Genomic DNA, 57,671 nt, shown 5'->3' with positions numbered 1-57,671 from the left:
TGGAATATGAGGCTTTAAGTATAGACTTTAGCAAAGGCTTAAAGAATCCAAAAAATAGAAGTTTTAAAACCCAGCCAGTAAAAGACATTATAGAATCTATAGCAAGAGAAAATAACTTAAAAGCAAAGATTGACTTCGATAAAAGTAATACTTATGTTTTTATAGAGCAGAATAACGCTTCTGATACTAGCCTTTTAAATGATATCGCAAAAGATTTTAATGCCAACTTTGTTATAAAAAATGATACGTTGATATTTTTAGATAAAGATAAAGATAAAGCAAAAGAAGATTTAATATACTCCCTTGATGCCTCGTCTCTTTCAAGCCTAAGCATAGAGCACAACAACAAAACAGACTATAAAAGCCTTATAGCCCACTATCTAGATCTAGAAACTAATACTACAAAAAGCCTAAAGGTAGGAAAAGGAGAGCCAAGTATCTCTAAAAACTATAGTCTTGCTAACCAAGCCTTTAGTTTAAGTGAGATAAGGCTAAAGGCTGAAAGTGACCTTTTAAAACTTAACGAAGGACTAACTAAAGGAAGCTTTACAAAAGTAGGCGGCGTTATATTTGCAGGGGCTTTTTTAGATCTAAAGTTAAGAGGGGAAATTAAGCGCTACTTACTAACCCAAGTAAGCCATACTTTAAGCCCTGAAAGCTGGAGCATGAGTGCTAACTTTGAATAGATATAGCCACATGCTTAGTAAAAAAGAAGTAAAAGAGATAAGCAGTGAAGTTTTAAATGGTCTCTATCTAATTTACAAGCTGCTGCAAGCTAAAAAGTTTGATATAAAAAAGCATAAAACTTTATATACATTTTTAGCCCTTGTGATAGCTTTTAGTGATGAAGAGTATCTTATAAATAGACTTCAAGGGGCTTACTTTGGAGTAAAGTCTAGCAATAAAAATGGGTTATGTGTAAAAAACTACAAGCAACTTTGTATATTTTATATAAGTGATGAGGTTAGCTTATATGGACTAGCTCCCAAAGACTACAAGCTTGCAAGGGTGTATAAAAGGCTTTATGTTTTAGTGGAAAACCAAAGCTTTAACTACTCAAAGCTAAAAGAAAAAGAGGCAAAGTATAAAAAAGCAAAGATGGAAGAGAAAGCATAAAAGTATTGAATACTGTATCAATTTTTGTTATTATCTATAAAAGCTAAATATTTTTAATGCTTAAAGCTACGTAGGGAGTTCTCATGATAATCGGTGCTGTAGTGATTTTTGTGCTTGTTACGCTATTTGGCGGTCTCTTTAAACTCCTAGCTTTCCTTGTAAACGGTGGTGGGGAAAAGATAGCAAAGGGTTTTAGTGATTTTGATAAAAGCATTAGTGAACGCATAAAAATACAAAACGAAAAACTTAAAATGCCAATAGATAAAAACGCTCCCTTGCAGTGGAAAGACTTTAATGACGTAGGTACAAGGACTGGGAGGCTTGCTTATAAGTTATCTAGGATATGGCTTGCGTTTTGTATTAGTATCCCAGTGATAATAGCTACAGTTGCCATACTTTCAAAATAGCCTAATCACTATAAGTAGCTACTGCCCTTACTACTTCTTTAGGGTCTGCATTAGTTACTATAGTTATAGTATTTGCATTAGTCACATTAGAGTTAGTAGTATTAGAAGCACTAGAGCTCTTAACTGCTAGGCTTTGAAGCTCCTCTGCCTTTGGCGGGGCTTTGATTTGAGAAAGCTTAACAGTGGTGCTAAGTCCTAGCTTATCGCCAATGCTCGCTATAAAGTTAGAAGTATCATTAAAAAAGCCACTTATTTTATTAATAATCCCACTTATAAAACTAAAAAGCTTAGAAAAGACATCTCCTACTGCCTTCCCTATACGTTCACCAGTACTACTAAAATCTTTTAAAGCCCCTGTAGCACTTTGCATATTACCAAAGAGGGCATTAAAGATAAAAGATATAGGTGTAAAAACTACTTTTACCATATCTCCTATACCTTTTAAAAGTGGCATCATAGGTTTAAAGGCTTCACTAAAGCCTTTAAAAAAGCCACTAAAAAAAGTACTTATAGGCTTCCACCAGTAAATTATAGCTCCAGCTACTACTGCTATACCAGTGGCTATTAATCCTATAGGATTTTTTAATAAGGCAAAAGTCATTATATTTATACCACCAGTAACTGCTTTTATTGCAAGCTTAAAGTAGTTCAAAGGGTTTATTGCCCAAAGTGCTCCTTTCCCAAAGCTTCTTATGCCTTTGCTTAAAAGTGGCAAGACAGTGTTATAAGCTAGGGCATTTGTAGCAGCCTTGTAGGTTTCTTTACTTAAGAGGTTAATTCCATTACTAGCTATAAAACTAGCAGGGAGAATCTTAACTAGTATAAAGCGTAAAGGATGAAGTGCAGAGGTTAAAGCAAAACTTGCTAGTTTTGCGCTTATAGCATAGATTTTAAAACCTGCAAAAGCTATACCTAGTCCTACTACTGCATATCTTGCAATAGGAGATATTTCTAAAAACGCAGCAAAAGAGTTGGTTATAAGTGCAACTGTTTTTGCAAACATATTTACTACTGGCAAAAACACTGTGCCTATTGCATTTCCAAGTCTAGCAAAGGAGTTACGCATAAGCTGCAACGAGTTATTAGTGGTAGCTGAGACTGCTTCAAACTCTTTTTGCATAGAGCCAGTATAATTAGACTTATTTCCTAACTCTTTTACTATCTTGTCTAGGCTTTCTACATTTGAAGTAATTAGGGCAATCTTAGGTGCTGCTTCTTCTCCAAAGAGGTTTTTTAGTACTCCTATTTGTTGACTTTGATCTAAGGTAGAAATAGATTTTAAAACGCTTTTTATAGTTTCAAAAGGATTACTGGCCATAGCTTCACTTACGTCACTTACGCTAAGCCCTAAAGTCTTAAGTGCAGAGCTTACACTACCAGTAACATTACCACTACTCAAAGCCCCTAAAGTTGTAAACATCTTATTAATAGCCGTGCCTGCTTGATCACTAGGTACTTTCATATTAGCAAAAGCGGTACTTAGTGCAGTAGCTTGCAAGGAAGTAGCACCTAGTGCCTTAGATGTTCCTGCTATCCTTCCTAATATATCTACTATCTCTTTAGGGGCGGCTGCGGTTTTGTTGCTTATATAGTTTATAGCATCTCCTAGCTCTGTAACTTTATCTAATCCTATGTCAAAGTTGTTCATAAGTTTGGCTATATTATCCCCTGCTTCTTTTGTGCCTAGATCAAAAGCTGTAGACATCTTAGCTACTGTCGTAGTAAAAGGGATAAGTAAGTTTTTTTTCAGTCCTAACTGCCCACCACTAGCTACTATGTCAGTTAAATCTTTAGCCGCTAAGGGTATAGACTTAGTTAGATTCCATATCTGATTTTGAAAGTTTTTAAGCTCGCTGTCAGAATCAAAATCTACTACTTTTTTTATATTAGAAAAACTACTTTCAAACTCTCTAGCTATCCCTAAAGGCTTACCGAAAGTCGTCAATAAAGCGGCTCCTACCCCTAGTATTTGATACTTCATGTCTACTATAGATTTAAAAGCTTCCTGAGTATCAAGCTTTAACTTAGTAGTAGTTGCTAGCTTTATCTTATCTTGTAATATATTTAAGTCTTTTTGAAACTTTGGTAAGGGGATAGCCCCTTTAGCTATATCATCTTTTAGTTTTGCAGTAAAAGCATTAAACCCTTTAGTGCTTTCTTCTATGCCCTTACTTAAGCTTTTACTTAGTTTTTCTCCTAAAGTAGCAGTTTGCCTATCAAACTGATGCAGGCTTTTAGTAAGTGTGCTTATATCTGCGGTTATATTTAAAGTTACTGCCATTTAATATGTCCTTACAGTTTTGTTAAAGATATATTACTAATAAATGCAATAACTCAGCACTTAAGCCTAAGGGGTAAGGCCAAGATCGCTTAAAGTAGTTTTAGTCTTTTGGATCATCTTGCTCTTTTGGATCATCCTTTACAAGAGATCCAGCGATCATAATTAACAAATAGAACACACCAAAGATTATAAATATAATACTAATTATGGCTACTATAAAATTAACAAAAGCTTCCATATATTCTCCTTTGGTATTAGATTATAAATCATAACAAAAACTTAACACTTATAAAAGTAAAACTAACTAAATATTTAATTTTGTTTTTAACGCACAATATCACGCACAATCACACTAGATAATTTTATAGCTATATTTAGCCATTTTTGGCATAATGTAAAAAGTTATAAAGGATAAAAGAAGGAGTATGTTATGTTAGCCCTAAGTAAATACAAAAAATGTAATATGACAAAACTAATATACATCTTATACCCTAAAAAAAACGCAAAAACTAAGTTTAACAAAGACTATGAAGAGCTAAAAAAAGATATTTTAGAACTATTAGAGGATAAAGAAGTAAAAGGTGTTTTTGATAGATTAAAAGATAAGTAAGCTAGTGATAAGATATCTAAGTCTAAAAGAAGTACTAGATTTGCATGATGTAGTATTAGATAAACAAGTTGGGCTAAAAGGATATAACCCTAAACAGTTAGCCTACTTAGAATCTGCACTAATCCATATACAAAACGACACCTACTACCCAAGCCTTATAGATAAACTAACCCATCTGATGTTTTCTTGTATAAAGTTTCACCCCTTTAACGATGGCAATAAACGCACATCTTTACTTTTAGGTATGAGTTTTTTAAGGATAAATGGAGTTGATAAACCCCACCTTAAACCCTTCGCTTTAAAAATGGAAAATGTAGTTATTGATGTTGCAAGTGGCAAGATTAACAAAGTGGCTTTAAATGAGACAATAGAAAGTATTTTAAAAACATAACTTCTTTAATAAATCTTTTACATTATTAGATAAACCTTACAAGCCACTCTTCGCTTATAAACTCTATTTTAGCCCCTTTCTTCTTTAGTTCTAGTGCATCTTCTATCTTAGTGCCAAAATTACCATATTTATAAGCATCACTAGCCACCCCACCTATAACTATATAACGAGTATTTCCTGAAATATTTCTTTGGCAAGTGCCACCTTTACGTTTTATAATCTCTTCGACAGCACTTCGCTTAGACATCAAAAAAACACCAGTTAAAACAAACCCACTACTCTCAAACTCTAGTACTGGCTCGCTAAAAGGAAGAAGTGAAGGGGTTGTGGCAAAAGTTTCATCTTCACCCTGCAAACTGCCGACTAAAGAGCCAAAAAGGTTTATAAGCTCAACTTTTTCTTCTTCATCTACAACACCATCAGCTAGTACTTTTTTTACTACTGGTACAACCTCACTAAAAGGAAATATATGCGCAAAATGCTCTTGCCTATCTAGCCAGCCATGAAGTGCTTTTACTTGCTCTGTGTTTATAGGACCAATGGATAACATCCTTGCCATACCTAAAAGCTCGCTTATGGCTTTTATTTTATATCCATTTTTGTATTTAAAATACACTTGTTCGTCCATGTTTGCTCCTTTTTGTTTTAATAAATCTTTTTTAAAACTATGCCTACTACTACCCCCACTATCTCATAAGCCTTGCCCTCTAAGTCTATAGGCTGGTAGTTTTTGTTTTCGCTAAGTAGCCTAAGGCTTGGCAGTTTTTGCAGGCGCTTTATATAGAGGTCTTTTTCTATCCTGCACACACACGCCTCGCCATCTCTTACTTCACGCTTTTGTATAAGCACCAAATCCCCACCATTAAGCAGTGGCGTCATAGAGTCACCTACTACTCTTATGATAGACAAGTTAAGTGTTGATACTAAGTTATAAAAAGATTTCAGCTCGGCTTTATTAAAGTCTACAAAAAAACTTATAGCACTCTCGTTTTCATAGCCTTCTCCTGCTGACGCGTAGACTTCATAAAAAGGAATGCTAACTTTGGAATCTGATGATGAGGTGGGATCTGCTATGTGGGGCTTAGGGGTAGGAGGGGGTGGGGGGTTTTGTGTTAAGGACACAAAAGGAAAGGTATTAAAACTTTTTGAAAGATAACTTAAAGGAGAAAAAGAATCTAGATCTTTTTTTAAATTATTAAGTGGGCTTAAGGCTTCAAAAGAGTTTGATAATTTTTTATCCATCTCCCTTACTTCTTTGGTAAAAGTGCTTTCTTCTCCTAGTATATCCGCTAGCTCTCTAGCCTTTGAGATGGGGAGTTGTTTGGCAAGGTGGAGGAGTTTGTTTTCTTGATAATGTTTAACAGGAGATAAGCTGTTTTCTATGCGTGAAATCTGCCTAGTTGTAAGCTCAAGTCTATCAGCTACAGTATTTTGGGACAACCCCATATATTCCCTTATAGTTTTAAATTCTTTACCAGTCACTCACAGTCCTTTGTTTGTCTAATTCTATCTATTATTAACTTTTATCGTCAATGGACATTAAAAAGATTAAATATAGAAAAATATTTGACATTTTAATTTTTTTTTCTATATAATGTCATAAGTAATTTTAAAGACAATAAGAGGACATTATGAACACTTCAAAATATAGACCCATACAAACACACAGAGATAAAGTGCTAAGAGACTATGGCTCTATTAGTAATCTAAGTAAAAGTTTGCAAGTGCCAAGAGTTAGCTTAATAAACATGATGGCAAAGCCAGTTATAACTTGCTTTAAAAGCGATAAAAATCGCCTAGCCTTTAACTTCCTCCTAGAAAACGGTTACATCACCTACGCTGATGAGATAGAAAGCAAAGATGTAGAAAGCAAAGAGCTAGCAGCTACAAACCCAAACAAACCAAAAACGCAAGGAAAGTAAAAATGCAAGCAGAAAAACAAGCACAAAAACAAAGTGATAAAAGCTTAAGCAAGCTAGAAGACCACCACAGAAATCTATACACAGACAAAAACTCTAACTCCTACATGATAAGAGGACATAAGGCTGACTTTAACTCGCGATACTTTTTTGAAGATAGTGGAGCGATCAAAACTAGAGCAAAGCTTGGCGTGTGCAGTGATGAAGTCATAGTTGACTATACACTAGATGATAAGCCATTTATAGACTACTAATAAGGAGCAAAAAATGACACAAGAACTTACAGAAGCAACTATAGAAAAAATGGAAAAAGTCAAAGAGGCTTTTAAGATAAGCCAGAAAGAACTACTTGAAACTAGAAACTTAAGGCTATATAACACCGACTTAGATCTAGCCCTAACCTACTTTAAAAGTAAAAGCAGAGAAGAGATAGATACTAGGCTTTCTAGTGAAACAGACCTAAGATTCCGCGCTGTGCTTAGAGCTGCACTAGGCTTAAGCACTTGGGCATAAGTGGGCAAAGCTATGATAGAAGTTGTAAATACACCTTTTGGAGATGTAGAAGTAGAGATAAAAGCTAGCGAGGTAGAAGAAGTAAGGGCTTTTAGCACGCTAAAAGATCCCCTAGATGAAGTGCCTGTTATAGAAGTAGAAGAAGCCATAAAAGAAGAATCTAAAAGTCCTTTTAGAGATGAGGCTAGCCCCTTTAGTGATAAACCAAAGGCTAGCACGGCTAAAAGCCTTTTTGCTATAGAGTTAGACAAGGACTTTAGCTTCAAAGACACAGTCAAAGAAGTTTACATCATGTCCCATCGTTTTGATGACTTACTTGGACTTTTAAAAGATGAGTTAGAAGGGCTAAGGGAAGATGAAAACTATAAAAGCTTAAGTGTAAATGTAGTTAAGACAAAAGAAGAGCTGCTTTATAAAGTCACTTTAAAAAGAAAATTTTAAAAAATGAAATATAAGGGCAGAGTTTTTGAAAGGATAAGAAAGCTTTTTGATGAAAACGAAGCACTGTTTTACTATGAAATGGAGCCAAAGACAAAGCAGAAATACACCACTTATCTAAACAAAACCAAATACAGGCATGTAGAAAAAGAGATACTTGCCCCAAGCGAGTGGAGCGATAGGGGTGAGTTAATGAAATTTAAAGACATCGCTAAGGCTACTAATATGAGTGAAAGTGCTGTCAGGCAGCACTTTAACGAAGGCATGCAAAAGATTGCACCATTACTAAAAGACTACTTTAATAAATGAGGTAAAAAATGACACAGATTCAAGAGACAAAAAAAACTTTTCAAAACAGAATCGTTTTTAATAGCTTGCGCCCTAAGCCAAAAACTTCTATAAGCCCATATCGCTTTAAGCTAGAAGGCATGAGCTTAAGCATATACATGGCTAGTAGTGAGACTATAAAAACACTAATAAAACTAGGTGGCGTAAGTGTGCTTGAAGCAAGAGAGGCAAACGTACACTACTACTTTTATCAAAAGTTAGCAGCCATCTTAAACGAGGGCAAAAAGCCAAGTAGTAGCACAGAAAGAGATTCTATAACCATGCAGTTTTATCTTATTTCTTCCTTGCTTGCAGCAGTTTTAGGCGTATCGATGAGGTTAATAAAAAGCCTTATAGATGAAGAAGGAAGAAGCAAGACAAAAAAACTTGAAGAAGCCTTAAAAGAAGAGCTTAGGAAAAGGGGCATAAACGACCTACTAACCGCACAAATACTTATAGATGAAGCACATAGACTAGTAACTCGCTTTTTCCCACACGTGTGCACAGATATAGAAGTTATAGACATATAAAAGGAGAAAAAATGACAGCTTCACAAACACTAAAAAAAGAGTTAGACGCACTAGTAGGGGCACAAAGTGCTGCTATAAAAAAAGTCCTTGACAGATCAGAGACGCAAAAAAAACTAATAAAAACATTCACCATAAACCTAAACTTAGTGCCACAACCTGAAGGAAACTCAAATAGACCCATATGGTTAAAGAATATGTCTTTAGAAAGCGAAGAAGACAGCAAGCCAGTGCTTAGCCTCTACTTACTTTCTGCAAAAACCCCAGCACAACATGCAAGCCGCATATTAGAAGCTTTTAAGACTAAAAGCTACTTTAGAAACTGCGGACTACTAGACAAGAGACTAACAATAGAGCATGTGGTTATAAATATAAGAGATAACAAAACAGCAGGCACTTACTTAGTAAAAACTAAATACACAGATGAACTAGTTGAGCTTTTAGTTAAGGGGATGGAAAATATTTTTGACATGAAAACTATATCAGTAGAAACAGTTTTAAGTGTGTAAAAGGAAAGAGAATGAGCAATCTAAGTTTTGAGCAACAACTAATAATAGCCGCCACACAAGCCATCATCGCAAAACACGACGTGGTGGTAAAAGATGAGGTTGTAGCAAGTCTTTTAAACCTAGAGCTTGACACTTTGAAAAACAAAAGATGTCAGGGTGATAAAGACATACCCAAGTACGCCCAGCTTAAGGGGAAGAGGGTCTTTATGGCAAGTGATATAGCAGAATTTATGGTAAAAAGTAAAAAGTTTTAAAAATGTTAGAAGCAAGCAATAATAACTACTCTTTAGGTTTAGATACACAAGTCTTTGTAACCTCAAAGTATAAGTTGTGCAAGATGCTAAAAAAAATGGCATTAGAGCGTTTGCCAAAAGATAAGGCTTTAAGGCTTGAAGTTTTAGAAGAAAAAAATCTTTTCAACATGTTAAAAACAGTAAATGATACAACTAAACAGGCTAATCATTTTATAAATCATAAATGCAGACACCTAATCCCAGCTAAGCCATGTAAAAAGCACCCCTTTCAAGCTAGCATCTTAAAGATAGAGCAAAATAATCGCTTTCTATCTAACACCATGATAGTTTTAGAAAACACAACAAAGACTTATGCCCTAGCACGCAAAAACCATAAACGACTAAATACCTACGTGATGGTAATCTTTCCAGGTCTTCATCAACCTAGTAAAAACATAAACGCAAAAACTTTAAAGCTCTTGCGTAAACTTAGAGATAAAATAGTAACTGACAGTATAGATCTAGCCTTAGACTTTAGTTTGAAAAGCGAAGTATCAAGCCCTGAGATAAGAACTAAAACTAAAAAAGTACTAGAGCATCTAGCGAAACGTAATCGTGACTTTAACTACTATCATCAAAGCATATACCTAAACAAGCCAAGACCTATAAGTGGACTGCAGCGAGTGCTTTTATATGATAAGTATCAAAAACAGACTAACTTTCACGCTGAACCCATAAAAGAAGAGCTTAAAGACTGGAAAAGGCTAGAGCTTACTTTTAAAGTAGGAATGAAGTGGGATAAGTTTGTAGAAAGTGGAAGATTGCAAGAGTGCATAAACTTACTTGAAAACCTAGCTATAGAGCTAGAAGCTTGCACGCCCTTTGGGGTAGATACAAGTGCACTAGATAATCAACTAAAAAAGCTAAAAGATCTAAGGATCTGCACTGATATACCCGCGTGGGCTAAGGTAGCTTAGAATCTAGTTAAGATCTCCATTTTAGTGGTGCTTTTAATCTATATGTAGTTGTAAAAGTCTAAAAGAGGCTTAAGCAGGTTTGAGAAGGATGCTTTAATGGTTTTTTAATATCTTTTATATCTTTATCCCCCATACTTTTTAAGCATACCCATAACCTCATCAAACCTTTTAGCCCTCTCATAGTAGTATAAAAAGGGTTCAACCCAAGCAGGGACTGGCTTAGTATCATTATTCCAGTTATTAACTGTGTTATAAGAGATGTTAGCTAAATCTGAGAAGTCTTTTTTACTTATACCTAGCTCTATCAATCTAGTAGTTAGTGCGTCTTTATCCATCTTTTAACCTTTTTATATTTTATACACGTATTATTATAGTTTTTTTATATACATATGATAAAAAAGCCTTGACTTCATAATCATTTTAATGTATAATTATATTGTTTTTATATCAACTAGATGTAGAAAGATCTTAAATTAAAGGAGTAAAACAAGATGGCTAAAAAATTAATAATCCTACTATTAATTTTAAAAATTATCCACGAGATAGTTTTAATCTTAAAGCTTATAACCTAAGCCTTAAGGGGTGGTAAATACCACCCTACCATCTTGTTTTATAAGTAGCAAGCATAACATAAGGAGTTTAAAAATGGAAGTACTGGGGCACATCTTAAATATAGTAGAAACTATCATCGTTATAGGGTTGCTAGTCTATGTGGGCAGGCTTAATAAGCGTATAAAGGCACTAGAAGATAAACGCTCTTAACTAGTCCCAAAGGCTACTAACCCACTCTTTACCGCTAGTAGGAAGCAAGTGGGCGTATCTCATAGTCATCTTTATGTCTTTGTGGTTTAGTAGTTTTTGGATGATTTGTATAGGTGTGCCTTTAATAGCTAGATGGCTAGCAAAGGTATGGCGAAGAGAGTGGATGACTACGCGATGCTTTCTGTCATTTTTGTCTAGATCTTTGTTAAAAAGGGCATTTAATATATCTTGCAAGTGCCTTTTTAGCGTTCTAGCTGGGGTTTTAAAAAGAATGTTAGAACTTTTATCACTTTTGTCCTGCAATGTAAAAGCCTTAAGTGCCTGCTTAGCAGTAGGCGTTAAAAAGCCGTTATATTTGCTTTTATTTTTAAAGTCTACTAGTTTTATAACCTCAGCTTCTAAATCTATATCTTCAAGCTTTATGTTACGCACAGTTTCAAAACGTCCACCCATACTAAGGCTAAGGGCTACAAATAAGTAGATTTCGGCGTTAGCGTGGGCTCTGGCTACTTTTAGTAGTAGCTCTACCTCATCAGATTTTAAAAAGCGTTCTCTTGCATTATCAACCTTTAGCTTTTTGATGTCTTTTAGAGGGTTACTAAATGGTAGGGCGTACTCTTTTATACCAAAGTCTATAATGGCTTTTAGGCGGTTTAGGGTTTTGTTTATAGTTACTGGGCTTTTTTTGTCTTTTAGAGTTAATAGATAGTCATTAATCTTGCTTTCTGTTATGTCATCTATCTTCAGGCTACCAAAAAACGGATTTATGTGATTTAACGCCTCACCACTATACTCGCTTAGGCATCTAGCGTTTACGTGCAGTGACGTTACTTCAAGATAGCGAGGGATGATATCAGATATAGTGAGTTCATTGGCTTCTATATACGGGGTAAAGTGCATAAGCTCTAGGCGTTTTAGACTGGCTTTCTTTTCATTCCAACCACTAGCCTTAGTGCCAACTTTAACCTCTACCCTTTTACCACTTTTATCTACATAACGTACATAATAAGATATATCGCCATCTTTTGTGTTTTTGCTTCTTACGCCTTCGTATTTAAGGCTTGTTTTGCTTGCTACTGGCTTTGTTTTGTCTTTATCTTTGTCTTTCATCTTTTATCCCACCCTTTCCCCATTTCGTCCCCATTCTGTCCCCGCTGAAAAATTATTGTGCGTGGTCTATTATAGTTCAAAAATGGTCGTAAATGATTTTAGAGTGTATTTATGTAGCTAATCTCATAGCTTCCAAACTCCCTAAAATAGGGGCTAAAGTTATGCAAAATGATGTAAATAGGATGAAAAATTATCGTGCGTGATGTTTTAAGCTAAGATTAAGTTTTAAAGGGATTTTATACTGGCTCTGGATGTAGGATTCGAACCTACGACCAAGTGGTTAACAGCCACCTACTCTACCGCTGAGCTAATCCAGAATGAGGTTTTTATTGATTGAAAGAAGGGATTGTATAAAAAAAATTCACTCATGTCAATAGAAAAGTGCATTTTTTATCTATAAGCACATAAAGTTTATAGGATTTGGGTCAATCTAGGTTATAATCTTATGCAAATCCAGAAATTACAAGAGAGTATATATGTCAAATCAAGATCTACTAGATAGTAGTACGATAAGCTCAAGTGAGAGCAACCTAGATGCATTTAAAGCATTAGGATTAAAAGAGCAAGTTATAAAAGGTGTAAAAGAAGCAGGTTTTACTACACCTTCCCCCGTCCAAGAAAAAGCTATCCCTCCGATTTTAGAAGGAAAAGATGTTATAGCCCAAGCACAAACTGGTACTGGCAAAACTGCAGCTTTTGCCCTTCCTATATTAAATATGCTAGAAGGTAACTGTGGTATAGAAGCACTAGTCATCACTCCAACTAGAGAGCTTGCTATGCAGATAAGTGATGAAGTCTTTAAGCTAGGTAAGTTTTTAAGAACTAAGACAGTTTGTGTCTATGGTGGTCAAAGTATAAGAAGACAAGTTGAGCTTATAGAAAAAAATCCACAAGTTATGATAGCAACTCCGGGCAGGCTGCTAGATCACTTAAAACATGGTCATATAAAAAACTTTAACCCTAAAATAATCGTCCTTGATGAAAGTGACGAGATGCTAGATATGGGCTTTATAGATGATATAGAAGAGATCTTTAGCTACATACCAAATAGCATCCAAACCTTACTTTTTAGTGCGACTATGCCTTCAAGGATAAAACAGCTTGCAGACAAGATTCTATGTGAGCCAGTTTTAATTAAGATAACTTCAACTAATGTTACTAATACTGACATATCACAACGCTACTATATTATTAATGATAATGAAAGAAATGATGCCCTAACTAGACTTATAGACACAGAAGCCCCTGGTAAAAGCCTAGTGTTTATAAGAACCAAAAGAGAAGCAGATGAGGTTAATGGCTATCTGCAAAATAAAGGCTATAGATCTGTAGCACTCCATGGAGATATGGATCAGCGTGCAAGACGCTCAGCTATAGAATCTTTTAAAAGAGATGAAAGTGATATCTTAGTAGCTACAGACGTGGCAGCTAGAGGACTAGATATAAGCGATATAAGCCATGTTTTTAACTATCACATGCCACTTAATATAGAATCTTATGTACATAGAATCGGACGTACTGGAAGGGCGGGTAAAAAAGGAGTAGCCATAACTCTTGCTACACCTTTAGAGTATAAAGAGCTTAAAAGAATCCAAGCTGAGATTAGTTCGACTTTAGAACTTTATGAGATTCCAGCTGTTAGTAATGATGAGTTAATCAATAAGATCTTATCCGCTAAAGTGACTGATGATGCCATCCTTTGCTATGAAAGCATAAAAGATAAGATAGATAACGCCCAACTTATACTTAGACTTATAAGTCTAACTTTTGGCTCTAGTGCTAAGATAGGTATGAGTAAAAAAGACTTTGAAGCTAGTTTTGTAAAAGATCTTAAAAAGAGAAATGATTTTAAATCAGGTGGCGGCGATAGAGGCAGAAGCGGAGGCGGTAGACGCTTTGGCGGCGGAGGCGGTGGCTCTAGAGATAGAAGAAGTGATAGAGGCGGCGAAAGAAGCGAGAGAAGTGGCGGAGAGAGAAGTGATAGAAGTAGCTCTAGAGACTTTGGTAAAGGCGGAAGCAGTGGCAGGAAAGAGTTCTCAAAAGGTGGAGACTTTAAAGGTGGAAGCAGATCAAAAAGATACTAAGAAATCATCATAAAAAGCTTGCCAATTTATGCGACTAAATAAGTATATATCCAATAACTCCAACTACTCTAGAAAAGTAGCTGACCTCCTTTTAAGTGAGGGTAAGGTTAAGATAAATGGCAAAGTAGTTACCCCAACTACACCTTTGCCAACTACTAAGTTTAAGCTAACTATTAATAATAAGCCCATATTTGATATCACAAACTACACAGTTATCATCTATCATAAGCCAAAGGGTGAGATAGTAAGTAAAAGCGACCCACAAGGACGCAAGACTATCTTTCACTCACTTAGTTCAAGATATAAGTTCTTTACGCCTGTTGGGAGATTGGACTATGCAAGTGAGGGCTTATTGCTACTTAGTGACTCTAAACGTGTAGCAAGTCAATTAATGGAATCTAGCCTTACTAGAAAGTACATCATAAAAATAGATTCTAAGATAACTAAAGAGATGATTGAAGGGCTAAATATCGCAGTAAGTGAAGGATTAGAGATAGAAGATGCACGTGCTGGTGGGCATGAAAAAAGCCTTATAACTTCTATGCACTTTAAGTTTGAAAGCTATGAGATAACTAAAAGTAGTGAAAATTTTTCAAGGCTAAAAATAAGTCTAAGTGAAGGCAAAAATAGAGAGTTAAGACGCTTTTTTGCCTACTTTAAGGCTAATGTGTTAGACTTAAAACGCGTAAGTTATGGCTTTATAAGCTTAAATGCCCTGCCAGTTGGAAAAACTCGCTTTTTAACCAAAGAAGAATACAAAGATTTGCATGAGTTTTTGGGCGATGAGCAAGGATTTGGCAAGAAAAAAGCCTTTAAGAAAAAAGTATCTAATACAAAAGATTTGGCTAAAAAAGATTTTGATGATGAAGATTTTGACTAAGCATACTTAACTAAAATACTTAGTCAAAATACTATTTGCTAGTATATATTTTGGTTATAATGTGACTTTTTCTTAAACGATCGCGTAGCTCAGTGGTAGAGCACTACCTTGACATGGTAGGGGTCGCTAGTTCAATCCTAGTCGTGATCACCACTTAATTAATGAGGAAGAATTCATTGCAAAAAGAAGTTATAGGTTATATTAATAAAAATAATGAAATTATAGATACACAAAGTTATAACCCAGAAGAAGCAAACGACTATAAAACTCTATACTTTGATAACTCACTACATTCTCTAAATATTATAAGACATACTTGTGCTCACTTAATGGCACAAGCTATAAAAAGCCTTTATCCAGATGCTGAATTTTTCGTAGGGCCAAACGTAGATGAAGGCTTTTACTACGATTTTAAAACTAAAGAAAAGATAAGCGAAGAAGACTTAAGCAAGATAGAATCTAAGATGAAAGACATAGCCAAAAAAGGTGGCTCTATAGTCAAAAAAGAGCTAACTCGTAAAGAGGCAGAGGAGCGTTTTAAGGGCGATTCTTTAAAACAAGTTGTTATGAAAAATATTAAGGGTGATGATTTAAGTATCTATGTACAAGAGAGTGCTGAAGGAGAGTTTGAAGACCTATGCCGTGGGCCTCATCTTCCTAACCTAAAACTACTTCAAGCCTTCAAGCTTATAAAGCTTTCTGGTGCTTATTTAAATGGCGATGAAAAAGAGGAGATGCTAACTCGCATTTATGGTATAGCCTTTGCCGATAAAGAAAGCTTAAAAGAGCATCTTCATATGTTAGAAGAGGCTAAAAAAAGAGACCATAGAAAGCTAGGTGTTGAACTAAAGCTTTTTACTTTTGATGATGATATAGGCGCTGGCCTTCCTATATGGCTGCCTAATGGCTCAAGACTTCGCAAACGTCTTGAAGACTTACTAACTAACGCCTTACTTAGAAATGGCTATGAGCCAGTGAGGGGGCCTGAGATTTTAAAAAGTGATGCTTGGAAGATAAGTGGGCACTACCAAAACTATGGCGAAAATATGTACTTTACAGAGATTGATGAAGTAGAGTATGGAATTAAGCCTATGAACTGTGTAGGACATATAAAAGTTTATCAATCAAGTATTAGAAGTTACAAAGAGTTACCACTAAGATTTTATGAATATGGCGTAGTGCATAGACATGAAAAAAGTGGCGTGCTGCATGGGCTTTTAAGGGTTAGAGAGTTTACTCAAGATGATGCGCATATATTTTGCATGCCAGATCAGATAGAAAGTGAAGTTACTAACATACTAGAGTTTGCTAAAAACATTATGGAAGCCTTTGGTTTTAGCTATGAGATGCAGCTTGCTACTAAACCAGAAAAAGCAATCGGCGAAGATAGTGTGTGGGAAAAAGCAACAGAGGCTTTAAGGGTAGCACTAGAAACAAATAATATACCTTATGAGATAGATGAGGGTGGTGGTGCCTTTTATGGACCAAAGATAGATATAAAGATAACAGATTCCATAAAAAGAAAGTGGCAGTGTGGTACTATACAGATAGATATGAACTTGCCAGAGCGGTTTAATCTAACTTATGTAAGTGCTGATAATAAAGAAGAGCAACCTGTTATGATACATAGAGCACTTTTAGGAAGCTTTGAAAGATTTATCGGAATCTTAACTGAGCACTTTGGCGGTGAGTTCCCTTTCTTTGTAGCACCTACTCAAGTACAAATCATCCCTATAGGGCATGAGCAACTTGACTATGCGCAAAGTTTAGAATCTCAGCTTAAAAAACTTGGAATCTATGCTTACGTAACTACCAAAGATGAAAGTTTAAACAAAAAGATAAGGACTGCAGAAAAGCAAAAAGTGCCATTACTTGTTATACTGGGTGAGAAGGAAGTGACACAAGATTTACTATCTGTTAGAGACAGAAGGGATAAAAATGAAAAAGGAGAAAGTTTGCAGTATACCATTGCGAAAAAAGACTTTTTAGAAAAACTAGTTAAATTAAATAGCGAGGTTAACTTTTGAAAGAAGAGGCATTAATAAACGAAGATATAAGATTTGAACAAGTCAGATGCATAGATGAAGATGGTACACCAAAAGGCATTATAAGCTCTTATGAGGCTTTAAAGCTTTCTAGAGAAGCAGGACTTGACCTAGTCTGTATATCTCTAACTGCCAAGCCGCCAGTATGTAAGATCATGAACTATGGAAAGTTTAGATATCAAGCAGAAAAAAAGCAAAAAGAAGCTAGAAAGAAACAAAAGCAAATCGAAGTAAAAGAGATAAAGCTTTCAACTCATATAGCACAAAATGACATCAACTATAAAGTTAAGCACGCTATAGAGTTTTTAAATGACGGCAAGCACGTTAAGTTTAAAGTTTTCCTAAGAGGCCGTGAGATGGGTGATCCAAGTGCTGGCTTTGCTGTGATAAGAAAGGTTATATCTTTAGTGGAAGATATCTCTCATATGGACAAAGAGCCTAAGGTTGAAGGGCGCTATGTAAATGTTTTAATGCTTCCTAATAAAGACTTAAAAGAGCCTAAAAAAGATGATAAAAAATCTGAAGAAAAAAAGACTGAAGCTTTTAATAGCATCCAACTTATGAAAGGAGAAGACAATGCCAAAGATGAAAACTAACAGAGGCGCTGCGAAACGTTTCAAGGTCAAAAAAAACCTTATCAAACGTGGAAGTGCTTTTAAAAGTCATATCTTGACTAAGAAGAATCATAAGCGTAAGGCTAACTTAAACAAGCCTCACTACGTTAATGATACTAACTTAGATTCTGTAAAGAATCTACTTTGTATGAGATAGACCATATAGCTATAAGCTAAGGCCACCTGCCCTTTTTGATAAAAGGAAAGTTTGTGTTTTTATAACACTTCACCTATTTTAAGGTAAAGAAAGGATAATTATGAGAGTTAAAACAGGCGTTGTCAGAAGAAGACGACATAAGAAGATTCTAAAACTAGCTAGAGGATTTTTTAGCGGAAGAAGAAAGCACTTTAGAAAGGCAAAAGAACAGCTTGAAAGAAGCATGTACTATGCCTTCCGTGATAGAAAACAAAAGAAAAGAAACTTCCGCTCTCTTTGGATCACTCGTATAAATGCAGCTTGCAAGATGAATGATATCAACTACTCACGCTTCATGCATGCTTTAAAGATAGCAAATATCGAGTTAGATAGAAAAGTACTAGCTGATATGGCTATGAATGACCCAGCACTTTTTGCAAGCATCGTTGCAAAAGCTAAGGCCGCTATAAAGTAGTTATAAGACTACAAGATAAAAAGACTGCATTTTAAAAATGCAGTCTTTTTACAAAAGCTTTTCAATACTTAAGACTTAGCTCTTAAGCTCTACTTTTTTAAACCCCTACGTTTTATTATTTTCCTTCTTGTTTATGAAATATTTAAAAAGTATAGAATCAAAAAAAAAAAAAACAAGACCCAGTGACTAGAAATATAGTCTTAGGCATTATTTTTATAAAAACTAGAGATATTTTTGGACTAGATAGGAGAACTTTATAAAAATTAATTACATTTAGTTTAAGAAATACCACACAAAAAGGTTAATTTTATAATTTTTGCTAGCAAGACTTTAAAAGCTAGCTTTTAAGTTTTCATATAAACTCTACAGATTCTAAACATTAAAAGACTACACTAAACACACACGCTTATTTAAAGCAAAGATAAAAGAAAAAAGGATAAACATGGATAGACGTAAGTTTTTGCAACTAGGCTCACTTGGAGTTTGTGCCTCACTGCTTGCAAGCTCCGCTTTTGCTAAAGGTACTAATGTGGTATCTGAAAGCTCTAATATGGCTAATACAAACTCTAAAACTTTAAAAGATATGATGGATAAAGATAGCAAGCTAGTGCTTCCTAGCACTCCCATATGGCAGTGGGACGCTTATCAAGTAGCTTATGCCATAAGGACTAAAAAGCTTTCAAGCCTTGAAGTTACAAAAAGTGTATTAGAACGAATCAAAGTGGCTAATAAAAAGTATAACGCCCTAGCTTTTGTGCTAGAAGAAAAAGCCCTTGCAAGTGCTCGCTACGCAGATAGCATGCTAGCAAAGGGAATCTATCTTTCTTTACTTCATGGCGTGCCTATCACTATAAAAAACAACACTGATGTAGCAGGTGTGGCAAACACTGATGGTATAAAAGCTTTTAAAAACAATACTTCAAAACATAATGCTGCCTTAGTAGATAACGTAGTAAAAGACGGCGCAGTGATAGTTGGTGTGTCTAACGTACCTGAGTTTACCTTTAGGTGGTTTACAGAAAACCCACTTTTTGGAAGGACGCTTAACCCTTGGAATAAAGCCCTTACTTGTGGAGGCTCAAGTGGAGGCGCGGCTTCAGCTACTACTAGTGGTATGGGCTTTATCGCACATGGTAATGATATAGCTGGCTCTATACGCTATCCTGCTTATGCTTGCGGTTGTGTGGGTTTGCGCACTACTCCGGGGCGTGTGCCAAGATTTAACCCTTCAAGCCCTGATAATAAGACTTTTGCAGCTCAGTTCTTCACAGTAGATGGCCCATTAGCTAGAAGCGTAAGAGACTGTGAGATAGGCTTTAAAAGTCTTGCTAAAGCTAGCCCATTGGACCCTAATAGCGTAAATGTAGCTATGAGTGAAAAAGACTTAAGTGTAAGCTCTAAAGTTATAGGCGTGCTTATGGACTATCCGGGCTTAAAGATGGAGCCTGCTATAAAAGATAACCTTAAAAAGAGTGCTACTTGGCTTGAAAAAGAAGGCTATATCATAGAGCCTGTATCTTTGCCATTTTTGCCAGAAGCTATGGATACTTGGCTAAGGATAGTTATGAATGAAGTTCATCTTTTTATGCTGCCAGAGGTTAAAAAGGTGGGATCTAAAGAAGTGTTAAGTGCTGTAGAATCTATGATAGCTAATACTCCAAAAACTGATATGGGACAGTATATGATAGCTATAGCTACTCGTGAGACTTTAAGAAGAAAGATGCGTGTACTTTTTGAAAAGTATCACGCCATCATCATGCCAGTATCTTTAGAAGACCCAATGGTTTGGGGTGAAGATACAAAGGGTGCTAAAGTTATGAAGCATATTTTAGATATAAACTCTCCTCTTATGGCAACAACTACTTTAGGACTTCCTATTATGAGCGTCCCTACAGGAGTGCGTAAAGAAAGTAGTGGTTATATCCCAGAAGGTGTGCAGATAGTTGCTGATGAGTTTAGAGAAGATATCTGCTTTGAAGTTGGTGCAGTTATAGAGCGTAATGCAAAGATGCCTTTTGTGTTTAGCTAGGAGTTATCAAACTAAAATACTTTTTTGTTTATAGGGTTTATGTATCTTGTGTTAGTGGTTTCTAGCACAAGATTATTATAAGAATTAATTATTTTTTTGCATGCAGTCTACAGTTTGCTGTGTTCGCCTGATTTTATGCCTGATTCTATTCTTGTTTTAAGGACTGCTTCAAGTAGTCTTGCAGCGATGCAAATATAATTACTGCATTATCACTAGGTGCCCTTCTAGTATGACACAAATACATATTTATAAAAATTAATGATAATGTTTATCGCTAACTTACCCACAAACCTTGCCTTAGTTTTCTAATATACTTTAAAATACCGAGTTAAAAAACTTAAAGCTAATCGTAAGGGTTATAGATATGATTTTAGACATAGTGAAATATCCAGATACTAGGTTAAGACAGAAGTCAAAGGATGTTGAGAAGTTTGATAGTGAGCTACATGAGTTTTTAGATTCCATGTATGAGACTATGATAGCCAGAAAAGGTGTTGGGCTTGCAGCTATACAAGTAGCAAAACCTTTAAGGATCTTTATAGTCAACCTCCCAAGACCTAATGAAAATGAAGATGAAGATGATATACAGTACAAAGAAGACTTGCTAGAGTTTATAAACCCAGTCTTTATAGATAAGCAAGGTGAGATCATGTGGAATGAGGGCTGTTTGTCAGTCCCGGGCTTTTATGAGGAGATAAAACGCTTTGAAAGTGTCGTCATAGAGTATCAAGATAGGTTTGGGACTAAGCAGAGGATGGAGGCTAAGGACTTTTTAGCTGTAGCCATGCAGCATGAAAACGACCACTTAGACGGTATACTCTTCGTAGATAAGCTTTCTATCATAAAACGTAAAAAGTTTGAAAAAGAGTTAAAAAGACTACAAACTAAGGCATAGTTTTGATATAATAGAAGCTTTTAGAGTTAATTCAACAAGATAAAGGACGCGTAATGGCAAGAAGATGTGACTTAAGTGGCAAGGGTGTTTTAAGTGGTAATAATGTAAGCCACGCTAATAATAAGACTAAAAAAAGAAGTCTTCCTAACCTTAGGACAGTTCGTATCATGACAGAAGATGGTACAAGGATAAAGATAAAAGTTGCTGCTTCAACTTTAAGAACTTATAAAAGAAAGATAGGAAGCAAGTAGTTTTTATATACAAGCTTCTTACTAAAAGCTAGACTTTTTACGTCTTTTGCTCCCCTCTACGCAAGACATAGAATCGTTATTAGATTCTATGTTTTTTAGATTCTTCATATTTTTATATTTTACTAGTAGGCTGATTTTTATGTGTTGTATTAGGTGTGGATACATGCCTTGTTTGTTAGTAGTGTATTAGACATTTATGTTATGACATTAGAAGTTAGCTTTAAGTGATAGTCTGATGGTGTTAGATTCTATGCTTCTATAAAGCAAGCTTTTTGTTATAGTAAAAGGTAATGATTTTATAAGGATTTTATAAGCTTGTGTGGGGATGGTTTAGTTGTAAAATGCAAAAAGTTTTTAACTTAAGAGGCTTAGGTCTCTTAAGTTAGTTTTATGGCACTAGTTTAGTGTGGTGAAATCTAAGCTTGCAAGCTTAGCAAGCTACTTTTTACCATGCTGCCTTTATAGTCTGCTTTTTCCTTTGGGAAGAGTTGCTCTACTAAAGATGTATAAAACTCACTTACAGCAAAGACCATTCTTGCATATCTTGTGTTGATATCTTTTAAAGCTTCAAGATTTTGTCTCATGGATATTAGTAAAGTGCTTATCTCTGGGCTTATAAGTTCGCTTAAGGGCCTATCTGGATTAGTCTGCATAAGCAAGATCATTTGCTCATCTATAAGACCTTTTTTAGTTTCGAACTCTTTTATGAGGGAGGATTTTATAATGTTGCGTTCAAATATACTTTGATTGTTTGCAACTTTGATATCTTCTATATCTTCGTAAGTGTAGCTGATAAGATTTTGTAAGTCTTTGATTGCGCCTTCAAGATAGTTTTTTAGCATAAGTGTTCCTTAAGTTTGATAACCTAAGGAAGCAAACTTTGTGCCAGTTTGTCAGCTGTGGCATCCATATCAATTTTATAATTGCCATTTTTGATAGCTTCTTTTATGTCGCTTGCTTTAGTGCTTGCTACTTCATCACTTTCTTTGCTAGCAGCAATGTGTTCTTCAGCTTTTGGATTTTCTACTTTTTTATCTTGAGGCTTTGTGATGCCCTCGCTAAATACGCCATTTGCACTATGTCCAACTCTCATTTTCTATCCTTAGATTCTATAACTTTATATGCATATCGGCAGATTTTAATTTAACTTAAGCTGTTTTGTAAGTTCATTTTGCAAATCTTTTACATTAACTGTCCCTGTGCTGTTGTTTGTAAAAGTTGGTGGGGTTGGGGCTGTTTTATAAGTATATATAAGCATAAAGGCTAGGACATATAAAAATACTATAAATATAACAGTTGGGTATATGAAGTCTTTCATAGCACTAGGCTCCTTTGTAATTTGTAATGATGTACATATTATTAAAGTATAATCTTAAATCCACAAAAATGTGCAATACTTAAAGGCTTAAATTTAATATTAATTGTATACAAATTAAATGTTTCATGATGCATTTAGATATGTGGTAAGGATGATTATATGTTTAAAAAGATGATGTTTATACTGTTTTTAGCCTGTGCTTTAGGCCTGCAAGCTAGCGTTACTCACACTAACCCTAGTCTAAAAAGCCTAGATGCTGAAGGCGAAAAAGCAGACTTTTTAAACAAAGCCTCTTTAAATGTAGCAAGTAATGGCGAGTATAAGTTTACCTCTACTGTTGGCACGCGTGCTAAATGGGATGATGGTATAAGCTTACTTAACTTTCTTGATAGCTATAAGATTCCACAGTCTCTTTACTATCAACTACCAGTTGAAGACAAAGAGCTAGTAGCTGAGATCTATGCAGGTGCTACTTACTATATGCTAAAAGATAGCACTGGAAAACTACTTCAAGCCTTTATCCCCATAAGTGAAAATGCACAAATCTACATAAACTATAGTGGCAACTCCTATAAGCTTTCTATCATCCCTATAAACTACGTAGTAAGCGATGAAGTAGTAGCCCTAAAAGTGCAACATACGCCTTATCAAGACTTGCTAGATGCTACAGGAGATAGGGCATTAGCAGGTGAGTTTATAAGTGCTTATAAAAACAATGTAAACTTTAAAAAGTACATAGCCAAAGATGACGTCTTAGCAGTTATCTATGAAAGAAAGTATAGGCTAGGTAGGCAGTTTGGCCAGCCTAATATAAAAATCGCCATGATAGAAACTAATAAAACTCCAAACTATCTAGTAAGTTTTAATGATAAGTACTACAACTTACAAGGTAAGGAGATGACTAACTTCTTGCTTATAACCCCAGTTAAGTATAGACGCATAAGCTCTAAGTTTTCTTATGGTAGAAGACATCCAATACTTGGAATCATAAGGCCACACTATGGAGTGGACTTTGCCACACCTATAGGCACGCCAATCCACGCTGCAGCCGATGGACGCGTGATCTTTGCCGGTATAAAAGGTGGCTATGGTAACGTCGTAGAGATAGCCCACGCAGATGGAATCAAAACTCTTTATGCACATATGCATAAGATTCTAACTAGGGCAGGGCGTTATGTAAAGCAAGGAACAGTCATTGGCACAGTTGGGACAACTGGGCTTAGCACTGGGCCTCACCTCCACTTTGGAGTTTATAAAAACGGCGTTCCAGTAGACCCACTAGGGCGTATAAAAACTGCAAGAGTTGAGCTTAACAGAAAGCAAAAAGCTAGTTTTAACAAGCTTGCAAAAGAACTTAAAGCAGAGTTAGATTCTGAAGTGTTAAATATAGATAACAGTAATCTTTTTATGAAAAAGATAGTGCAAAATATGTAAGTTTGTGATGACTAAAAACATTAAGGCTAGATATGATTTTATATGAAGGGAAAGACCACCCACTACCCATGCCAGAGATTCCGGTTTTGCTAGATGTAGAAGATGTAAGCAGCTCTAAGTACTTACAGATTAGAAGAGTTAGCTTTAAAGAGCAAGGTGTTGTTAAGAACTGGGATGTTATAAAGAGTCATGATAGCGTTGGGATAGTGCTATATCATAAAGAAAAAGATGGCTTTATATTTGTTAGGCAGTTTCGTTTGCCAGTATTTTTAAAAAATAATCAAGGCTTTATGTATGAACTCTGTGCAGGGCTTTTAGATAAAGGCAAGACGCCACTTCAAACAGCTATAGAAGAAGTAGAAGAAGAGTGTGGCTACTTTATAGATTCTAAAAACATGCATCCTTTTTTTAACTTCTACTCAGGGGTTGGCACTGGTGGGGCTTGCCAGTATCTTTTCTATGCTGAAGTTAGCGAAGATATAAAAAAGACTGAAGGTGGCGGCAGTAAAGAGGAGTTAGAAAACATAGATGTTATCTTTGTGCCAAGAAGCCGTATTTTTGAGTTTTTAGAAGATGAATCTTGTGCTAAGACTACATCGCTTGCTTTTGGTACTATTTGGTATCTAACTCGTATTGATAAAAAAGGCTTTTAAGCCATATATAAAAAAGGATTTCGTTTATGAAGACTATTAAGATGATTTGCATTTTGCTATTTTTGTCTCAAGGGGCTTTTGCTTTTAGCTTAGCTGACTTAACTACACCAGTTGATGCTAAAGTGCTAAGTTATGATAAAAAAGATTCCACTATCATTATAAGTTCACCTAAAGAGCTACTATCTGGTGAAAATGGCCTTATAAAAAGAAGTCTTGATAGCTACACAGCTATAGTAGATATGGCTGTTATAGAATCTAAAGTCAATAAAGACACTTTAAAAGATGTAGCAAACAGTGATGAAACTAGCTTTTTTTATAAAGCTAAAGTAAAAAAGTTTGATGAGATGAACCAAGTCTATCTTCCTAATCCACAACTTTCTCCAACGCCAAGTGATACTGTCTCTTTCCATCTTTTAAACCAAAAAGCCTTTTTGATAGCACCAAACCAAGAAAGCTTTGATGCCTTGAAGTCTAAAGTCAAAGATGTAGACTTTTTAAGTCCAGATTTATTAATGGGCTATCTAGCTCAAGATGGAAGGTATGACCCAACTCCTAAGGCTTTGAAAGAAGCTTGTGATGTTTATGGGGTTGGCTTAGTTTTTATCATGGGCAGTAAGGAGTATGGAGTGCTAGAGTGCCAAACTAACACTTTACTTTATAAAGAAGCTTTTAATGCTAATACTACTAAGCCTATGACGCCATTTTTTACGCGTGTAAGTTTTCCAAGCAGCGGGTCACTTTTTAGCCTTTTTTCTAGCAAAAAAAGCAAGGGCGATTATTTTAAATACTATGATGCACTACTAAGTAAAAATATAGGAGAGTAGGGTTATGGATGAAATACACATTAAGTACTTTCAGGAGTTGTTAGGGAAGGAAAATACTCATAGTGATGAAATGCATAAAATAGCTTATAGCTATGATGCTACAAGGGAAAAGTATAAGCCAGATTTAGTGCTTTTTCCAAGAGATGAAAAAGATGTAAGTGATATCTTAAGATACTGTAATACCCATAAGATAAATATCTTGCCACGAGGAGCAGGCAGTGGTTTTACAGGAGGAAGCCTTCCAGTAAATGGAGGTATAGTCTTAGCCCTTGATAAATATATGAATAAGATTTTAGAAATAGATACTAAAAATCTTATAGCGCGTGTACAGCCCGGTGTTATTAATAAGCACTTCCAAGAAGAGGTAGAAAAACTAGGGCTTTTTTACCCACCAGACCCAGCTAGCCAAGATCAAAGTACACTTGGTGGAAATGTCAGTGAAAACGCAGGCGGTATGAGGGCTGCAAAGTATGGCATCACTAAAGACTATGTTATGGCACTTCGTGCCGTGCTTCCTAATGGAGAGATAATTAGGGCTGGTAAAAAAACTATAAAAGATGTAGCAGGCTATAACATAGTAGGCACACTTATAGCAAGTGAGGGTACTTTAGCAGTTATAACTGAGATAACTTTAAGGCTTATTGCAAAGCCAAAGTTTGCAAGATCTGCTATGGGAGTTTTCTCAAGTATAGAATCTGCTATGAATGCAGTTTATAAAACTATGGCTAGTGGCATAACTCCAGTTGCCATGGAGTTTTTGGATAATCTAACTATAAAAGCAGTTGAAGAAAGATTCCATAAAGGCTTGCCAGTTGATGCGGGCGCTATCCTTATAACCCAAGTAGATGCAAACTTAGAGCCTGAGATAGACTATCAGTTAGAAGGTATAAAGGCTAAGTTTTTAGAAAATGGCGCAACTGACTTTAAGATAGCTAATAACGCAGAAGAAGAAGCCTCTCTTTGGTTTGCAAGACGTAATGCCTCTCAAAGTATCACAGTCTATGGCAAAAAAAAGCTAAACGAAGATATAACAGTCCCAAGGTCTCGCCTCCCAGAACTCCTAGCGGGTATAAGAAAGATAAGTGAGAAGTACAATGTGCAAACTCCTTGCTTTGGCCATACAGGTGATGGTAACGTGCACACTAATGTCATGGTTAAAAATCCTGAGATTGAAAGTGAACTAAAAGCAGGCCATGATGCAATTGTTGAAATTTTTAAGCTGGCTGTAGAATTGGAGGGAACTTTAAGTGGAGAGCATGGCATAGGACTTTCAAAAGCACCTTTTATGAGACTTGCTTTTAGTGAAGCTGAGATGGAGCTTTTTGCTTCTCTTAAAAAAGCCTTTGATCCTAATAATATTTTAAATCCCGGCAAGATGGGCCTAAAGGTATAAAAAGAATGGAAAGATATAACCCAAGTATAGAACAAAAGTGGCAAAAGATATGGGATGAAAAGGGCTACTATGAGCCAAAAAGCGACTTTAGCCTCCCTAAAAAATATATCCTAGCGATGTTTCCTTACCCTAGTGGGGCACTTCATATGGGACATGTTAGAAACTACTGTATAAGTGATGCTATGGCGCGTTTTTATAGGATGCAAGGTTTTAATGTGCTTAATCCTATAGGCTATGATGCCTTTGGTATGCCCGCAGAAAATGCCGCTATAAAGCATAAAGTGCATCCTAAAAAGTGGACTTATGAAAATATGGACACTATGAGTAAAGAGCTTGATAGCTTAGGGCTTAGTTTTTCTAAAGCTAGAAAACTTGCTACTTGTGATCCTGAGTACACAAAGTTTGAGCAAGAGTTTTTTATTAAGATGTGGGAGAAAGGACTAGTTTATAGAAAAAAAGCCTATCTTAACTGGTGTCCTAACGACCTAACAGTACTAGCAAATGAGCAAGTGATAGAAAAGAAATGCTGGCGTTGTGACACAGAAGTAGTACAAAAAGAGATGTATCAGTACTATCTTAAGATAACTGACTATGCAGAAGAGCTTTTAGCTGATCTTGATACATTGGAAGGAAAGTGGCCTAGTCAAGTAATCCTTATGCAAAAAAACTGGATAGGAAAGTCTAAAGGGCTAGAGTTTGATTTTAAGTTAAGTGAAGATTCTAAAAGTCTTTTAGGCGGTGATATAACATCTTTTAGTGTTTATACTACGCGTCCTGATACTATCTTTGGCGTAAGCTACTGTGCTTTAGCTAGCACTCATCCTATAGTTAAAAAGCTTTTAGATTCTAATACACTAGATTCTAAAACTAAGAGCCTAATAACTGATATGCAAAATCTTAATGCAAAAGATTCCCAAAAAGAAGAAAAAGTAGGTATAGCTTTGCCACTATATGCCATCCATCCTTTAACTGGAGAAAGGCTTCCTATATGGGTTGCAAACTTCGTTTTGATGGACTATGGTAGTGGAGCGGTTATGAGCGTGCCAGCCCATGATGAGCGTGACTATGAGTTTGCTTTAAAATATAAGCTTCCTATAAAAAAAGTGATTTTAGACCCTAAGACTAAAAGCTTTGCAGAAGGCGTTTTTACAGAAGATGGAATCTTAACTGATAGCAAAGAGTTTAGTGGCTTAGATAGTACTACTGCTAGGGCTAGTATCATAAGTTATTTTGAAAAAGAAGGGCTTGGCAAGGGCGTTACAAACTACCGCCTTAAAGACTGGGGTATATCAAGACAACGCTACTGGGGAGCACCTATACCGCTAGTACACTGTGAAAAGTGTGGCGTAGTAAGTGAGACTAGACTGCCAGTTACATTGCCTGATGATGTAGTCATTGATGGAGAAGGAAATCCTCTTGATAAGCACCCTACTTGGAAGTATACAACTTGCCCAAAGTGTGGAGGAAAAGCACTGCGTGAAACTGATACCATGGATACTTTTGTGGAATCTAGCTGGTATTTTTTAAGATACACAACCCCACCAGAAAAAAGAAAAGAAAGTGCTTTTGATGAGGCAAGTCTTAAGTACTGGATGGATGTAGATGAGTATATTGGTGGGATTGAACACGCCATACTTCACTTACTTTATGCAAGATTCTTTACTAAAGTTTTAAGAGATCTTGGTTATATAAAAAGCAGTGAGCCTTTTTCTCATCTATTAACACAAGGTATGGTTTTAAAAGAAGGCGCTAAAATGAGTAAGTCTAAGGGCAATGTAGTTGAGCCAAATAGCTTAATGAAGCAGTACTCTGCAGATACTGCTAGACTTTTTACCCTTTTTGCTGCACCTCCAACTTATGCCCTAGAGTGGAATGATGATGGGGTTAATGGTAGCTTTAAGTTTTTAAATAGACTTTGGGATAAAAGTATAAGAGTAAAACATAAAACCCTGCCAAGTATAAATCAAGCAAGCCTTAGCAAAGAAGCAAAGCTAGCACGCCTTAAAGTCTATGAAGCCTTACAAAAACACTATGCTATCTTTAGTGAGGAGATAACTGGCTATCCATTTAATGTAATAATTGCCGCTTGTATGGAGGCACATAATGCACTTAATGCTCAAGATAATGATGAAGTTTTTACTGAAGGCTACTATGTACTTTTAAATATCTTAGAGCCTTTTGTGCCTCACATTGCTTGGGAGTTAAGTGAAAAACTTTTTAACTTAAAAAATCTTACAAAACTAGAAGTGTGTAAAGAAGCTTTACAAAAAGATAGCGTGACTTATGCTGTAAGTGTAAATGGCAAACAGAGGGGCACTTTAGAGAAGCCGCAAGGAAGCCTAAAAGATGAAGTTTTAAAAGATGCTAAAGAAGTTGTTTCAAAATGGTTAACTAATGAGATTAAAAAAGAGATTTTCGTACAAGATAAGATAGTTAATTTTGTCGTTTAAAGCAATTAGTGCTATTATTGATGACGCTTTATTTTGTTAGCTATTTGTTGTGTGTGTAAGTATACAGAAAGGAAGATATATGTCACAAAATAAGTACGAATTGTTCTACCAAGAAGCTAAAACTTTTTTAGACGACAGAATCTATAATGATTATTTGCGTCGTTTTGCTTATGGTACAGATGCCTCCGGCTATAGATATGTACCTGAGTTAGTCATAAAAGCAATTAGTGAAGATGAGATAAAAAAGATTTTTGCCCTAAGTGAAAAATATGAGCTAGGTGTAACTTTCAAAGCCTCAGGAAGCTCATTAAGCGGGCAGACTTGTACAGATAAGATTCTAGTGCTAGTTTCCCATGCGCATAATTGGCAGGGTATAGATGTAAAAGAAGATCATATCAAGCTATCTTGTGGGGTTATAGGGAGTGATGCAAATGCTGTCTTAAAACCACTAAGAAAGAAAATCGGCCCAGACCCAGCAACCATAGCAACTGCTAGAATTGGCGGGATAGTTAATAATAACTCAAGTGGTATGTGCTGTGGCGTAAAACAAAACACCTATCATACTGTTAAGTCTGTAAGGGTTATATTGCAAGATGGAACCTTAGTAGATACTGGAGATGATGCAAGTTTTAAAAGCTTTTTGTACTCTCATAAAGATATGGTAGATGCCATCATGGATCTAAGAAATAAGGTCATGGCTAACCCTGAGCTAGTAGCTCTTATAAAAAGAAAATACAAGATTAAAAACACAACAGGTTATGCTATTAATGCATTAGTCGACTTTAGTGATATTAGAGATATATTTAATCACTTAATAGTTGGAAGTGAAGGAACACTAGGCTTTTTAAGTTCTGTTAAGTTAGAGATAGTTGATGACTATGAACATAAAGCTTGTGGACTTTTGTTCTATCCAAATATAGCTGAAGCCTCAGTAGCTGTTAAGATTCTAGCTGAGAACCAAGACATCATAAGTAGTGCTGAGATTATGGACTACTATTCATTAAAGTCAGTTCAAAATATAGAAGGTATGCCAAGTGTTATACATCAGATAAAAGAAGATACAGCTTGTATACTTATACAGCTTGAATCTCCAGATACAGAAACCCTAAACAAAAACCTTGCTTTTATAAAAGATAAACTTGCTGTTACTAAGATGTCTTTAGAAGCACAGTACAGTTTTGATGCTAATGAATACAACCAGTGGTGGAGGATAAGACAAGGAATCTTACCTCTTGCTGGTGCTACAAGACCAACTAATACTACTGTTGTTGTTGAAGATGTTTGCTTTGAGATAGATAACTTTGGAGAGGGGGTTGCCTTCATACAAAGTCTTTTCAAAAAGTATGACTTTGTAGGTATCATCTTTGGCCACGTTTTAGCGGGGAATATACACTTTGTTATCACACCAAACCTAACTGATGAAAAGCAAAAAACTGCTTATGGTGCTTTGATAGATGAGATGGCACACGAAGTAGCTAGGATGCATGGAAGCATAAAAGCAGAGCATGGTACTGGTAGGATGGTAGCACCTTTTGTTGAGTTAGAGTGGGGTAAAGATGCTTATGAGATAAACAAACTTATAAAAGCTATCTTTGATCCAAAAACTTTACTTAACCCAGATGTTATGATCTGTGATGATCCAAATATCTATATGAAAAATCTTAAAGAGATGTATAGTGTACAAGAGTATATAGATAAGTGTATGGAGTGTGGATTTTGTGAGAAAGTCTGCCCAAGTAGAGACCTAACTCTAACTCCAAGAGAAAGGATAACTGTTACTAGAGAGATAGCAAGACTAAGTTCTAAAACTGATGCTGAAAGCTTAAAGCTAGCACGCCAGCTAAAAAAAGAGTACGAGTATCTTGGTGAAGTTACTTGTGCGGCTTGCTCCCAGTGTGAAAGCTTGTGTCCACTAGAGATAGACACAGCACAAATCGCTATACACTTGCGTCAAGAAAAAGATAAAAAGAATGCAAAAATCGCTGCAGGTGTGTTGCATAACTTAGATAAGACTATCACCTTTATGCGTTTTGGCTTAAAAGCTACTAGGGCTATGACTGCAGTTTTTAGTCAAAAGTTTATGTCACAAACTAGCTTGAAAGTGAAAAATACTTTCTCTATGATTCCTTATATACCTAACTATATGCCTTTGGCTAATGACTTTGACCCTACAAAAGCACATAGCACAGTTTCAGATTCTAAAGTTATCTACTTTACGACTTGTATAAATCGTGGCTTTAAGCCTTCAAATTTACAGCATGATAAAAGAAGCATACAAGAAGTCTTTATCTCACTTTGCAACAAAGCAGGTGTTGAGATAGTCTATCCACCAGAGTTAGAAAATATGTGCTGTGGTAAGCCTTTTGTTAGCTACCCAGAGCTACATGCACAAAATACAAAAAGGCTTTTTGACATCCTAACAAAGATTAGCGATGATGGAAGGATACCTATAGTGCTAGATCACAGTGCTTGTTCAGCCCATCTTGTACATGAGCTAAAAAACACTCATCTAAAAGTTTATGACTTGCCATTTTTCATATATAAAGAGCTTAGTCCAAAGCTAGAGTTTAGACCTACTAATGAAGACATTGGGGTTTATACTATGTGTTCTTTAAAGAAAAACAAAGCACAAAACAAAATGTTAGATCTTGCTAGGCTTTGTACTACTGGTAAGATTATAGTTAAGCCTGATCTTGGCTGCTGTGGTTTTGCAGGAGATAAGGGCTTTAATACTCCTGAGCTTAATAAGTCTTCACTTACTGGCTTTAAAAAGTTCTATGAAGGAAGGATAAAGAGAGGATTTGGGTCATCTTCAACTTGCGAGATAGGGCTAAGTGCAGCTAGTGAAGTAAGCTGGCAAAGCATAGCTTACCTTGTAGATGAGGTAACTCACCTTAAGTCTTAAAGCTTTAAACAAAACAAGGCACTAAAAGCTTCCACTTTAGTGCCTTTAGGTGTGTAAGACTGTAATATGGCAGTTTTAAGTATGTAGACGCACCAAAAAAGACATCAAAGGCTATTTCTCCTTTTTGCTATAACGCTATAACACTGTCTTGTTTATATTGTCATATGATTGTATAGTGCTTTTTGGTAAAAGATGTGTGATTTATTTAGTAGTGCATTATTGCTAGGAGAAGGTTTAGTTTTCAACATGGCAATTAGATATTTTAAAAACAAGTAAGTTTTATAGAATCTATTTTATTAACTTGATTCTATAAGCGATTTAATCTTTACATTTTTTATCTTAAATCTTAAAAAATAATCCCAAAAATCCAAAAAAAAAAAAACAGAATATAATCTGTATATTTAAAAATATGAATATTTATTCACATATTACAATACCTTCCTAGATGTGAAAAATTAAATACTAAAAAGTGTGACATATAAGTTAAAGGGGTGCGTTTGGATTTTGAAAGAAAAAGTGACAGTGTTGTTATCTTAGGTAATGGCACTAGCACTAAAAATATTAACTATAGCTTACTGCCTAAAGACTATGATGTGTTTCGTGTTAATCAGTTCTTTTTAGAAGAGCGTTACTGTCTTGGTAAAAAAGTCGACATGGTCTTTTTTGCAGCCACACATCTTTCATCTATACTATTTAACATCTATAAGAAGTTAAATACAAAACGCGAATATGATATAAAATACTTCATGAAGTGTATGCCTTATGAAGATATCTATAAAACTCATTATGAAGATGAAAAAGATATAAAAGACTACTTCCTTTTTTATGATCTAATCAAACAAATGCCTTATATTTTAGAGCATGCAAAGCATAATATAAGCACTTATAATAAGAGGGTAACTAGTGGGATATGCATGATTAATGCAGCTATATTTTATGGCTATAAGCATATCTACCTTGGCGGTATAGACTTATATCAAGGGAAAGATTTATACTCTTTTAAACTTACAGAAAATCTCTTACTTCATCTTCCAGACCTAAAGACTAACGCCACTACTATGCATGCAAGCTATATAGACTTAGAAGGTTTAAAGCTATGCTGTGACTACTTTAACCAAGACTTTAAGCTTCCAGAGTGTGCAGAAAAAGAGAAGTTTTTAGAGATAAATAAGCCCTTAAAAGAAAAGCATCTAAAAGAAACTAGAGAGGGTGGAATCTATAGCATATGTGAGACTTCAAGCTTGCATGCTTACTTGCCACTACCACCAGCTAGTCTGAAAGCAAGCCACCTTATAAACTATAAAAAAACCTTAAATCGCAGAAAGCCTCTAACTAGGATAAAAGATGTCCCAAGACCTAGCTACATAGATAGCCCTTTAAAAAAAGTAATTCATAAAATTAAACATGGAATCTACATCACCCCTACTAAAAAGATATGGCATATAGCTAGTAGACTTCGCTATAGTGATAGAAGTCCTTTTAAAAAGCTAGCGAAGTTTATAGTTAAAAAGTTTGGGATAAAAAGGTAAAAGGAAGCATATGTTAACTTTAAAAACTGCACATAAAACTAGGATTATAGATAAAAGCGAGCCACCTTTAGTTATAGCAGAACTTGGCATTAATCATAATGGAAGCTTAGAGTTAGCAAAACTTATGGTTGATAGTGCAGCACGCGCTGGGATAGAAGTGCTTAAGCATCAAACCCATGTCATAGATGACGAGATGAGTAAAGAGGCCACTAAAGTAGTACCGGGTAATAGTGATAAAAGCATATATGAGATAATGAAAAGCTGTGCTTTAAGTCTGCAAGATGAGCGCACACTTAAAGAGTATGTAGAATCTAAAGGCATGATATTTATCTCAACTCCTTTTAGTCGCGCTGCTGCTAATCGCTTAGAAGACATGGGTGTGTGTGCTTATAAAATAGGAAGTGGCGAGATGAACAACTACCCACTTATAAAACATATTGCTAGTTTTTCTAAACCTATGATAGTGTCAACTGGGATGAATGATATGGATTCTATAAAAAAGTGCGTAGAAGTTATAGAATCTAAAAGCGTAGACTTAGCACTTATGCACACAACTAATCTCTACCCAACTCCCCCTCATCTTGTGCGTCTTGGGGCGATGGTAGAGATGATGCAAGCTTTTCCACACTTGCCAGTTGGACTAAGTGATCACACACTTAATAATAACGCCTGCATAGCAGCCTTTGGTCTAGGGGCAAGCCTAGTTGAAAGACACTTTACTGATATCATGACTAGAAGTGGCCCTGATATAGTTTGCTCTATGGATGAAGAAAACGCTAGGGTGCTGGTTAATGCAAGCAAGGAAGTTTTTGTTATGCGTGGTGGAAGCAAGATAGCAACTAGAGAGGAGCAAGTAACTATAGACTTTGCTTTTGCAACTTGTGTGTGCATAAAAGATATTAAAAAAGGTGAAGTTTTTAGCATGGATAACATTTGGGTTAAACGCCCACGTGTAAAAGGAGCACTAAGTGCTAGCGAGTTTGAAGGCTTGCTTGGGAAGGTAGCAAAAGTTGATATAACAAAAGACACTCATATATCTAAAGATTTAGTTTTATAAAGATAGAATCTAGTTTTATTAAAATATCGCGATACTTAAAAGGAGTGTGATGTTAGTAACACCTAGAATCTTAAGTGGTTTTAAAGACAGACTACCAAATGAAGCCTTAATAAAAATGCAACTAATAGAATCCCTTAGCTCAGTCTTTTTAAGCTATGGGCTTATGCCTATAGAAACTCCTCATCTTGAGTACTCTGAGGTTTTATTAGGTCTTAGTAGTGATGAGATAGAAAAAGAGCTTTATAGATTTAAAGATCATGGTGGGCGTGACGTGGCGCTGCGTTTTGACCAAACTGTACCGCTAGCACGTTTTATAACCCAGCATAGAAATGAACTCCAACTACCCTTTAAACGCTTTGCTATAGGTAATGTTTTTAGGGGCGAGCGTGCACAAAAGGGGCGTTATAGAGAGTTTACCCAGTGTGACTTTGATATAGTTGGAAGTGAAAGTTTTTCAAGTGATGCTGAGATAATCGAGATAATCTTTTCAACCATGCACGCACTAAATCTAGAAGAGTTTACTATCTGGATAAACCATAGAGATATCTTAAATGGAATCTTTGAGTATCTTGGTATCGCTGAGGTAAACTCAGCCCTTAGAATCATAGATAAGCTTGATAAGATAGGGCTTGAAGGTGTAAAAAGCGAGCTAGGAAGTGAGCTAGATATAGATGAAACAAAGATAGAAAGGCTTTTAGAGCTAGTTAATATAAAACAAATTAGCACACATGAGGAGTTTTTTAAACAGATAGAACACTTAAAAGGCTATAACGAAAAGCTACGTCATGGCATAGAGACTTTAGAAAAAGTTTTTAGCCTACTTTCTCATCTTGATATAGAGATATCTTTGTGCCGTATAAACTTTTCTATAGCTAGGGGTCTTGGCTACTATACTGGCATAGTTTATGAAACCACACTTGATAGGATAAAAAGTATAGGCAGTGTGTGTTCAGGTGGTCGCTATGATAATCTTACTAATCGCTTTAGTAAAGAGCGTCTTAGTGGGGTTGGTGCAAGTATAGGTATAGATAGGCTGATAGCTGCACTTTTAGAGTTAGATTCTCTTAAGATGCAAGGGACTTTTGCAAGGATACTAATATGCGTTACTAAAGAAGCCTATCTTGGCTTTGCCCATAAGCTTGCACGTGCTTTTAGACTAAGTGAGATACCAGTTGAAGTTTATCCAGCTGCTTCTAAGATCCAAAAGTCACTATCTTATGCTAATCACAAAGGTCATGAGTTTGCAGCCATAATTGGCGAGAATGAGTTTAATGCTAAGTCTTTAACTTTAAAAAATATGACTTCAGGCCACCAGATAGAAAATATAAGCTTTTTAACAGCCCTTTCTATAGTTAAAGAAAACTAAGGCTTTTGTAAATAATCTATGAAGTCTGATATGGTCTTAGAGGTTAAAAACTTAAATGCAAGTAATGGCTTTGCTTTAAAAGATATAAACTTAAGTCTTTCTAAGGGAGAAAGGCTAGGGCTAGTTGGCAAAAGTGGAAGCGGGAAAAGCCTTCTTTCAAGACTTATAGTAAGACTAGAATCTAACTTCACCATACAAAGTGGCGAGATAGACTTCCTAGGGGCTAATCTTTTAAAACTAAAAAGCATTAGAAGTTTGCTTGGAAGAGAGCTATCTTACATCCCTCAAGAGCCTTTATCAGCACTTAATCCACTCCATAAGATAAAAAAGCAGATCTTAGAGCCACTTAAGATTCATAAAACTAAAAGCAATGATTTAGATTCCTTACTTAAAAGGCTAGAGCTTGATAAAAGCTTGCTTGATAGATATCCTCACGAGCTAAGTGGTGGGCAAAGACAAAGAGTGCTTTTAGCCATAGGGCTTATAAACTTCCCAAAACTTGTAATCTGTGATGAACCAACTACTGCACTTGATGCTAACTTAAGCTTAGAAATCATAAAGCTTTTAAAAGAGATATGTGAAGAAAGAGAGATAGCCACTCTTTTTATAACGCATGATCTAAAGTTACTATCTCACTTTACCTCAAGAGTGTGCATCATGAAAGATGGGCAGATAGTTGAAAAAGTAGATTCTTTAAGTGATATAAAAAGTGAGTATGGGAAGCTTTTATATGATGCTTCTAACTTGCCAGTTAGAGAAGAAAAAAGCTTACAAGAAAGAGTTAAGGTCTTAGAGACAAAAGACTTTAGCGTAGGCACTATAAAGCACTTTTTCTTTCAAAAGCGTTTTAAAAGCATCATAAGTGATGTTTCTCTTGCCTTGCATGAAGGCACAACCTTTGGCGTAGTTGGACAAAGTGGAAGTGGAAAAAGCACCCTTGCGTTAGGGCTTAATGTACTTATGAGTTCACAAGGTAGCTTAAAAGTTTTTGGCAAGACTTTAATACAAAGTGGCAAGCTAGATAAGCTATATCTAAAAGAGGTAAGAAAAAAGATGCAGATAATCTTCCAAGACCCTTTTAGCTCCTTAAACCCTCGCCTTAGAGTAAAAGATATAGTAAGTGAAGGCTTATTAAACACTACTATGACTAAGGGTGAAAAACTTCAGACTGTAACTAAAACGCTAAATCTTTTAGAGCTAGATAGCAGCCTTTTAAACCGCTTCCCAAGTGAGCTTAGTGGAGGAGAAAGGCAAAGAGTTAGCATAGCACGTGCCCTTGCTGTAGGCGCAAAGATATTAGTGCTTGATGAGCCTACTTCTGCCCTTGATAAGGTAGTACAAAAAACTACTTTAAACCTCTTAAACTCCTTGCAAGAAAAACTAAGCCTAAGTTATATCTTAATAACCCATGACCTCCAAGTCCTAGCACATATGTGTGACTACGTAGCTGTTATCTTTGAAGGAAGGTGTATAGAGCAAGGAAGCTTAAAAGAAGTGCTAGCTAATCCAAAAGATAACTACACTAAAAGTCTTTTTAAAGCACTTGATTAAAGCTTTAAGCCAGATATCACAAGAAGTACCACGCAGATAAAAAAGACTATCCTAAGTATCTTAAAACGCTTACTTCTTGGAGGGTGTTTTTTGGTTATATCTCTTGAAAGGGCACTAAAAGCCCAGTAGGTTGCAAAGATAGCACAGTATAAAAGCAGTATGCTAAAAATTAGGTGCAAAACTGAAGCCATGCCCATAAGGTACCTTGTATGTAGTGGAATCTAAACTACGTTAAACGTATATAAAAGTGCTTATTATAACTTGAAATATTTAGTAGGTAAGTTTTGTTATTAGGATAAAAGCTTGTGGATAAAGTGTTTGAAGTTGGTGTCAAGGGGGAGACTTGAACTCCCGACCTCCGGCTTATGAGACCAGCGCTCTAACCAGCTGAGCTACCCTGACAAAAAGTATAAAGGCTGAAATAAAAAGACTAAATCTTACTTTAAAAGCCCTTGTTTGTCAATATTATTAGGGTAAAAAGTTAGTTAGACTTTCATCTGTCTTTATTTTTAAGAAAGGAGGAGAAGTTTTGAGTTTACTAGAAGATGTTAAAGACCTGCCAACTTTGCCGGGCATCTATCAGTACTTTGATGTGCATAACGCTTTGCTTTATGTAGGTAAGGCTAAGAATCTAAAGTCACGCGTAAAAAGCTACTTTATCCTAAATGTAGAAAAAAACGCACTCCTTCCAAACCCAGCAAACTCTCTTAGAATCCAAAAGATGATAAAAGAAGCACACTCTCTAAGATACACCATAGTAGATAGCGAGCAAGAAGCTTTGATCTTAGAAAACAGCTTTATAAAGTCGCAAAATCCAAAGTACAACATCTTGCTTCGTGATGATAAAACCTACCCTTACATCATGCTAGATATGGGTGCATGCTACCCACGCCCAGTCATCACGCGCAAGATGGATAAGAAAAAAAATGTCTTTTACTTTGGTCCTTTTACAAAGGGTGCAAGCTTTGTTTTAAACGCCCTTTATACGCTTTTGCCGCTAGTTCAAAATGCAAGTTGTGCTAAAGGTAAAAATGTCTGCCTTTACTACCAGCTTAATAAATGCCTTGGTGTGTGTGAGTTTGGAAAAGAAAAAGAGTATAAAGTGCTTGCAGATAAGACCTTAGAGTACTTACAAAACCCACACAGGCTAAAACAGGCCTTAAAGTCTTATATGCTAGCTTGTTCTAAAAAGCTTTTATATGAAGAAGCAGGAGCTTGTAAGCATGCTTATGAGGTGCTTGATGATGTTAGGCTTTACTCCAAACTAGATTCTAAACACAAGCAAAACCTTGACATACTAGGCTTTGAAAGTGATGAAAAGTATGGAATCTTATTTAAACTTTTCATGCGTGAAGGGCGTGTTATAAGTAGTGATAAGCTAGTTTTTAAAGCAAGGAATGAAGATAAAGTAGCAGTTTATAAGCAGGCTATCTTAAATCTTAAACATGTTGATAACTTTGCTAATGAGATAGTTTTAGCTAATCTAGAAGAGAGTGAGTTTGAAAGCTTGAGTGAAGATTTAAGCGGGCTTAATCTCACGCTTACTAGTCCAAAAAAAGGCTTTAAAAAAGCCCTTTGTGAGCTAGCTTGCAGTAACGCTAAAAATACCTTGCTTAATAAGACTTCAAAAACTGAGCTTGCTTTAAATGAGATAGCCACACTTTTAGATTCTAAAAGGATAGAAAAAGTAGAAGTTTTTGATACAAGCCACCACGCTGGGACTTACTGTGTGGGCGCAAAAGTGGCATTTGTAGGCGAGGACTTTGATACTTCTAGCTATAGACGCTATAAGCTAGAAGGTAAAGATGAGATAAGTCAAACTACTGAGATGTTAACTAGAAGGGCACATAGTTTCAAGACTGACTTTCCACCTGATTTGTGGGTGCTTGATGGAGGTGCTGTGCAGTTAAAGATAGCCAAAAAAGCTATAGAATCTATAGGGGCTAATGTCGCTCTTTTAAGTATCTCTAAAGAAAAAAGAGACGCTAAGGCTTACCGTGCTAAAGGTGGGGCAAAAGATATATTACGCTACTTTTCAAAAGATAGTGATCATATCTTAGAGTTAAGACTAGATGTTAAAAATCCAATGCTGCAGTTTTTGCAAAAACTCCGCGACGAGGCCCATCGCTTTGCTATAACTTTTCATAGAGAAAGGAAGGTAAAAGGCCTTACAGGTGCCAAGGGTGTGAGAGGAGAGTAGGGGCTAATGTCGCTTTTTTAAGTATCTCTATCTAGCTTGTGATAAATATAAAAGCTATTAGGACTTTAAAAATCCTAATACTTAAAGGTTAATACCAGCCAAAAAGTGACTTGTTAGTCTCAAGCTTGGCGATATTTGCCATATCCTCACTATCAAGACTGAAGTCAAATATGTCTATATTTTCTATCATGCGTTTTTTGTGAGTAGTTTTTGGTATGGCAACGATGTTGTTTTGGATTAGGAATCTTAAGCCGACTTGTGCCACAGTTTTGTTGTGTTTTCTAGCTATGCTTTCTAAAACTGGCTTAGCAAAAAAGCCATTTCTTCCTTGTGCAAAGGGACTCCATGCCTCTAGTACAGTATCTTTCATAACTTTGCGAAGCTCACGCTGCATATAAAAGACGTGAGTTTCCATCTGGTTTACCATAGGGGTTATCTTCACCTCCTTTATAAAACTTGTATACTTTTTGGCTTTAAAGTTTGAGATGCCTATGCTTTTTAAGATTCCTTTGTGATAAAGCTCTTCCATGGCCTTATACATCTGCACAGAATCTTGGAAAGCCATGTGGATTAAAAGTAAGTCTAGATAGTCAACTTGTAGCTTTTTAAGGGCTAAGTCAACTGCTTTAAAGGTCTCTTTATAACTCATATCATGAGATAGCTTAGTGGTTATAAAAAGCTCTTTTCTAGGTACAGCACTTTCTTTTAAACCTGTGCCGATTTCTTCTTCGTTTTTATAAAGCTCAGCTGTGTCTATAAGTCTATAACCAACTTCTAGTGCTTCAAGAGTGCAACGAGTAGCTATATCTTTTCCAATCTTATAAGTGCCATAGCCAAGGAGAGGCATCTTTACGCCATTATTAAGCGTTATATTTGGAATGTTAACTTTGCTATTTATGCTATCTTTTATATGCTTTGTTTCACCTAGTGCATTTGTCCCCATAAGTCCTAAGCCCCCTGCCATAACTCCAGCTGCTATCATAGTGTTTTGCATAAACTCTCTTCTGTCCATGGCTTTCTCCTTGTTATATAAAAGTGTAAGTAGATTCTAGCATTATGCATTTTTGTTAGAATTTATGGCATGGATAAATATTAACACTAGAAGAACTTTTTTCACACTCTAGGTTAAAAGCCTATGATGTGCTTAGATTTTTTGGTTGTTAGTTAAAGACCTATTATTAGGTGGGTGATTGAACCTGCTGATTGAACCCACTCTAAGATGTGAGTGATAGTGCAGCATGTTTGTATAATTTGTGACTTTGTAGCTAACTTAATCTTGTATCTTAAAATGATTCAAGATTAAGCATAGAATCTAGTCTTTTTTAAAAGCCTTATTGTCTCTCACTAAAAGTGATTCCATAAACGTGGTTTCTTAGCTGGAAAAGTTCATCTTTTGGTGCAGCTACACCTTTAGGCATAACACCCGGTATAAATACATCTTGAGCAAACTTATGACCTTCATACTTAGTAACGCTTAAAGTTCCTACGTAGATTTTTGCATGCAAGTCATCCCAAGGCATAGAAGTATCATCTATAACATCATCAGTTCTAGCTGGGATTATGTACATGTAGTACTTCACGCTTCCTTTTTTAAGGTCTTTTTTGAAAGTGTCTTCAAGGTAGTTGTCTTTAGTTTTAGCTAGCTCTTCTTTGCTTAGTGTTCTTTCACCACGCGCTGGCACAAAGATAAATCTAGCAGGCTGCATCTTATTATCTGCAGTTTTAAACATAAAGGCATGAAGGCTGTAGTAGGCTACATTAGATACAGATTTTGATATACCTCTTATCTTGTTGTAGGCTAAAAATCTTTGTGCTGGCTTTGAAGTTTTGACAAACTCTTCAAACTTTTTAGGATTGACTTTGCCGTCTTTATCTGGGAATCTAGACTGCAAAAAGCCTATGAACTGCTCTTTAGTCTTAGCAAAGTTTATAGGTGCACTAGCTAAGGCCATATCCCACTCACTGCCATTACCCTTTAGCTTTATGCCAAATCCAAGACCCGGAGTTTTATCGCTTCCATTAGGGTTAGGGCCGCCTACTGAGTATCTAACTTGTGCTTCTATCTTGCCTTTACTTGTTAGCATAGGTATATCATAAAAGTCTTTTAAGTTGCTAGCTGCTTTAAACTCACCTATAGCAGAAAAGCCTTTAGTGTGGTTAATCTTATGCTTACCATCAAACTTGCCTGCCACTGTGTGAAAAGCCTTGGCGAAGTTTTCAGCACTAGTATCTACCTTACTAGGGTTTGAAGAAGCTCCAGGCTCTGCAGCACTAACAAAGGCACTAAAGCCTAAAAGCAGAGCGCTTAATATGCATACTTTTGAAATCTTTCTCATGTGGGTCATCCTTTGTTAATTTTAGTTAATATTTTCTCATTCTATCTAAAAAGGTTATTTTTCCTTTTGATAATGGATCCTATCTTTCCAAAAAGGTTAGTATTGTTACTATCTGGATTGTAAGAAAGTTCAAAACGAAACACCTTTGCATTCTCTAGCATGGCTAAAAGTACTATGAAGGTTATAAAGCTAGACCCCCCATAACTAAAAAGTGGCAGAGGTATGCCAACTACTGGAGCTAACTCTATAGTCATACCGATATTAACTATCACATATATAAAAAAAAGTAAGGCTACACAGCTGGCAATGACCCGCATGAAGTAGTCCTTACTCTCTATAAAACAAAAAGAAAAGATGTGTACAACTATAGACATATAAAGGATGATGAGGATTAAAGAGCCTATAAAGCCAAAGCGTTCTGCAAAGTGGGCAAAGATAAAATCACTCGTAGCAATTGGCAAAAACTTAAGATTAGACTGAGTGGAATCTTCTTTACTCTTCCCAGTTAAGCCCCCACTTCCTACAGCTATAAGGCTTTGATAAACTTGAGCCTTTGGCTTGCCACTTATAAGCGTTTGGATTCTATCTATTTGGTACTTTTTTAAAACTATCTCAAACTTATAGGCTATAGGCACAAAGATGACTATAACTACTATGATAGTTATCCATATCTTTTTGTTAACCCCTATGATAAAAAGCATGCCATAACCCATGATTAAAACTACTAGGGCAGTTCCAAGGTCTGGTTCTTTAAGGATTAGCAAAAAAGGCAAGAGGATAAAAAAGCTAATCTTACAAAACTCTAAGATTCCATAGCCTCCTTTTGGAGGAGGGTTGTGGTGGATGTAGTGGGCTAAAAGCAAGATGATGGCTATCTTTACTGGTTCACTAGGCTGCAAAGAAAAGCCACCTATGCTTATCCATCTTTGAGCACCTAACTTTGTAGTGCCTATTAAGTCAACGGCTATTAAAAGTAGTATACAGATGACATAAAAGGCTATGACACTTTTATAGAGGTATCTAAAAGGGACAAAAAAAACAAAAACAAAGACAAAGATTCCTAAAAAAGAGTAGCTTAACTGACGATACATTAAGGCAGTTGATGTTTCACTTAGCAAAAATGTACTAACTAAAATTAAAGGGATGATGAGTAAGATTAGGACATAATCAAAATGGGTTGATATACGACGTCCAAAAAACAATCAAAATCCTTGCAATAAATTAAAGTATAGATTATAAGTTACATTTACTTAAGTTAGAATAATTAAAGCTTTAATATTACTTTTTTATCAAACACAAGGATAAATATGCCAAACGCTAACTCCAAAACAAAAGATTCTTCCATAGACACCAAAGATTCCAAACCTTCTAAAACCACTAAGACTAAAGCCAAAACTACTAAAACTTCATCTAAAACTACTACTAAAACACCTAGCAAAACTGCACTTAAAACTAGCACTACTCCTAAGAGTGCTAGTAGCACTAAGCCTAAAGTCAAAACTTTAAAGAATCTAATAATTGTAGAATCTCCAGCTAAGGCAAGAACTATAAAAAACTTTCTAGGCAAAGACTATGAAGTCATAGCTTCAAAAGGACATATAAGGGATCTTCCAAAATCTCGCTTTGGCATAACTATAAAAGATCATAGTTTTACCCCAACTTATGAGCTAGCTAAAGATCACTTAGAGCTAGTAGAAAAGATAAAAGCCTTTCATGATATAGCCGAGACTACTTATATCGCAACCGATGAAGATAGAGAAGGTGAGGCTATAGGCTTTCACATCATAGAGGCTTTAAAAGAAAACATAGAAGGCTTTCCTCGTATAGTCTTTCATGAGATAACAAAGCAAGCTATTACTAACTCACTAGAAAATCCAAGAAGCATAGATATGGATAAAGTTAACGCCCAGCAAGCAAGAAGACTGCTTGATAGGATAGTAGGCTTTAAGCTTTCAGGACTTCTAGCTAAAAAGATAAACAAAGGCCTTAGTGCAGGACGTGTGCAAAGTAGCGTTTTAAAAATCCTAGTTGATAGAGAAAAAGAGATAAGGGCTTTTAAGCCAGTAAACTACTATCTTATAAATGCTTTTGATAAAGATGTAAGTTTTGATCTGCATGAGTTTAAAGGCGAAAAGATTGAAAAGCTTAGCTTTTTAGAAAAAGAAAAAGTAGACGCCGCTTTAACCATCTTAAAAAATGAAAGTTATAAAATCACAAGCATAGAAAAAAAGCAAAGACTAACTAACCCAAGTGCGCCTTTTATGACTTCAAGCTTGCAGCAAAGTGCAAGTAGTGTTTTGGGCTTTAGCCCGACTAAAACTATGAGTGTGGCACAAAGGCTTTATGAAGGAGTACAGACTAATAAGGGCTTACAAGGTGTTATAACCTATATGAGAACTGATAGCTTAAATATAGCCAAAGAAGCACTCACAGCTTTAAGGGGCTATATAAAAGAAAAGTATGGAGATAAGTATCTAGTTAGTAGTCCAAGAAGCTTTGTCTCAAAGGCTAAAGGCGCCCAGGAAGCACACGAGGCCATACGCCCAACCAACATAGACTTTACGCCAAGTATCGCAAAAGACTATCTTAAAGATGATGAGTTAAAGCTTTATACGCTTATATTTAACCGCTTTGTGGCGACGCAGATGACTAGTGCGGTATTTGACACATTAAGCGTTTTGGCAAGTTCAAAAAGTGCTACTTTTAAAACTACTGGACGAAGCTTAGTCTTTGATGGATTCTATAAAGTGATGGGCAATGAGGATAAAGACAAGCTTTTACCAAGCTATAAAGAAGGTGAAGCTATAGCATTTGACCCTATAAAAGAAACTCTTAAAACTACTGAGCCACCAGCTAGATACTCAGAAGCAAGCCTTATAAAAACTATGGAATCTTTAGGTATAGGCCGTCCAAGTACCTATGCTCCAACTATAAAACTACTAGGTGATAGAAACTATATTTCCATAGAAAAAAAGCAAATCCATACTGAAGAAGTGGCATTTACCGTAACTGACATGCTAGAAAATAACTTTAATGAGATAGTAGATGCTAACTTTTCAGCAGCCTTAGAATCTAAGCTTGATTCTATAGCAAGCCACTCAACTAACTGGGAAGAAGTGCTTTGGGACTTTTATGAAGGATTTAGTGCTAAGCTTGAAGAGGGTGAGAAAAATATAGTCTCACTTAAAAAGCATGAATTAACCGGTGAGATGTGTCCAGAGTGTGGCGAGCCTTTGGTTTTAAGAAGTGGGAGATATGGCGACTTTGTGGGTTGTTCTAACTATCCAAAGTGTCGCTACATAAAGAAAGAAAAAAAAGAGACAAGCGAGGTTAATGCCACTCCAACTGATGAGGTATGTGAAAAATGTGGCGCGCCCATGGTTATAAAGCAAGGGAGGAATGGAGAGTTTTTAGCTTGCTCTAACTATCCAAAGTGTAAAAACACCAAGTCTTTAAAAAGTGACGCTTTAGAAGTCCCTTGCCCAGAGTGTGGAGGGCAGATAGTAGCAAAGCGTGCAAGGAGTGTGTTTTATGGCTGCTCTAACTATCCAAAGTGTAACTTTATCTCTAGTACTAAACCAGTTAATAAGCACTGTGAAAAGTGCGGCTATCTTATGCGTCAAAAGGGTAAAAATAAAGCAGTTTGTATAAAGTGCAAACATGAAGAAGATATTTAAAATTTAGGATTTTATCTTGTCGTTATGATATTTGGCTTAGTTGCTAACTAAGCTAGTTTATATCAAGGCACAGAATCTAAGATAACTTAACCTTAGCTTCAAAGTACATGAAAGCCTTCCTTTGAAGGAGGCTTGCAAAGATTTATCTTTAAGAATATTAAGATGTTATAGATTCTAAAGATTAGAATCTAGCTTAGAAAGTATAGGTATAGCTAAAAGTGTAAAGTGTAGTGGCCTTTGGAAGGGTTTTAAAAGTAGTGTTATTAAGTGGGATTCTAGCAAGCAGCTCAAGCCTGTTGTGCCCACCATCAAAGCTAAAGCTAACCCCGGCATTTACTTGACTTATAAAGCCTTCTTCTTTGTTTGGGAAGGCTATGTATCCATTACTACTGCCTACTATCACACCAAAGCCTAGCTTTTCACCTTGAAATATGTCATAGATTAAATCTATATTCAAACCACCATAGTAGTCACTTGGCACCCTCTCATAGTTTAGATAAGTCCTTATGCCCAAGTACTTATTAAAAAACTGAGTGTAGCCTAGAAGTAAAGTCCCACTTATGCTTTTTAGTTCAAACTTATTAGTAGCTGCCCCTATGCCCACAAACACACCACTTTTCTCAGCTATATGATCTATATAAGAAGGCTGTGTGCTTATGCCTAGTGAGTTTAAAAGTGAGTTTTCATTAAGAGGTGTTTTACTTTTGGCATAAATTGGTGCACTAAATGCAAGTATGGTAGCTGTTATGGTTAAAAGGGCAAGTTTTAGTTTCATAGTATTGGCTTCTTTATATGTAAGTTACTTTTTTGCTATCTGTTATTTTAATATCAAAAGTGATAATATTTACCTTATAAAATCGACAAAAATACAAAGTGAGTTTAAAAAATGGATGCTTTTATAATAAATCTTAAAAAAAGTACTGCAAGAAAAGAAGCTATGGAGGCTAATATTGCAAGTTTTAGAGAAAAGCATCAAGACTCAGAGATAGTTTTTCACTTTTTTGAAGCACAAACTCCAGATTCTATAAAACAAAATGGTTTCATAAAAAGGCATGATAAGTTTTTAAACAAGCTTTGGCGTCAACCTGAAATTAGTGAAACTGAGATAGCTTGCTTTGCATCTCACTACTATCTTTGGGAAAAATGTGTAGAGTTAGATAAGCCTATAGTTGTGCTAGAAGATGACTGCAGTTTTGGCTGCTACTTTGATAAGGGCATAAAAGAGTGTTTTAACTCCCCTTATAGCTATGTAAAACTTCATCTTTCATCTTTTCATACCATGAAATTAATTGGAAGAAGGTTTGCCTACTGTCCTAAACTTATACTTAGTGCAGTTTGCTATTACATAACTCCAGAGGCCGCTAAGAAGTTTATAAAACATGCTAAAAAGGTCTATATACCAATTGATAACTATATGAGCAACTCTTTTTTAAATGGAGTAGTAGAGATGGTTTATGTACCAGAGTTGGTTATATCAAATGAACACAATCAGCACACAACTATAACCATGACCAAAAACCAAAACATTGGAGCTTTTAAGATAGTTAAAGAGCTTTTTAGAATCTATAGACAGATGAGAGAGCTAATGTTTCACCTAAGGCACTTTATGTTTATAAAAAAGTATCTTTCAGAGTAGGCTAGTCTTTTGGAACTAACTAGCCTTCATAGCTTTAATTTTTGATAAAAAGTTTCTAAACTTCACTTTCACTACTAGATAAATATGAGACTTAAAGTTAATAAAAGATTTTAGATAGTAAGCTAGGGCGATACAACCCTCTTTGACTTTTAATCATAAGCTTGATAAAGATATCTCAAAATGAAGGAAGACAGTGGAAGCGATACTTGGTATATTTATAGCGGCTTTTTTGGGTGCGTGGGGGCACTGTGTAGGGATGTGTGGAGGGATAGTTTTAGGCTTTAATACGACCAAATCTATAAATAACACCAAAACGCGCATTGCCTTAGGTAACTTTGTCTACTTTCTAGGTCGTCTTACTTCTTACATAATAGTAGGTATCATCTTTTCTATAATCGGCAAAGGTTTTATAGATAACTTCCATAGAGGTATAGTCTTTATAGTAATAGGGGCTTTAATCATCATAACTGCGCTTCTTTTTAACTTCTATCCAAAAGTGCTAGGCTATGTCACACCTAGTGCTAACTCTGCTTGGTATAAGAAGGCTTTTAAGTATACATTGCAAGCAAAAAGCTTTTTTAGCTACTACTTACTGGGGCTTTTAAATGGCTTTTTACCTTGTGGCTTTGTGTACACCTTTGCCCTTGTTGCTGCTGGCTTTAACTCCATCCCTTTAAGCATACTTGGCATGATAGCCTTTGGACTAGGGACTTTCTTACCGCTTTTTTTAATAGGCACAAGCTTAGGAAGTCTTATAAGAGGCGGCTTTAAAGCAAGACTTAGCACTTGGCTTTTAAGACTTTCTATGCTTTTAATGCTTTATTTTGGTGCAGGAAATATATATATGGGTTATGGGATGATGATAGGTAAGATGTATATGCTACCGGGTATGCATATGGGCATGAAGGGGATGCATGGGATGCATGGTCATGGAGATATGAAAGGCATGGATATGGGTGATATGCATATGGAAGGCATGCACATGAAGGACATGAGCCATGAAAGCATGCATATGGATTCTAAGTCTATGAACATGCAAGATAAAGATATGGATAAGATGAAAGATATGGATATGAAGCATGGTGACATGGAAAGCATGCATATGGATTCTACTAATAAATCTGATGCGAAGGATACTAACCATATGAATGGCATGCATATGGAATCTAAGTCTATGGATATGCATGATATGAAGGGCGTGGATAAAGAATCTAAGCCTATGCATATGGATTCTAACTAAGACTATATAAGGGTGGGCTTGAAAAGGCATTTTAAAAGCACTCTAGATATCTGCAAGTCTTTTCTTAGATACTACTGGCTTTTTGAAAGCAGGCATGTTAAAGATACTCGTTTTAGTCTAGATATATTTAGCAAGCGGGATTATATCTTTGTCTTTTTAGTTCTTTCTTGTATCTTATGCATCACTTTAAGCTTAAAGTATAAAAACTACCTTGCTTTGCAAGATACTAAAAGAATAGAAGCAAAAGTCATACTTCAGTACCCAAAGGACAACAAGACTATCTTCAAGCTAAAAACTAAAGATGGCTTTAATCTCTACACTATAGAACACACTCCTTTTGAAAGCCTCAAAGACTTGCGTAATAAAGACGTGCAAATCCTAGGCAAGGCTAATAAGTGCTCTTTTTTAGATTCTTTTAAATCTTGCTTTTTTATAAACATGGGCATGGCAGTTATGCCAACTTCTTTTGGCTTGCTTGACTTAGTTTATGCCCAACATAAAAATAGCCTTTTGGGTAATCTGCACGCAGCACTTTTCTTAGGAGATAGCCTAGATCCAGCCCTAAGACATCTTTCTAACTCTTTGGGCTTAGCCCACATAATAGCAATTAGCGGCTTTCACTTAGGTGTGTTAAGCCTTATGCTTTATATATTTTTTATGCCTATTTATAGAATCTTTCAAGCAAGATTCTATCCCCATCGTAATGCTTACTTTGATATAGGGGCTTTAATCCTTGCTTGCATGGGTGGCTATCTTGTCTTGCTTGATTTTCAGCCTTCATTTTTTAGAGCTTTTTTAATGGCAAGCTTTGCTTTTTTCTTGCTTTTCTCAGGGCTTAAGATAGTAAGCTTTTATAGTCTTATGCTTTGTGCTTTGTTTGCCTTAAGTCTAGATTTAAGCCTTGCTTTTAACATAGGCTTTTTGTTATCAGTAGCGGGAGTTTTTTATATATTTTTATTCATAAAGTATGTGAAAACTAAAAGTGCTTTTTTAACTTTAGTGCTTTTTAATCTCTTGCTATTTTTGCAGATGATGCCAGTTGTGCACTACTTTTTCCCTTACTTTTCACCCTTTCAGCTAGTCTCTATCCCAGTTGGTTTGGCTTTTGTGCTTTTCTTCCCACTTAGTCTTTTTTTGCATCTTGTAGGGCTTGGAGGAAGTATAGATTCCTTATTGCTTCCATTTTTAGATATGAAGTTTTTTTTAAGTGAGTTTTATACACCTTTATCTTTGCTTTTAGCCTATCTTGCCTTAAGTTTTATAAGTATCTTTTATAAAAATGCTTACTATATTCTTTGTGTTTTTACTATCTGCTTTTACTCTTTTAACCTATGGGTTTATGTAAAAAGTTTAACTTTATAGCTTAGCTTTTAATCCCTATCTTGCATTTTTTCTTTTTATAAGCATGGTTATTATCATTATGATTATCCCTAGATTTATACTCATATCAGCAAGGTTAAATATCGCAAAGTTAAACTGATAATGCCAGTAGATATAATCAACTACGCCTTTATATAAAAACCTATCTATAATATTACTTATACCTCCTCCAAAGATAAAGCCAAAGCCTATAAAGTACTCTTCAAAAAAGCGTCTTTGTTGGATAAAAAAGATGATTATGATTAGGATTAAAAATAGCTGGATGTATTTAAGATTATCCCCTAGAAAAGCTAAAAAGCTAAAAGCTACGCCTTTGTTAAAAACTAGTGCTATATCTATAATCTCGCTTCTAAAAAGATAGCTTATAGAATCTATATTTATAGTGCCATACTTGTGAAACGCAAGGCGCAAGATTTCATACTTTAGGAATTGATCAAATATTAGCACAACTATTAAGATGGCTAGGAAGATGTAGATTTTGTATTTAAGTCTTTTTGGAGTGGGTGAAGTCAAGATTTGCCTTTATTTTGGTTTTTAAGTAGAGTAAGTACAAGGTATAATTTAGCACAATTTTCATAACTCACTTTTTATCTTTAAGGATTTTATATGCAAGACACCAGTTTTAAAAACATACTTCTTATAGGCTCAGGTCCTATAGTTATAGGGCAAGCTTGTGAGTTTGACTACTCAGGCACGCAAGCTGTTAAGACTTTAAAGGAGCTAGGTTATAAAGTGGTGCTTATAAACTCTAACCCAGCAACCATCATGACAGATCCAGACTTTGCTGATAAAACCTATATAGAGCCTATAACTCCTGAGATAATATTAGACATTATTAAAAAAGAAGATATTGATGCAGTTTTACCTACTATGGGTGGGCAAACTGCGCTTAATGTCGCTATGAGTATGCATGAAAAAGGACTTCTTAAAGGTGTAAGATTCTTAGGAGCAAAGCCAGAGGCTATAAAAAAAGGTGAGGATAGGCAAGCCTTTAAAGAAGCCATGCTTAAAATTGGCATGGATATACCAAAGTCAAGATACGCTTATAATGAAGATGAAGCCCTTTTAGCAGCCCAAGAGATAGGATTCCCACTAATTATTAGAGCGTCTTTTACCTTAGCTGGTGGAGGTAGTGGAGTAGCTTATAACATAGATGAGTTTAAAACCCTAGCTAAAATCGGTCTTGATGCAAGCCCAGTCCATGAGATCTTAATAGAAGAATCTTTGCTTGGCTGGAAAGAGTATGAGATGGAAGTTATAAGGGATCACAAAGATAACTGCATCATAGTTTGCAGTATAGAAAATCTTGACCCTATGGGCGTACACACTGGAGATTCTATAACTATAGCACCAGCTTTAACCTTAACTGATAAAGAGTATCAGCGTATGCGTGATGCCTCTTTTAAAATCTTGCGTGAGATAGGGGTAGATACAGGCGGGAGCAACGTGCAATTTGCCATCAACCCAGAAAATGGCCGTATGACAGTTATAGAGATGAATCCACGTGTTAGTAGAAGTAGTGCTCTTGCTTCAAAGGCTACAGGCTATCCTATAGCTAAAGTCGCCACGCTTTTAGCAGTTGGCTTTAGTCTAGATGAGATAAAAAATGACATCACTGGCACACCTGCTAGCTTTGAGCCAAGTATCGATTATATAGTGACTAAGATTCCACGATTTACTTTTGAAAAGTTTCCACTTGCTAACTCTAGCCTTACGACATCTATGAAAAGTATAGGTGAGGTTATGGCAATTGGCGGGACTTTCAAAGAAAGCCTTCAAAAAGCTATATGTTCACTAGAGCAAGGCTTTTATGGATTTAATCGTATAAGCACAGATTCTATCTTGATCAAAAAAGAGATAAGGCGTCCTAATGCAAACCGAATCTTATACATAGCTGAGGGCTTTGGGCTGGGCTTAAGTGTAGATGAGGTTTATGAGCTAAGTAAGATAGATAGATGGTTTTTAAACGAGATAAAAGAGTTAGTAGACTATGAGCAAAAGATAACTACAGAAATACTAACTAATAAAGAGCTTATGAAAGAGGCTAAAAGCTATGGCTTTAGTGATAAAAATATAAGCCACTGGCTACAAGAAAATGAAGGCTTAGATATCACAGAAAGTGAAGTTTACCAAGCTAGACTTAACCTAGGAGTAAAGCATAAATACAACGAAGTAGATACTTGTGCGGCTGAGTTTGCTTGTAAAAGTAACTATCTTTATTCTAGCATTGGCAATTATGAAGATGTGCCAAGCGAATATCTTGATGATAATTTGCTTGATGATAATTTAGAATCTAGTGCTAATAATTTAGATTCTAAAGGGCTTAAAAAAGTGCTAATAATTGGCGGTGGGCCAAACCGCATAGGGCAAGGCATAGAGTTTGACTACTGCTGTGTACACGCAAGCTTTGCTTTAAAAGATATGGGCATACAAAGCATTATGTATAACTGCAATCCAGAAACTGTGAGCACTGATTATGATACAAGCGATAAGCTTTACTTTGAGCCAATAGACTTTGAGCACGTAAGAAGTGTTATAGAAGAAGAGCAAGTAGATGGAATCATAGTGCACTTTGGTGGTCAAACGCCTTTAAAACTAGCAAACCTCTTAAGTAAGATTAATGCTAAAATCATAGGTACTAAGCCAAAAGCCATTGATAAAGCTGAAGATAGAGAGAAGTTTGCAAAGTTTGTAGTTGAACTAGGGCTTAACCAACCAGAAAATGGCATAGCCTTAACTAAAGAGCAAGCTCACTCAGTAGCTAGAAGCATAGGCTTTCCGGTTTTAGTGCGCCCAAGCTACGTACTAGGCGGGCGTGCTATGCGTATAGTCTATGATGACTTTGAGCTTAAAAAGTATATGGATGAAGTAATCGCTGTAAGCGAAAGTAATCCTATTTTGATAGATAAGTTTTTAGACAAGGCAATAGAGCTTGACTTAGACTGCATAAGTGATGGCAAAGATGTCTATATAGGTGCCATCATGCAGCACATCGAAGAAGCAGGAATCCACAGCGGTGATAGTGCTTCTTATCTTCCAACTACTAGCATAGATGAAGCCTTAGTAGAAAAGATCTGCAAGATAAGCAAAGAGATAGCCTTAAAGCTTGAAGTAAAAGGGCTTATGAATGTCCAGTATGCTATCTATAAAGATGAAGTTTTTATCATAGAAGTTAACCCTCGCGCTTCTCGAACTGTGCCTTTTGCCTCCAAGGCCACTGGGCTTCCACTAGCTAAGGTTGCAACTCGCGTTATGTGTGATGAGCCACTTTTAGATGCGATTAGATTCTATGATAAGTATGACATCTTAAGAAAGTTAGAAGATAATCTTTACACTCACAAGCACCTAAAACACTTTAGCGTTAAAGAATCTGTTTTTCCTTTTAACAAGCTTCCGGGAGCTGACTTGCTTTTAGGCCCTGAGATGAAAAGCACAGGTGAGGTTATGGGCATAGCTAAAAGTCCAGAGATAGCCTTTTTTAAATCCCAAGTTGCTTGTAAGAATCCTCTTCCTACATCTGGCACGGTATTTATATCCTTGCAAGATAGCGATAAAGAGCACGCCTTAGGCCTAGCTAAAAGCTTTTATGATATGGGCTTTAAGATAGTTGCAACTACTGGGACTTTTAAGATCTTAAAAGAAGCGGGTGTTGAAGTAAAGCAGGTACTAAAGATTAGCGAAGGTAGGCCAAATATCAACGACTTACTAGTAAATAACGAAATAGATCTAGTGGTAAACACAAGTGATGAAAAAGCAAAAGAAGACGCAAGGCTTATAAGGGCTACAGTTTTGAAGATGAACATACCTTACTTTACCACAGTCTCAGGGGCGCTAAGTGCTATAAAAGCTATCAAAAAAGAAACTAGCACTAAGGAAGCAAACCTTGCTTGCTCCTTGCAAGAGTATCTAAATAAGGCGTATTAGTTTTGTGCTTTTAGATTCTATGTTAGCATGGAATTTAACTTAAGGTGCAGTAGCTAAGAGTATGCACAATCTAAAAAGCAGGCTTTAAAAGATTAGCATCTCGCGTTTTATCTTATTAAGAAGATCTATTTGCTTTTTTAGCTTGTCTACTTCTTCATCTATATCAGCTAGCATACCCATGGATAGCCCTTCGGGCATGTCTTTTGAGCCTCTTTTTATGAGGATATAGTCTATTAGATCAAGCTTTGCCATATTTAAAAGTATGGTTATTTCATCTCTTAGATTTTCTATATTTCTTATTATCTCTTCAATTTTTTCAAACATAGTAGCCTCCATAACGATGTTTATTTTACTTAAAAACTAAGGCTTTGTGGTAGCTGGCTAATATTGGCTATGGTAGTTTTTATAAAAATGACTTTATTACTAAAAGCTTTAATAAGGCTTATTGCAAGGCTTTGCTAGCTACTATATTAGCTATGAGGCTAGAGTTTAGCTACTCTATAATAGTTGGCGTGATGATGATAACTATCTCTTCGCTTCTATTAAGCTTTTTAGTGTTTGAAAAGATGCCTTTTACTCTTCTTAAGCCTATGATGCCGTTTTCATTGGTTTCGTTATGGTTGCTTATTAGCCCGCCAATTATAACTTTTTCGCCATTTTTTAGCCTGACTATGGAAGAGAGTTGATTGGTGCTTAGATTTGGCGGACTAGAAAGGGCTGTGGCACTATTTTCTATAAGGGCGTTTTTTGCCCTTGTGATTGAAGGGTTTATACGTAAGATTATCTCATCGTCGCTAATTGATGGGGTGATATCAAGTAAGATTCCAACAAAGACGCTTGGGTACTGCACGCTTTGGTTTTGTATGGTGTTGTTGGTGTTGCTTGTTTGAAAGATTAGATTTTGCGAGTATCTAAGCACTGAGCCTACGCTTATGATGGCTGGCTGGTTGTTTAGTGCACTTACTCGTGGATTTGAAAGCGATTTAACATTTCCTTGGGTCTCAAGAAAGCCTAAGATACTGCTTAAAGATACGTTTGGGTTAAGTATATTTAGCGAGTAGTCAAGGTTAAAAGCACCATTTGCATTGCCACCTAGATTCAAACTTCCACTTGTGGCTGGGGCTGAAAAAATGGAGGCTAGATTATTCCAGTCAATCCCTGCATTTGTAGACTTAGTATGAGTGATATTTAAAATCTCAACGTTTAGAAATATCTGTGCTCTCATCTTTGTGTGCATGTTTTCTAAAAATTGTGATACTTGGCGCATATGAGACTTATTGGCAAGCACACTTACTAAGCCAGCATTTTTATCTATACTAAATTTTGAATTATTAACTGCTACTTGTGGGTTGTTTGTGCTTACGTTTGGAGGGCTACTTTTAAGCAAAAAACTTAGTTCTTTTTCTAAGCCATCCCAAAAGTTTAACTCATCCATAGAGTAGATTTTAGTACCACTACTACTTGGTCTATTGCCCGATAAGGAGCCTTCAAAAGCATTGTTTAAGGTGTAGGGGTTAGTGGCGAGATTTGGCTGAAAGGTGCCATAGTTATAGCTTGTAGAGTATGAGTTTTGGTTTTGTTCTTGGGAGAGAGTAACTGAAGTGTTAGAAAGCGTAGTACGCACACTTGCTATATAGTTTATATCAAAAGTTTCAAAAGCTAGACCGTAGATTCTAAGCAAGAAGGGTGAGACTTCATAGTAGTAATTTCTTAGAGAGATATTTAGGATGTCTTTTAGTGGTCTTTTATCAAGGTGGAGGGCTAGGGTGTCGTTTTCCACCCAGTTTATGTACTCTACACTAAATCCACACTCTGAAGCTAGTGCGCTTAGGATCTCTGAAAGCTTTTCTTCTTTGGGCTTGGTTAGGGTGTGAAGTGTAGTAGAGCAAGCTGGAGCAAGTTTTGCTATATCTATATCTTCATCTTCAAATATCTTGTTGTGCCCTAATGGAAAGGACTTCAGGCGTTTTTTGGTCTTAGTTGGTTTTAGGTCTATTTGGCTAGGGCTTGTTAGATTTAGAGTATTTTCTAAGTTTTTAAGATTTGCTATATCTTGAGAGCTTGTAAAGTTTTTTTGTTGGCTATTATCTTTTTTAGGCTTTTGTATTTTTTCTTTAGCCTCTATGTTAGCCTCTATTTGTTGTTGTTTAGTGGCATCTTTTGCAGAAAGATCCACAAGACCAATGATAAAACAATATACAAATAGTTTCATTAAGAAGTTGTTTAAATAAGAAGTCATTTAACATCTTTTTGAAAAGCTTTATTTTTGAGATTATGTTTTTTACAAGCGTGTGAGCACGCTTTGTGGGTACTAGGATATGCACAAGATTCTATATGTAGAATCTTGCAATCTAGATTTATAAGGGTTATTTTGCAGCCTTGTCTTTAGAAGGTATGTCTTTGTTAGACTTTACTTCTATATCGTTTCTTATTTTATTAAACAGTTTTTGATTTATGCCCTTAACTTTTTTAATGTCTTCTATATTTTTAAAAGGCTCTTTGCTTCTGTAGTCTATTATTTCTTTAGCTTTTTTTGGGCCTATACCCGGAAGTTTTTCTAACTCTTTTTGTGAAGCTGTATTTATGTTTACAGCGGCAAATAAGAAACTAAAGAACATGACCAATATTGTTAAAAATTTCATTACATCCAACCTATATGTTAAAAAATATCTATATGCATAGGCTCAATTCTATGTATGAAAAACTTAAATCTAACTTAATATTTATCAAGATTAATAAATACTTAAGCTTAAATCTTAATTTTAGTTTATATTTTATTGTATTTCTATATTTCGTATTCTAAAAAAGTTTAATATTTTTTAATTTTTAATAGAGGATGATACATTTTCTTATTTGTTGTGTGTAGTGGTTTTTCTAGTTTTTTAGATTAGTTATATTATGTAAAAAAAGCACAGATTAAAATCGTATTGGAAGATTTGATAATTGCTATATTTATTTTTTAAGTTTTTGTTTAAAACTATGGATGAAGTAAAAATTTTATACAAACCTTTATTGTAGCTTTAACATTAATATATGCAGTTAGGTTTAATCGATGCATCATAATTTTATGTTGTATTTTGCTAGAGCTTTTGAAATCTAATTTGAGGCGTATTTTTAAAAAAATATCTCCATTTTCTTCCCCTCTAAGCTTCCCTTAAGCTTCACTTCACTATAGTTTCATTTCTCAAGCGATTAAGGCTTACTTTTCTTGTTTTGATTAGTTTAATTTTTAGCTTTTTTCAAACTTTTTTATAATGTCTATAAATAGG

Annotated in this window: 57 protein-coding genes and 3 tRNA genes (1 of these 60 running past the window's edge); 40 read left to right on the top strand and 20 right to left on the bottom strand. The window is 35.7% G+C overall.

Annotated features, from left to right (window positions below; genetic code table 11):
• From BKH40_RS06100 to BKH40_RS06090, 3 genes are all read left to right on the top strand, one after another.
• Window positions 1-686 carry the 3' portion of a hypothetical protein gene (locus tag BKH40_RS06100; protein WP_095277842.1) on the top strand. It extends 247 nt beyond the left edge of the window, so the window shows 686 of its 933 coding nt (coding positions 248-933); the start codon falls outside the window, past its left edge; it ends in the stop codon at window positions 684-686.
• A gap of 10 nt (window positions 687-696) precedes the next feature.
• Window positions 697-1,116 carry a hypothetical protein gene (locus tag BKH40_RS06095; protein WP_143428462.1) on the top strand — a complete coding sequence of 140 codons (420 nt, stop codon included), beginning with the start codon at window positions 697-699 and terminating at the stop codon, window positions 1,114-1,116.
• Window positions 1,117-1,199: 83 nt separating this feature from the next.
• The gene (locus tag BKH40_RS06090) at window positions 1,200-1,523 is read left to right on the top strand and encodes a hypothetical protein (RefSeq protein ID WP_095277839.1); all 324 of its coding nucleotides are present in this window, start codon (window positions 1,200-1,202) and stop codon (window positions 1,521-1,523) included.
• Window position 1,524: 1 nt separating this feature from the next.
• Here the strand turns inward: BKH40_RS06090 and BKH40_RS06085 are convergent, their stop codons facing one another.
• Window positions 1,525-3,804 carry a phage tail tape measure protein gene (locus BKH40_RS06085; RefSeq protein ID WP_095277837.1) on the bottom strand — a complete coding sequence of 760 codons (2,280 nt, stop codon included), beginning with the start codon at window positions 3,802-3,804 and terminating at the stop codon, window positions 1,525-1,527.
• A 100-nt stretch (window positions 3,805-3,904) separates the two neighbouring features.
• On the bottom strand, window positions 3,905-4,042 hold the full coding sequence (locus BKH40_RS08750; RefSeq protein ID WP_180675150.1) for a hypothetical protein: 138 nt from the start codon (window positions 4,040-4,042) through the stop codon (window positions 3,905-3,907).
• Between the two features lie 192 nt (window positions 4,043-4,234).
• Between BKH40_RS08750 and BKH40_RS06080 the strand changes: the two genes are divergently transcribed.
• The gene (locus BKH40_RS06080; RefSeq protein WP_095277836.1) at window positions 4,235-4,414 is read left to right on the top strand and encodes a hypothetical protein; all 180 of its coding nucleotides are present in this window, start codon (window positions 4,235-4,237) and stop codon (window positions 4,412-4,414) included.
• Window positions 4,415-4,418: 4 nt separating this feature from the next.
• Window positions 4,419-4,805: a type II toxin-antitoxin system death-on-curing family toxin gene (locus tag BKH40_RS06075; RefSeq protein WP_343217631.1), complete on the top strand. Its 387-nt coding sequence runs from the start codon at window positions 4,419-4,421 to the stop codon at window positions 4,803-4,805.
• Between the two features lie 25 nt (window positions 4,806-4,830).
• On the opposite strand, the gene BKH40_RS06070 is transcribed toward BKH40_RS06075, so the two are convergent.
• Window positions 4,831-5,433, bottom strand: coding sequence for a BRCT domain-containing protein (locus tag BKH40_RS06070; RefSeq protein ID WP_095277834.1), 603 nt, complete (start codon window positions 5,431-5,433; stop codon window positions 4,831-4,833).
• A 17-nt stretch (window positions 5,434-5,450) separates the two neighbouring features.
• Window positions 5,451-6,287, bottom strand: a complete 837-nt coding sequence (locus BKH40_RS06065) for a LexA family transcriptional regulator (RefSeq protein ID WP_095277832.1) — start codon at window positions 6,285-6,287, stop codon at window positions 5,451-5,453.
• A gap of 149 nt (window positions 6,288-6,436) precedes the next feature.
• On the opposite strand from BKH40_RS06065, the gene BKH40_RS06060 reads away from it, so the two are divergent.
• From BKH40_RS06060 to BKH40_RS06020, 9 genes are read left to right on the top strand one after another with little or no spacing between them, the layout of a single operon-like run.
• Window positions 6,437-6,727, top strand: coding sequence for a hypothetical protein (locus BKH40_RS06060; RefSeq protein ID WP_095277830.1), 291 nt, complete (start codon window positions 6,437-6,439; stop codon window positions 6,725-6,727).
• 2 nt (window positions 6,728-6,729) lie between these two features.
• Window positions 6,730-6,978, top strand: a complete 249-nt coding sequence (locus tag BKH40_RS06055) for a hypothetical protein (protein ID WP_095277828.1) — start codon at window positions 6,730-6,732, stop codon at window positions 6,976-6,978.
• A 13-nt stretch (window positions 6,979-6,991) separates the two neighbouring features.
• Window positions 6,992-7,237, top strand: a complete 246-nt coding sequence (locus BKH40_RS06050) for a hypothetical protein (protein ID WP_095277826.1) — start codon at window positions 6,992-6,994, stop codon at window positions 7,235-7,237.
• A gap of 12 nt (window positions 7,238-7,249) precedes the next feature.
• Entirely contained in the window at window positions 7,250-7,678 is a 429-nt protein-coding gene (locus BKH40_RS06045) for a hypothetical protein (protein ID WP_143428461.1), read from the top strand.
• Window positions 7,679-7,681: 3 nt separating this feature from the next.
• On the top strand, window positions 7,682-7,984 hold the full coding sequence (locus BKH40_RS06040) for a hypothetical protein (RefSeq protein ID WP_095277823.1): 303 nt from the start codon (window positions 7,682-7,684) through the stop codon (window positions 7,982-7,984).
• 8 nt (window positions 7,985-7,992) lie between these two features.
• Complete coding sequence (locus BKH40_RS06035) at window positions 7,993-8,532, top strand: hypothetical protein (protein ID WP_095277822.1); 540 nt, start codon at window positions 7,993-7,995, stop codon at window positions 8,530-8,532.
• A gap of 11 nt (window positions 8,533-8,543) precedes the next feature.
• Window positions 8,544-9,038 (top strand): hypothetical protein, encoded by a 495-nt coding sequence (locus BKH40_RS06030; protein WP_095277820.1) that lies wholly within the window; start codon window positions 8,544-8,546, stop codon window positions 9,036-9,038.
• A gap of 11 nt (window positions 9,039-9,049) precedes the next feature.
• The gene (locus tag BKH40_RS06025) at window positions 9,050-9,292 is read left to right on the top strand and encodes a hypothetical protein (RefSeq protein WP_095277819.1); all 243 of its coding nucleotides are present in this window, start codon (window positions 9,050-9,052) and stop codon (window positions 9,290-9,292) included.
• Between the two features lie 2 nt (window positions 9,293-9,294).
• Window positions 9,295-10,248: a hypothetical protein gene (locus BKH40_RS06020; protein ID WP_095277817.1), complete on the top strand. Its 954-nt coding sequence runs from the start codon at window positions 9,295-9,297 to the stop codon at window positions 10,246-10,248.
• Window positions 10,249-10,370: 122 nt separating this feature from the next.
• On the opposite strand, the gene BKH40_RS06015 is transcribed toward BKH40_RS06020, so the two are convergent.
• From BKH40_RS06015 to BKH40_RS06005, 3 genes are all read right to left on the bottom strand, one after another.
• Window positions 10,371-10,583, bottom strand: a complete 213-nt coding sequence (locus BKH40_RS06015; protein ID WP_095277816.1) for a hypothetical protein — start codon at window positions 10,581-10,583, stop codon at window positions 10,371-10,373.
• 427 nt (window positions 10,584-11,010) lie between these two features.
• Window positions 11,011-12,120 (bottom strand): site-specific integrase, encoded by a 1,110-nt coding sequence (locus tag BKH40_RS06010; protein ID WP_095277814.1) that lies wholly within the window; start codon window positions 12,118-12,120, stop codon window positions 11,011-11,013.
• A gap of 242 nt (window positions 12,121-12,362) precedes the next feature.
• Window positions 12,363-12,437 (bottom strand) — tRNA-Asn (locus BKH40_RS06005).
• A gap of 159 nt (window positions 12,438-12,596) precedes the next feature.
• Between BKH40_RS06005 and BKH40_RS06000 the strand changes: the two genes are divergently transcribed.
• The 10 genes from BKH40_RS06000 to rpmB all read left to right on the top strand — a co-directional run bounded on the left by BKH40_RS06000 (window position 12,597) and on the right by rpmB (window position 21,529).
• Complete coding sequence (locus BKH40_RS06000; protein ID WP_095277812.1) at window positions 12,597-14,204, top strand: DEAD/DEAH box helicase; 1,608 nt, start codon at window positions 12,597-12,599, stop codon at window positions 14,202-14,204.
• Between the two features lie 28 nt (window positions 14,205-14,232).
• Window positions 14,233-15,084: a pseudouridine synthase gene (locus BKH40_RS05995; protein WP_095277811.1), complete on the top strand. Its 852-nt coding sequence runs from the start codon at window positions 14,233-14,235 to the stop codon at window positions 15,082-15,084.
• 78 nt (window positions 15,085-15,162) lie between these two features.
• Window positions 15,163-15,237: transfer RNA gene (locus tag BKH40_RS05990), tRNA-Val, on the top strand.
• A 23-nt stretch (window positions 15,238-15,260) separates the two neighbouring features.
• Window positions 15,261-17,111: a threonine--tRNA ligase gene (gene thrS, locus BKH40_RS05985; protein ID WP_257842530.1), complete on the top strand. Its 1,851-nt coding sequence runs from the start codon at window positions 15,261-15,263 to the stop codon at window positions 17,109-17,111.
• Complete coding sequence (gene infC, locus BKH40_RS05980; protein ID WP_095277807.1) at window positions 17,108-17,725, top strand: translation initiation factor IF-3; 618 nt, start codon at window positions 17,108-17,110, stop codon at window positions 17,723-17,725. The genes thrS and infC overlap by 4 nt, the downstream gene beginning before the upstream one ends.
• Window positions 17,706-17,900 carry a 50S ribosomal protein L35 gene (rpmI, locus tag BKH40_RS05975; RefSeq protein WP_095277805.1) on the top strand — a complete coding sequence of 65 codons (195 nt, stop codon included), beginning with the start codon at window positions 17,706-17,708 and terminating at the stop codon, window positions 17,898-17,900. The genes infC and rpmI overlap by 20 nt, the downstream gene beginning before the upstream one ends.
• 100 nt (window positions 17,901-18,000) lie before the next feature.
• Window positions 18,001-18,354: a 50S ribosomal protein L20 gene (gene rplT, locus BKH40_RS05970; RefSeq protein WP_095277803.1), complete on the top strand. Its 354-nt coding sequence runs from the start codon at window positions 18,001-18,003 to the stop codon at window positions 18,352-18,354.
• A gap of 442 nt (window positions 18,355-18,796) precedes the next feature.
• The gene (locus BKH40_RS05965) at window positions 18,797-20,383 is read left to right on the top strand and encodes an amidase (RefSeq protein WP_095277801.1); all 1,587 of its coding nucleotides are present in this window, start codon (window positions 18,797-18,799) and stop codon (window positions 20,381-20,383) included.
• A 364-nt stretch (window positions 20,384-20,747) separates the two neighbouring features.
• Window positions 20,748-21,278: a peptide deformylase gene (gene def / locus BKH40_RS05960; RefSeq protein WP_095277800.1), complete on the top strand. Its 531-nt coding sequence runs from the start codon at window positions 20,748-20,750 to the stop codon at window positions 21,276-21,278.
• 53 nt (window positions 21,279-21,331) lie between these two features.
• Entirely contained in the window at window positions 21,332-21,529 is a 198-nt protein-coding gene (gene rpmB, locus BKH40_RS05955; protein ID WP_095277798.1) for a 50S ribosomal protein L28, read from the top strand.
• Window positions 21,530-21,945: 416 nt separating this feature from the next.
• Here rpmB and BKH40_RS05950 read toward each other — a convergent pair whose 3' ends face one another.
• The 3 genes from BKH40_RS05950 to BKH40_RS05940 are packed head-to-tail and all read right to left on the bottom strand — an operon-like array spanning window position 21,946 to window position 22,847.
• A complete protein-coding gene (locus BKH40_RS05950; RefSeq protein ID WP_095277797.1) occupies window positions 21,946-22,371 on the bottom strand; it encodes a hypothetical protein in 426 nt (141 codons plus the stop codon).
• 23 nt (window positions 22,372-22,394) lie between these two features.
• Window positions 22,395-22,622 (bottom strand): flagellar biosynthesis anti-sigma factor FlgM, encoded by a 228-nt coding sequence (locus BKH40_RS05945; protein WP_095277795.1) that lies wholly within the window; start codon window positions 22,620-22,622, stop codon window positions 22,395-22,397.
• A gap of 45 nt (window positions 22,623-22,667) precedes the next feature.
• Complete coding sequence (locus tag BKH40_RS05940) at window positions 22,668-22,847, bottom strand: hypothetical protein (RefSeq protein ID WP_095277794.1); 180 nt, start codon at window positions 22,845-22,847, stop codon at window positions 22,668-22,670.
• A 159-nt stretch (window positions 22,848-23,006) separates the two neighbouring features.
• Between BKH40_RS05940 and BKH40_RS05935 the strand changes: the two genes are divergently transcribed.
• The 10 genes from BKH40_RS05935 (at window position 23,007) to BKH40_RS05890 (ending at window position 38,009) form a co-directional block, all read left to right on the top strand.
• Window positions 23,007-24,281 (top strand): peptidoglycan DD-metalloendopeptidase family protein, encoded by a 1,275-nt coding sequence (locus tag BKH40_RS05935; protein ID WP_095277792.1) that lies wholly within the window; start codon window positions 23,007-23,009, stop codon window positions 24,279-24,281.
• Between the two features lie 32 nt (window positions 24,282-24,313).
• The gene (locus BKH40_RS05930) at window positions 24,314-24,934 is read left to right on the top strand and encodes an NUDIX domain-containing protein (RefSeq protein ID WP_095277790.1); all 621 of its coding nucleotides are present in this window, start codon (window positions 24,314-24,316) and stop codon (window positions 24,932-24,934) included.
• 26 nt (window positions 24,935-24,960) lie between these two features.
• A complete protein-coding gene (locus BKH40_RS05925) occupies window positions 24,961-25,758 on the top strand; it encodes a plasminogen-binding N-terminal domain-containing protein (protein ID WP_095277788.1) in 798 nt (265 codons plus the stop codon).
• A gap of 4 nt (window positions 25,759-25,762) precedes the next feature.
• Entirely contained in the window at window positions 25,763-27,151 is a 1,389-nt protein-coding gene (locus BKH40_RS05920) for an FAD-linked oxidase C-terminal domain-containing protein (RefSeq protein ID WP_095277786.1), read from the top strand.
• Window positions 27,148-29,601: a leucine--tRNA ligase gene (leuS, locus tag BKH40_RS05915; RefSeq protein ID WP_180675153.1), complete on the top strand. Its 2,454-nt coding sequence runs from the start codon at window positions 27,148-27,150 to the stop codon at window positions 29,599-29,601. The genes BKH40_RS05920 and leuS overlap by 4 nt, the downstream gene beginning before the upstream one ends.
• A 79-nt stretch (window positions 29,602-29,680) precedes the next feature.
• Entirely contained in the window at window positions 29,681-32,506 is a 2,826-nt protein-coding gene (locus tag BKH40_RS05910) for an FAD-binding and (Fe-S)-binding domain-containing protein (RefSeq protein ID WP_095277783.1), read from the top strand.
• Window positions 32,507-33,003: 497 nt separating this feature from the next.
• On the top strand, window positions 33,004-34,035 hold the full coding sequence (locus tag BKH40_RS05905; protein ID WP_180675149.1) for an alpha-2,3-sialyltransferase: 1,032 nt from the start codon (window positions 33,004-33,006) through the stop codon (window positions 34,033-34,035).
• A gap of 10 nt (window positions 34,036-34,045) precedes the next feature.
• Entirely contained in the window at window positions 34,046-35,092 is a 1,047-nt protein-coding gene (locus BKH40_RS05900; protein ID WP_095277780.1) for an N-acetylneuraminate synthase family protein, read from the top strand.
• 49 nt (window positions 35,093-35,141) lie between these two features.
• Window positions 35,142-36,458 carry a histidine--tRNA ligase gene (hisS, locus tag BKH40_RS05895; protein ID WP_095277778.1) on the top strand — a complete coding sequence of 439 codons (1,317 nt, stop codon included), beginning with the start codon at window positions 35,142-35,144 and terminating at the stop codon, window positions 36,456-36,458.
• 18 nt (window positions 36,459-36,476) lie between these two features.
• A complete protein-coding gene (locus tag BKH40_RS05890) occupies window positions 36,477-38,009 on the top strand; it encodes an ABC transporter ATP-binding protein (protein ID WP_095277776.1) in 1,533 nt (510 codons plus the stop codon).
• On the opposite strand, the gene BKH40_RS05885 is transcribed toward BKH40_RS05890, so the two are convergent.
• Together BKH40_RS05885 and BKH40_RS05880 are read right to left on the bottom strand one after the other, a co-directional pair.
• Window positions 38,006-38,200 (bottom strand): hypothetical protein, encoded by a 195-nt coding sequence (locus BKH40_RS05885; protein WP_143428460.1) that lies wholly within the window; start codon window positions 38,198-38,200, stop codon window positions 38,006-38,008. The genes BKH40_RS05890 and BKH40_RS05885 overlap by 4 nt on opposite strands.
• Window positions 38,201-38,334: 134 nt before the next feature.
• Window positions 38,335-38,411: transfer RNA gene (locus BKH40_RS05880), tRNA-Met, on the bottom strand.
• A 127-nt stretch (window positions 38,412-38,538) separates the two neighbouring features.
• Between BKH40_RS05880 and uvrC the strand changes: the two genes are divergently transcribed.
• Complete coding sequence (gene uvrC / locus BKH40_RS05875; RefSeq protein ID WP_180675148.1) at window positions 38,539-40,209, top strand: excinuclease ABC subunit UvrC; 1,671 nt, start codon at window positions 38,539-38,541, stop codon at window positions 40,207-40,209.
• 88 nt (window positions 40,210-40,297) lie between these two features.
• Here the strand turns inward: uvrC and BKH40_RS05870 are convergent, their stop codons facing one another.
• From BKH40_RS05870 to BKH40_RS05860, 3 genes are all read right to left on the bottom strand, one after another.
• Window positions 40,298-41,221, bottom strand: a complete 924-nt coding sequence (locus BKH40_RS05870; protein ID WP_257842529.1) for an aldo/keto reductase — start codon at window positions 41,219-41,221, stop codon at window positions 40,298-40,300.
• 319 nt (window positions 41,222-41,540) lie between these two features.
• Window positions 41,541-42,545 (bottom strand): catalase, encoded by a 1,005-nt coding sequence (locus BKH40_RS05865; protein WP_180675147.1) that lies wholly within the window; start codon window positions 42,543-42,545, stop codon window positions 41,541-41,543.
• A 41-nt stretch (window positions 42,546-42,586) separates the two neighbouring features.
• The gene (locus tag BKH40_RS05860) at window positions 42,587-43,747 is read right to left on the bottom strand and encodes an FtsW/RodA/SpoVE family cell cycle protein (RefSeq protein ID WP_095277770.1); all 1,161 of its coding nucleotides are present in this window, start codon (window positions 43,745-43,747) and stop codon (window positions 42,587-42,589) included.
• 105 nt (window positions 43,748-43,852) lie between these two features.
• Between BKH40_RS05860 and topA the strand changes: the two genes are divergently transcribed.
• Window positions 43,853-46,222: a type I DNA topoisomerase gene (topA, locus tag BKH40_RS05855; protein ID WP_095277768.1), complete on the top strand. Its 2,370-nt coding sequence runs from the start codon at window positions 43,853-43,855 to the stop codon at window positions 46,220-46,222.
• A 193-nt stretch (window positions 46,223-46,415) separates the two neighbouring features.
• Here topA and BKH40_RS05850 read toward each other — a convergent pair whose 3' ends face one another.
• Window positions 46,416-46,997, bottom strand: a complete 582-nt coding sequence (locus tag BKH40_RS05850) for a hypothetical protein (protein ID WP_095277767.1) — start codon at window positions 46,995-46,997, stop codon at window positions 46,416-46,418.
• Window positions 46,998-47,108: 111 nt separating this feature from the next.
• Here BKH40_RS05850 and BKH40_RS05845 point away from each other — a divergent pair, with 111 nt between their 5' ends.
• The 3 genes from BKH40_RS05845 (at window position 47,109) to BKH40_RS05835 (ending at window position 50,460) form a co-directional block, all read left to right on the top strand.
• The gene (locus tag BKH40_RS05845) at window positions 47,109-47,858 is read left to right on the top strand and encodes a glycosyltransferase family 25 protein (protein ID WP_095277765.1); all 750 of its coding nucleotides are present in this window, start codon (window positions 47,109-47,111) and stop codon (window positions 47,856-47,858) included.
• 193 nt (window positions 47,859-48,051) lie between these two features.
• Window positions 48,052-49,098 (top strand): sulfite exporter TauE/SafE family protein, encoded by a 1,047-nt coding sequence (locus tag BKH40_RS05840; RefSeq protein WP_095277763.1) that lies wholly within the window; start codon window positions 48,052-48,054, stop codon window positions 49,096-49,098.
• Window positions 49,099-49,116: 18 nt separating this feature from the next.
• Window positions 49,117-50,460, top strand: a complete 1,344-nt coding sequence (locus BKH40_RS05835) for a ComEC/Rec2 family competence protein (protein ID WP_095277762.1) — start codon at window positions 49,117-49,119, stop codon at window positions 50,458-50,460.
• A 15-nt stretch (window positions 50,461-50,475) separates the two neighbouring features.
• Here the strand turns inward: BKH40_RS05835 and lspA are convergent, their stop codons facing one another.
• Window positions 50,476-50,991 carry a signal peptidase II gene (gene lspA, locus BKH40_RS05830; RefSeq protein WP_180675146.1) on the bottom strand — a complete coding sequence of 172 codons (516 nt, stop codon included), beginning with the start codon at window positions 50,989-50,991 and terminating at the stop codon, window positions 50,476-50,478.
• 93 nt (window positions 50,992-51,084) lie between these two features.
• Between lspA and carB the strand changes: the two genes are divergently transcribed.
• Window positions 51,085-54,402, top strand: a complete 3,318-nt coding sequence (carB, locus tag BKH40_RS05825) for a carbamoyl-phosphate synthase large subunit (RefSeq protein ID WP_095277760.1) — start codon at window positions 51,085-51,087, stop codon at window positions 54,400-54,402.
• 84 nt (window positions 54,403-54,486) lie between these two features.
• Here the strand turns inward: carB and BKH40_RS05820 are convergent, their stop codons facing one another.
• The 3 genes from BKH40_RS05820 to BKH40_RS05810 form a co-directional block, all read right to left on the bottom strand.
• Window positions 54,487-54,726, bottom strand: coding sequence for a DUF2443 family protein (locus tag BKH40_RS05820; RefSeq protein WP_095277759.1), 240 nt, complete (start codon window positions 54,724-54,726; stop codon window positions 54,487-54,489).
• Window positions 54,727-54,895: 169 nt separating this feature from the next.
• Window positions 54,896-56,641: a pilus (MSHA type) biogenesis protein MshL gene (locus tag BKH40_RS05815; protein WP_095277757.1), complete on the bottom strand. Its 1,746-nt coding sequence runs from the start codon at window positions 56,639-56,641 to the stop codon at window positions 54,896-54,898.
• A gap of 127 nt (window positions 56,642-56,768) precedes the next feature.
• Window positions 56,769-57,044: a ComEA family DNA-binding protein gene (locus tag BKH40_RS05810; RefSeq protein WP_180675145.1), complete on the bottom strand. Its 276-nt coding sequence runs from the start codon at window positions 57,042-57,044 to the stop codon at window positions 56,769-56,771.
• Window positions 57,045-57,671 lie beyond the last annotated feature (627 nt).

Origin of the sequence: Helicobacter sp. 11S02629-2, assembly GCF_002272875.1 — a bacterium.
Classification (GTDB): domain Bacteria; phylum Campylobacterota; class Campylobacteria; order Campylobacterales; family Helicobacteraceae; genus Helicobacter_I.
The sequence above is the reverse complement of the archived record's forward strand: the minus strand, read 5'-3'. Positions and strand labels throughout refer to the sequence as shown.

Coding starts and splice junctions, on each gene's coding strand:
- BKH40_RS06040 (WP_095277823.1), top strand. CDS start 7,682: ATGAAATATAAGGGCAGAGTTTTTGAAAGGATAAGAAAGCTTTTTGAT.
- BKH40_RS05810 (WP_180675145.1), bottom strand. CDS start 57,044: ATGAAATTTTTAACAATATTGGTCATGTTCTTTAGTTTCTTATTTGCC.
- BKH40_RS05910 (WP_095277783.1), top strand. CDS start 29,681: ATGTCACAAAATAAGTACGAATTGTTCTACCAAGAAGCTAAAACTTTT.
- BKH40_RS05940 (WP_095277794.1), bottom strand. CDS start 22,847: ATGAAAGACTTCATATACCCAACTGTTATATTTATAGTATTTTTATAT.
- BKH40_RS06030 (WP_095277820.1), top strand. CDS start 8,544: ATGACAGCTTCACAAACACTAAAAAAAGAGTTAGACGCACTAGTAGGG.
- BKH40_RS06015 (WP_095277816.1), bottom strand. CDS start 10,583: ATGGATAAAGACGCACTAACTACTAGATTGATAGAGCTAGGTATAAGT.
- BKH40_RS06010 (WP_095277814.1), bottom strand. CDS start 12,120: ATGAAAGACAAAGATAAAGACAAAACAAAGCCAGTAGCAAGCAAAACA.
- BKH40_RS06095 (WP_143428462.1), top strand. CDS start 697: ATGCTTAGTAAAAAAGAAGTAAAAGAGATAAGCAGTGAAGTTTTAAAT.
- BKH40_RS08750 (WP_180675150.1), bottom strand. CDS start 4,042: ATGGAAGCTTTTGTTAATTTTATAGTAGCCATAATTAGTATTATATTT.
- hisS (WP_095277778.1), top strand. CDS start 35,142: ATGTTAGTAACACCTAGAATCTTAAGTGGTTTTAAAGACAGACTACCA.
- BKH40_RS05885 (WP_143428460.1), bottom strand. CDS start 38,200: ATGGCTTCAGTTTTGCACCTAATTTTTAGCATACTGCTTTTATACTGT.
- BKH40_RS06025 (WP_095277819.1), top strand. CDS start 9,050: ATGAGCAATCTAAGTTTTGAGCAACAACTAATAATAGCCGCCACACAA.
- BKH40_RS05930 (WP_095277790.1), top strand. CDS start 24,314: ATGATTTTATATGAAGGGAAAGACCACCCACTACCCATGCCAGAGATT.
- BKH40_RS05870 (WP_257842529.1), bottom strand. CDS start 41,221: ATGGACAGAAGAGAGTTTATGCAAAACACTATGATAGCAGCTGGAGTT.
- BKH40_RS05920 (WP_095277786.1), top strand. CDS start 25,763: ATGGATGAAATACACATTAAGTACTTTCAGGAGTTGTTAGGGAAGGAA.
- rplT (WP_095277803.1), top strand. CDS start 18,001: ATGAGAGTTAAAACAGGCGTTGTCAGAAGAAGACGACATAAGAAGATT.
- BKH40_RS06055 (WP_095277828.1), top strand. CDS start 6,730: ATGCAAGCAGAAAAACAAGCACAAAAACAAAGTGATAAAAGCTTAAGC.
- BKH40_RS06080 (WP_095277836.1), top strand. CDS start 4,235: ATGTTAGCCCTAAGTAAATACAAAAAATGTAATATGACAAAACTAATA.
- BKH40_RS05890 (WP_095277776.1), top strand. CDS start 36,477: ATGAAGTCTGATATGGTCTTAGAGGTTAAAAACTTAAATGCAAGTAAT.
- BKH40_RS06045 (WP_143428461.1), top strand. CDS start 7,250: ATGATAGAAGTTGTAAATACACCTTTTGGAGATGTAGAAGTAGAGATA.
- BKH40_RS05945 (WP_095277795.1), bottom strand. CDS start 22,622: ATGAGAGTTGGACATAGTGCAAATGGCGTATTTAGCGAGGGCATCACA.
- BKH40_RS05845 (WP_095277765.1), top strand. CDS start 47,109: ATGGATGCTTTTATAATAAATCTTAAAAAAAGTACTGCAAGAAAAGAA.
- BKH40_RS06035 (WP_095277822.1), top strand. CDS start 7,993: ATGACACAGATTCAAGAGACAAAAAAAACTTTTCAAAACAGAATCGTT.
- BKH40_RS06060 (WP_095277830.1), top strand. CDS start 6,437: ATGAACACTTCAAAATATAGACCCATACAAACACACAGAGATAAAGTG.
- BKH40_RS06070 (WP_095277834.1), bottom strand. CDS start 5,433: ATGGACGAACAAGTGTATTTTAAATACAAAAATGGATATAAAATAAAA.
- BKH40_RS05965 (WP_095277801.1), top strand. CDS start 18,797: ATGGATAGACGTAAGTTTTTGCAACTAGGCTCACTTGGAGTTTGTGCC.
- BKH40_RS06090 (WP_095277839.1), top strand. CDS start 1,200: ATGATAATCGGTGCTGTAGTGATTTTTGTGCTTGTTACGCTATTTGGC.
- BKH40_RS06020 (WP_095277817.1), top strand. CDS start 9,295: ATGTTAGAAGCAAGCAATAATAACTACTCTTTAGGTTTAGATACACAA.
- rpmI (WP_095277805.1), top strand. CDS start 17,706: ATGCCAAAGATGAAAACTAACAGAGGCGCTGCGAAACGTTTCAAGGTC.
- BKH40_RS05935 (WP_095277792.1), top strand. CDS start 23,007: ATGTTTAAAAAGATGATGTTTATACTGTTTTTAGCCTGTGCTTTAGGC.
- rpmB (WP_095277798.1), top strand. CDS start 21,332: ATGGCAAGAAGATGTGACTTAAGTGGCAAGGGTGTTTTAAGTGGTAAT.
- BKH40_RS05995 (WP_095277811.1), top strand. CDS start 14,233: ATGCGACTAAATAAGTATATATCCAATAACTCCAACTACTCTAGAAAA.
- BKH40_RS05900 (WP_095277780.1), top strand. CDS start 34,046: ATGTTAACTTTAAAAACTGCACATAAAACTAGGATTATAGATAAAAGC.
- BKH40_RS05865 (WP_180675147.1), bottom strand. CDS start 42,545: ATGAGAAAGATTTCAAAAGTATGCATATTAAGCGCTCTGCTTTTAGGC.
- BKH40_RS06050 (WP_095277826.1), top strand. CDS start 6,992: ATGACACAAGAACTTACAGAAGCAACTATAGAAAAAATGGAAAAAGTC.
- carB (WP_095277760.1), top strand. CDS start 51,085: ATGCAAGACACCAGTTTTAAAAACATACTTCTTATAGGCTCAGGTCCT.
- BKH40_RS05950 (WP_095277797.1), bottom strand. CDS start 22,371: ATGCTAAAAAACTATCTTGAAGGCGCAATCAAAGACTTACAAAATCTT.
- BKH40_RS06085 (WP_095277837.1), bottom strand. CDS start 3,804: ATGGCAGTAACTTTAAATATAACCGCAGATATAAGCACACTTACTAAA.
- BKH40_RS05815 (WP_095277757.1), bottom strand. CDS start 56,641: ATGACTTCTTATTTAAACAACTTCTTAATGAAACTATTTGTATATTGT.
- topA (WP_095277768.1), top strand. CDS start 43,853: ATGCCAAACGCTAACTCCAAAACAAAAGATTCTTCCATAGACACCAAA.
- BKH40_RS05925 (WP_095277788.1), top strand. CDS start 24,961: ATGAAGACTATTAAGATGATTTGCATTTTGCTATTTTTGTCTCAAGGG.
- BKH40_RS06000 (WP_095277812.1), top strand. CDS start 12,597: ATGTCAAATCAAGATCTACTAGATAGTAGTACGATAAGCTCAAGTGAG.
- BKH40_RS05820 (WP_095277759.1), bottom strand. CDS start 54,726: ATGTTTGAAAAAATTGAAGAGATAATAAGAAATATAGAAAATCTAAGA.
- def (WP_095277800.1), top strand. CDS start 20,748: ATGATTTTAGACATAGTGAAATATCCAGATACTAGGTTAAGACAGAAG.
- BKH40_RS05850 (WP_095277767.1), bottom strand. CDS start 46,997: ATGAAACTAAAACTTGCCCTTTTAACCATAACAGCTACCATACTTGCA.